The following is a 55542-nucleotide window of genomic DNA, read 5'->3' on the forward strand; positions in this document are numbered from 1 at the left end:
ACGTTCGGCTGCGACAGAAACTCTGCTGCGTTCGCTTCGCTGATGCCGCCGGTGGGACAGAGCTTGAGCTCGGACAGCGGGCCTGCGAGGCCCTTGAGCATTTGCAGGCCGCCGACGGCAGTGGCCGGGAACAGCTTGCACACGCGAAAGCCCAGGCCCATCAGGGTCAGCAATTCGGTGGGGGTGGCTGCGCCGGGAACGGCCGGGATCGGCGCATCGGCCAGCAGGCGCGCGAGCGGGGCAGGCGTGCCCGGCGTCACTAGGAAATCCGCGCCGGCATCCACCGACTGACGCAACTGCAGTTCGCTCAGCACGGTGCCGGCGCCGATCACGATAGTGGGCAGTTCGCGCTTGAGCATGGCCAGCGCTTCGATCGCGATCGGCGTGCGCAGAGTGAGCTCGATCGCGGGCAACCCGCCTTCGAGCAGCGCATCGGCCACGCGGCGCGCCTGGTCCAGCGTATCGACAGTGACCACCGGCAGGATGCCGGCGTCGCGCAGCAGTTGTTCGGCGGTGTTCTGGGTCTGGGCAATCGTCATTGCAACTCCATTAGACGGCGACCGCCGGGGCAGTCGCTGAGAGGGAAGGGGATCAGGCGTCCTTGGACTCGTGCGGGGCGGCGGCTGCGGCAGCATCTGCGCCGAGTTCGTACTCGGCGTCGTAGCTCCACAGTGCACCGTCCGGATGCGTCGGGCCGCAGGAAATCGAGATCGCGCCCTGGTCGGCAGGGCCGACCACCTGGCGGTTGATCGCGAACAGGTTGCGGCCCAGGTCGTTGCCGGCCACGGCGGTATTGGGCGCCACTTCGCGCGATGCCCATTCTTCGGCCGAGACCAGCACTTCCAGCGTGCCGGCTTCGCCGTCCAGGCGCACCATGTCGCCCTCGCGGACGCGCCCGATCGGGCCGCCACGCGCGGCTTCCGGCGTCATGTGGATCGCGGCGGGGAACTTGCCCGAGGCACCGGACAAACGGCCGTCGGTGACCAGCGCCACACGCCGGCCCTGGTTCTGCAGCAGGCCGAGCAACGGGGCCATCGAATGCAGTTCCGGCATGCCGTTGGCACGCGGGCCCTGATACCGCAGCACCACCACGAAATCGTGCGGCAGCACGCCGGCGGCATGCAGCTTGTTGAGCACCTGCGGCGTGTCGATCACCACCGCAGGCGCTTCGATCTTGCGGTGTTGCGGCTTGACTGCCGACAGCTTGATCAGCGAGCGGCCCAGGTTGCCGCGCAACAGGCGCAGCCCGCCTTGCGATTCGAATGCATCGCTGACCGGGCGCGCCACGCTGTCATCGGCGGTGGTCGCGGTGCCGGGCACATAGGCGACCTTGCCGTCCTGCAAACGCGGCTCGTTGGCGTAGGCACGCATGCCGTCTTCGACCACGGTGGGCAGATCGTCGTGCATGTAGCCGGCGTCCATCAGCTCGCGGAAGACGAATGCGGTGCCGCCTGCGGCCTGGAAGCGGTTCACGTCGGCTTCGCCATTGGGGTAGATGCGGGTCAGCAACGGCACGGTCTGCGAAATCAGGTCCATGTCGTCCCAGGTCAGCACAATGCCTGCAGCACGCGCCACGGCGATCCAGTGGATGGTGTGGTTGGTCGAGCCGCCGGTCGCCATCAGCGTGACCACCGCATTGACGATGGCGCGTTCGTCGATCAAACGGCCGAACGGACGGAAGTCATCGCCCAGTGCGGAGATCGCCAAGGCCCGTGCGGTGCCCTCACGGGTCAGTGCATCGCGCAGCGGCAATTCCGGGTTGACGAACGAGGCGCCGGGCAATTGCACACCCATCGCTTCGAGCAACACCTGGTTGGAATTGGCGGTGCCGTAAAAGGTGCAGGTGCCGGGCGAGTGATACGACGACGCCTCGGCTTCCAGCAATTCGGCGCGGGTGGCTTCGCCGGCGGCATAGCGCTCGCGCACTTCGGCTTTTTGCTTGTTCGGGATGCCCGGCGTCATCGGGCCGGCCGGCATGAATAGCGCAGGCAGATGGCCGAAGGCCAGCGCGCCGATCAACAGACCCGGCACGATCTTGTCGCACACCCCCAGGTACACCACGCTGTCGAACATGTCGTGGCTGAGGCCGATCGCCGCAGCTTGCGCGATGTTGTCGCGCGAAAACAGCGACAGCTCCATGCCGGCGCGGCCCTGAGTCACGCCGTCGCACATCGCCGGCACGCCACCGGCTACCTGCGCGGTGGCGCCGAGCGCACGCGCGGCATCGCGAATCAGCTGCGGGTAATGCTCGAATGGCTGGTGCGCGGACAGCATGTCGTTGTAGGCGGTGATGATGCCCAGGTTAGGCGTGGCCGCACCGCGCAGGCGTGATTTGTCGGTCGGCTCGGAGGCGGCAAAGCCGTGCGCAAGATTGCCGCAGCTCAGACGGCTACGGAACGGACCCTCACGCAGGGCGGCATCGAGACCGGCCAGATACGCCGCGCGCGACGGCGCGCTGCGCTTACGGATACGGTCGGTGACAGCTTGGATGTTCGGATGCAGGCTCATTGGCTACCGGCTATGAGAAACGGGGAGAAATAAAACGCACTGTTTTTTTAGTTTAAATACCCGCATATGGAGGTGCGGGCTGGTGCGAGGGACTCGCATTGGATCGGCTGTTGCCAGGGACTCGCATCGAATCGACACTCGCGAAGAACTCGCATCTAAGCGGATGTCGCAAAGCTCTCGCATGCGAAGCAATCACAGCGTATCCGCTCGCAGCAACCGCTCGCACTCAACCGCACCAATGCACCCGCAAGCGCGGACCGGGCTGCTGGAGTGCGACCCGAATCGGGTACTCGCTGATGTCTTCGCCAGCGAGCGCGGCTTGCAGCACATCGAGCTTCTGCTTGCCGCGCAGCAGCAGCAGGCGGGCGGGAATCGCCGCAAGCCCGGCAGGCGTCAGCGTGATCCGCAGCGGCCACTGGTTCGCGCCCGGGCAACCGGTCGCGTCCAGCGACGCATACGGCTGCGGGCTGGCCAGCGCCTTGGGCAGATCGGTCGAGCCGGGGAACAACGAGGCGGTGTGTCCGTCGCCGCCCATTCCCAGCACCGCCAGACAGGCCGGTTCGGCATGAGTGGCCTGCAGGTTGGCGGTGTGCACGCACTCGGGCAATTGCTTGCCGGGACGCACCAACGGGATAAAGGTCGCAGCCGGCGCATGGGTCAGGAAGCTGTGATTGACCAGCCACGCGTTGCTGTCCTGATCCTGCGGCGAGAGCCAGCGCTCATCGACCAGGCCCACTTCCACCCGCGACCAGTCCAGCGGACGGTGCGCCAGCGATTCGTAAACCGGCGCCGGTGTGGTGCCGCCGGAGAGCAACATGCGCGCCTGCCCGCGGCGCGAAATCTCCTGTTCCAGCAGATCGGCCATTTCGCCGGCCACCGCCTCGGTCCACTCGGCGGGATCTTCGTAGCGCACCAGGGTGATGCGCGGGTTGTCCTGCAGGTTCATCGCTGCTCCCCCGGATGCTGACGCTGCGCATCCACCGCATACGCTGCGGCGCCCAACAGGCCGGCATGCGGATGCATGACTGCCAGCGAAGGCACGCGCGACATGATTGCGGAGAACCGGCCCTTGTGTTCGAAGCGCTGGCGGAAGCCGGAGTGCTGCAGCGACTCCAGCACCTTGGGCACCAGCCCGCCGGTGAGGAACACGCCATCCCACGCACCCTGCATCAGCACCATGTCGCCAGCGATCGCACCGAAGATGGCGCAGAACAGGTCGATGGTGCGCGCCGAGCGCGGGTCGCCGGCCGCCGCACGTGCGGTGATGTCCTTGGGTTCCAGCGGGCCCGGGTCGATGCCGGCAATCTCGCTCAATGCGCGATGGATGTTGACCAGGCCGGGGCCGCAGATCAGCCGCTCGTTGGAGACCCGGCCGAACTGCTCGGAGAGGATTTCCAGTACACGGATTTCTTCCGGCGTGCCGGGCGGAAAGCTGACGTGGCCGCCTTCGGTTTCCAGCGGAAAACAGCGCCCGTTGCGAATGATCAGCCCACCCACGCCCAGGCCGGTGCCGGGACCGATCACGCCGTAGTTGCGCGGTTGATCGATCGGCGCCGGCCGCCAGCTGGCACCGCCCACCTGCACCACATCCTGCGGACGCAGCAGGCTGATTGCCATGGCCTGCGCGGCAAAGTCGTTGATCAGATGCAAGGTGCTGAAGCCCAGCATGGCGGCGGTGCGCGACCGCGAGATCACCCACGGATGATTGGTGATGCGCGCTTCGTCGCCATCGACGCGGCCGGCCACGGCGAACACGCCCTGGGTGGCCTGTACGCCGATCTGGTCGAGGTAATACCGCGCGGCTTCACCGAGCGAAGCGAACTCCACCACCGCGAACTCGCGCGAGGTGTCATCCAGCAGCGGGACCGATGCATCGACATCGGCCAGCGCGAACCGCGCGTTGGTTCCGCCGATATCGGCAACCAGCACCGGCTTGGAAGGAGCGCTCATGCGGTGTTTCCCTGTGCGTCGGTGGCAGGAGGCAGGAACGGTGCGGCGCTATCCGGGCCCCAGCTACCGGCGGGGTAGGGCTGCAGCGGCAATTGCGCCGCGGCCCAGGCATCGCTGACGCTGTCGATCCACGACCAGGCAGCCTTGACCTCGTCGTCGCGCACGAACAGTGCCGGGTTGCCGTTGAAGGCATCCACGAACAGCCGCTCGTAAGCGATGCGACGGTGTAGGCCGGTCGGCACCGACAATTCCAGTTCCAGCGGTTGCAGCTCGATCGCGCCCCATTCCGGGCCGGCCAGGCTGCTCATCAGGCCGAGCTCGATGTTTTCCTGCGGCTGCAGCTGGAAGGTCAGACGGTTGGGCACCGCGTTCTGGCGATCCGGGCGCTCGAACAACCAGTGCGTCACCGGCTTGAGCGTGACCACGATGCGGGTGGAACGCTCGGCCAGCCGCTTGCCGGTGCACAGATGGAACGGCACGCCGGCCCAGCGCCAGTTGTCGATATGCGCGGTGACCGCGACGAAGGTTTCCACGTCGCTGCCTTCCGGCGGGTGATAGGCCTGCGCCGGCTGGCCGTTGATGGTGCCGGCGGTGTAACGACCGCGCACGCTGTCGTGCGCGGCGTGTTCGGCGGTCATCGGGCGCAGCGCACGCAGCACCTTGACCTTCTCGTCGCGGATGCGGTCGGCTTCCAGCGAGGCCGGCGGCTCCATCGCCACCAGACATAGGAGCTGCAGGATATGGCTCTGCACCATGTCGCGCAGCGCGCCGGAGCGGGCGTAATACGCATCGCGTCCGTCCACGCCCTCGCTTTCGGCGACCAGGATCTGTACCGACTCGATGTAGGTCCGGTTCCAGACTGCTTCGAGCAGCGTATTGCCGAAGCGCAGCGCGATCAGGTTCTGCACCGCCGCCTTGCCCAGGTAATGGTCCAGGCGGAACACGCGGTCTTCGTCGATCAGCGCGCCGATCGACTGCAGGATCTCGCGAGCGCTATCGGAGTCGTGGCCGATCGGCTTTTCCAGCATCAACCGGTGCGGCGCAGCCAAGGCGCCGCCCAGGGCCAGGCCCTGGCAGGTGCTGATGTACAGCCCCGGCGGGATCGCCAGGTAGCTCACGATCTGGCGGCTGGCCAGCTCGCGGACTGCATCGGCGACCGATTCGGCATTGCGCAGGTCCACCGAGCGGTAATCCACCCGCTGTAGCAGCGTCTGGATCTGCTCCGGGGTGGCAATCGGCAGCGCTTCGGTCAGGCGCGGCCGCAGCACTTCACGGAAGGCCTCGGTATCGTGCGGCGACAATGCCAACGCACGGATACGGAAGTCCTCCGGCAGCAGGCCGTCGACGAACAGACGCAGCAAGGAGGGAAAGAGATAGCGCTGGGCGAGATCGCCGGTAGCGCCGAACAGGATCAGGGTGTTGTGCATGGACCGAGTTTCAGATTCTGGGGACATCGTTATCAGCGGCTTCGCGGAAAGGCGCCGGACAGCCGGCGGTCGGTACGTCTGTTCCTGAGCGACACTTGCGTGCGCGCAGCGGGGGATGGACGCTGAGGCCCAATCCCCGATTGTTGCAGCAACTGGCGGTCAGCGGTTAGCGCGTGGGCGGCATACCTGCACATGCTTGGCGGAATGCCCGCCCGCGCAATGCAGGTAACGTCGCCGGGAACGGCGGCGTGGGTCGGTAGCGGCATGGTCCCTCCCGAGATCGATGTTGCCATGTGAAAACGATTACATGTCAGAATAAACCAATGCATTCGTTTGCAGGGGATTTCCTCGCAGACGGGTCGGTCGTCATTGCCATCGGGAGGGCCGAGGGCAGGGCGCATACAAAATGTTGAGGCCGAACGATGGCGAAAGTGCAGTTGGAAGGTGTGCGCAAGGTCTATGAAAACGGCCAGGTGGCGGTGCAGGGCGCAAGCTTCGAGGTGGCCGATGGCGAGCTGATGGTGCTGGTCGGGCCGTCCGGTTGCGGCAAGTCGACCTTGCTGCGCATGATCGCCGGGCTCGAGGACATCAGCGCGGGCACGCTCAAGATCGGCGAACGCGTGGTCAACGACGTGGCGCCGAAGGATCGCGACATCGCCATGGTCTTTCAGAGCTATGCGCTGTATCCGCACATGACCGTGGCGGAAAATCTGGCCTTCGGGCTCAAGCTGCGTGGTCACCCGAAGCAGGTCATCGCCGAGCGCGTCAATAGCGCCGCCGAGCTGCTGGGCCTGACCCCGATGCTCGACAAGTTGCCCAAGGCGATGTCCGGCGGGCAGCGTCAGCGTGTGGCGCTCGGGCGGGCGATGGTGCGCGAATCGTCGGTTTTTCTGCTGGACGAACCGCTGTCCAATCTGGATGCCAAGTTGCGCCACAGCGTGCGCACCGAGATCGCGCAGCTGCATCGCAAGCTCGGCACCACCATGATCTATGTCACCCACGATCAGGTCGAAGCGATGACACTCGGTCAGCGCATCGTGGTGCTCAAGGATGGCGTGATCCAGCAAATCGACAGCCCGATGGCGCTGTACGACCGCCCGACCAATCTGTTTGTCGCCGGTTTCCTGGGCAGCCCGGCGATGAATGTGCTGCAGGGACGGCTGGACGAGCAGGACGGCCTGCATCTGGTGATGGCCGACGGCTGGCGGGTGCCGCTGGGCGACGCGCGGGTTGATCGCCGCTGGTTCGGCCAGGACGTCATCGTCGGCGTGCGCCCCGAGCATCTGCAGCCGTCCAGCGATCCGCAGTTGGGCTTCGATGCGCAGGTGGAGGTCATCGAGCCGGTCGGCAACGAGATCTTCCTCAACCTCGATCGCAGCGGGCAGCCGCTGGTGATCCGCGTGGCGCCGCAGGCGCTGCCGGCGGTCGGGCAGCCGCTGCGCCTGGCATTGCGCAGCGCTGCGTTGCATTTCTTCGACCCGGCAACCGGGCAGCGGCTTGAGCCGGCTTAACGCTCCAGCCCGGGAGCGATGGCAAGCGGGCGCGCGGCGTGCCCGCCTGCTTGCAGTGTGGTGTTGGCGTCCACGGTCAATTCCAGCGGTAACACCGCTAGCGCCAGATCGCCGGCAACGCTGACCACCGTGCCGATGGCGGCGCCGTCCAGTTCGACGCTATCGCCCGCCTGGGCAGCGGCTTCAGTCTCCAACAGTTGCAACGCCCGCTTCGCTTTGCCCAGAAAATGCGTGCGCGCAACGATCTCCTGACCCGGGTAGCAGCCCTTCTTGACGCTGAAAGCCTGCAAGCGGTCCAGCGCCAGTTGCTGCGGCGTCCATTGTTCGCGCTGCGCATCCGGCAGACGTACCAGACCCAGTTGCAGATCTGCGCGGCGCCATTGCGCGTCCATGTCCGGCAATTCGATAGGCGCTGTCAATGTGTTGTCGGTCAGCAGCAACAGCGTGCGCGCTAGGGCGGTACTGCCCATATCCAACGCGATACGCTGCGTTCCGATGTCGGCCCGTGCGCCTTGCGCGTGTTCTGGCGCTTCAAAGCCGGCATACGCAAGAAGCGCGACCGCGTTGATTTTCAGCTTGCGCCGGAACACGAAACGGCCGAGTTCTGCGGCGATCTCGTTTGCGTGGCCGTCCGGCAACAGCATCAGCAAGTGGGTGTCGTCCTCACGCAGGAGTGCGAAGATGGCGAGTACGCGCCCCTTCGCCGTCAACCACGCATTCCACTGCCACTGCCCGATCGCCAGCGCCTGGACGTCATTGGCGAATTGGGCATGCGCAAACGCCACTGCATCCGTACCGACGAGTCGGACGTATTGCATATCGTGCAGGGAGCCAAAACCCTGTCGAATAAGATTCAGGTTGTCAGCCATGGAAGGGCAGGACTAAAATCGCAAAGTTGTGAGACCACTATGATAGGCCATCCAACCCCCACCCCAGCGCAGGATTCCGAGACGCAGCCTTCCCCTCAGGAGCAGATTCCCGAGAAGAAGCCACTGCCGAAGGAAATTGGTGGACGCGACGGCCCCGAGCCAACGCGCTACGGCGACTGGGAAAAAATGGACGCTGCATCGATTTTTGAGCAGCTTTTAGCCACAGCGGCCTAGTGCCGCCCAGCCGAGTAAACGAGCCCAGCGAATGGCGATCCGCGAACGTCCCACTTCTCCACATCTTCAGGTCTACCGCTGGCAGATCCAGATGGCGACCTCGATCCTGCATCGAGCCACCGGCGTCATTCTTTCCGGAGGCGCGCTGGTCATCGCCGTCTCGCTGCTGTTGCTGATGCTAGGTGAGGACCACTGGAATTGCCTGACCCAGCATCTGGGCGCCTGGTACGGCCAGTTGTTCCTGTTCGCTTGGTCATGGGCGTTTACCTATCACTTGTCCAACGGCATCCGCCACATCGTCCAGGACTTCGGCCGCGGCTTCAGCATTCCCGCCTTTATCCGCAGTAGCTGGACATCGGTGATCGCAAGCCTGGTGCTGACCGCTGCGATCTGGGCGTATGTCCTCACCGGAGCTTCCGCATGAGCCGCTATCGCACTCCGTTGAAAAATGTACGTGGTCTGGGCGCGGCCAAGACCGGTACCGAACATTTCGTGATGCAGCGCCTGACCGCGACAGCGCTGGTCGTTCTGGCGATCTGGTTCGTGGCGTTCGTGCTGAGCCTGCTCGGTTCCGACTACATGACTGCGGTCACTGCGGTCTCCAAGCCGTGGAATGCCGTGCTGCTGGTCGGTTTTCTGGTGGCGATGTTCTGGCATGCGCAGCTTGGCCTGCAGGTCGTGCTCGAGGACTACATCCACAATTCGTTGCTGGCGCTGGCGTTGCAGACGGCGGTGAAGTTCATCGCCGTGCTTGGCGCGATCGTCAGCATTTTCGCAGTGGCGCGCATCGCGCTGGGCGGTGCCTGAGTCATCGGGCACACAGAACAGGAATCCAGATTAGATGTCCGCTTACAAGATCACTGAACACAAGTACGACATGGTCGTGGTGGGTGCCGGCGGCGCCGGCCTGCGTGCCACGTTCGGCTTGGCCCAGAAAGGCCTGCAGACGGTTTGCCTGACCAAGGTCTTCCCGACCCGGTCGCACACCGTGGCGGCGCAGGGCGGTATTTCCGCCGCGCTCGGCAACATGGGCGAAGACGATTGGCGCTACCACTTCTACGACACCATCAAGGGCTCCGATTGGCTGGGCGACCAGGATGCGATCGAGTACATGTGCCGCGAAGCGATTCCGGCCATCATCGAGCTGGAACACTATGGCGTGCCGTTCTCGCGTACCGAAGAGGGCAAGATCTATCAGCGCCCGTTCGGTGGCATGACCACCAAATACGGCGAAGGCCCGTCGGCGCAGCGTACCTGCGCAGCAGCCGACCGTACCGGCCACGCCATGCTGCATACCCTGTATCAGCAGTCGCTCGCCCATAACGCGCGCTTCATGATCGAGTACTTCGCACTCGACCTGATCTTCGACGAAGAGGGTGTCTGCCGCGGCGTGCTGGCGCTCGACATGGCCGAAGGTTCGTTGCATCTGTTCCGCGCCCATGGCGTGGTGCTGGCCACCGGCGGCTATGGCCGTGCCTACTTCAGTGCCACCTCCGCTCACACCTGTACCGGTGACGGCGGCGGCCTGGTGATGCGTGCCGGTTTGCCGGTGCAGGACATGGAGTTCGTGCAGTTCCATCCCACCGGCATTTACGGTGCGGGCTGTCTGATCACCGAAGGCGTGCGCGGCGAAGGCGGCATTCTGCGCAACAGCAACGGCGAGCGCTTCATGGAGCGCTATGCACCGCATTACAAGGATCTGGCTTCGCGCGACGTGGTGTCGCGCTCGATGACCGTGGAAATCCGCGAAGGCCGCGGCGTCGGCGAGTACAAGGACCACATCCTGCTCGACCTGACCCACCTCGGCCCGGAAGTCATCAACGAAAAGCTCCCCGGCATCGCCGAGAGCGCCCACATCTTTGCCGGTGTGGACGTGACCAAGCAGCCGATCCCGGTGCTGCCCACCGTGCACTACAACATGGGCGGCATTCCGACCAATTTCTACGGCGAAGTCGTGCGCAAGCAGGGCGACGACCCGGATGCGGTGGTGCCCGGCCTGTACGCGATCGGCGAAGCCGCCTGCGTGTCGGTGCACGGTGCCAACCGTCTGGGTTCAAACTCGCTGCTGGATCTGGTGGTGTTCGGCCGTGCGGTGGCAAACCGCTGCGCCGAGACGGTCAAGCCCAACCAGCCGCACAAGACGTTGCCGGCTGATGCCTGCGACAAGGCGCTGGGCCTGCTGGATAAGTTGCGCTATGCCAACGGCTCCACGCCGACCTCGGTGATCCGCGACAACATGCAGCGCACCATGCAGTCCGACGCTGCGGTGTTCCGCACCAGCAAGACGTTGAAAGAAGGCGTGGACAAGATGGCCGAGATTTTCGCCACCTTCGAAGACGTGAAGGTGTCCGACCGCTCGCTGGTGTGGAACTCGGATCTGATCGAGACCTACGAATTGAACAACCTGCTGCTCAATGCAGTGGCGACGATCAATTCGGCCGAGCAGCGCAAGGAAAGCCGCGGCGCGCACTCCCACGAAGACTTCCCGGACCGCGACGACGTCAACTGGCAGAAGCACACGCTGGTCACCGTCGACGACAAGGGCAAGTGCGAGTTCGAATATCGCCCGGTGCACATGTACACGCTGAGTCAGGACGTGGATGTGGTCCCGCCGAAGCCGCGCGTCTACTGATCGATGCGCATGCAACGCTCCCTCGCTGCATTGAAGCCAGTCGCCGGGTCGTCCTGGCGTGGCGGCAACCGCTTGCAGCGGTCGGGGCGTTTCATCGCGCAGGGGCAGCGCCGGCAATACGCCGGTCGTTGCACCGCCGCTTCGGTGGCGGCATCCATCGTCTTTACCTTCATGCGTACGGTGCGGCTGTCGTTCGCACCGCGCATCGCCTGAGCCAACGAGAGCAGCTATGGCAGAGTTCACCCTCCCCAAGAATTCAAAGATCGGCAAGGGTAAGCATTACCCTGCGCAAGGCGCCAAGAACACGCGCACCTTCAAGGTCTACCGCTGGGATCCGGATGGCGACGCCAACCCGCGCACCGACAGCTACGAGATCGATCTCGACAAGTGCGGCCCGATGGTGTTGGACGCGCTGATCAAGATCAAGAACGAGATCGACCCGACGTTGGCGTTCCGTCGTTCGTGCCGCGAGGGCATCTGCGGCTCGTGTGCAATGAACATCGACGGCACCAATACGCTGGCCTGCACCAAGGCGATCGGCGACTGCGGCAAGGCCGAAGTGCCGATCTACCCGCTGCCGCACATGGATGTGATCAAGGATTTGGTACCCGACCTGACCCACTTCTACGCGCAGTACGCGTCGATCAAGCCGTGGATCCGCACTCAGACCCCGCCGCCCCCGGATCGCGAACGCCTGCAGTCGCCGGAAGACCGCAAGAAGCTGGACGGCCTGTACGAGTGCATCCTGTGCGCGTGCTGCTCGACCAGCTGCCCGAGCTACTGGTGGAATGGCGAACGTTACCTGGGCCCGGCCATCCTGCTGCAGGCGTACCGCTGGATCATCGACTCGCGCGATGAAGACACCGGCGCGCGCCTGGACGATCTGGAAGACCCGTTCAAGTTGTATCGTTGCCACACCATCATGAACTGCGCACGGACCTGCCCGAAGGGGCTCAATCCTGCGCTGGCGATCGCCGAGATCAAGAAATTGATGATGGCCCGTCGCGCCTGATCGCAAGGCACCGAGGTCTCGCATTGGCGGGATGTGGTTCGCAGCGGCACCGGCCCGATGGTCAGGTGCCGCTGTCGTTTTCGCCCCCGCCGCAGGGCAGGGTGGAGAGAGAGATGGACGAAGAAACCTTGTTGAAAAAGCTGCGCTGGCGTTGCCGGCGTGGCATGCGCGAGCTGGATCAGCTGTTCGGGCGCTATCTGGATCAGCGCTGGGCGCAGGCTTCCGAGTCAGAGCGCGCGGTTTTCCTACAGCTGCTGGATTGCGAAGACGATAAGTTGTGGCGCTGGTTCATGGGTTACGAGGCTTGCCCGGATGTCGCCAACGCCGCACTCATTGCCGATATCCGCGCCTTGCCGGCTTGAGTGGCGGCCTTCGCGCGGGCTTGTTTGCGCACTGAGCCTGCTCGCCGTGCTGGCACTGTGCGCCGTCTGGCGTAGCGGTGTGCCGCTCTGGCTGGCTGGAATGCTGTCCATCGGCGTACCGGCATCGGTTGCGAGGTCGCTGTGGTTGTTGTTGCGCTCGCCAGTGCGGCAGTTGGTGGTGCCGTGGAGCGAGAGCCCCGCCAGCATTGACGGCACCCAGGTGCAGAACCTGCAGGTTGCCTGGCGCGGGCCGATTGCGGTGGTGTCGTGGACGGGGCTGGATGCGCGTCGCGAGCGCCTGCATTTCTGGCCGGATACCTTGCCGGCGCCGCAACGACGTGAACTGCGTCTGGCCGCCCAGGCACACGCGATTTCGTCCGGGCGTCCGCAAGTGTCACCATAGCGTCCCTTTTCTGGTTGAACCGCATGTTCAAACCTATCCCGGTTGCCATCGGCTTGCGCTACCTGCGTGCCAAGCGGCGCAATGGCTTCATCTCGTTTATCTCGATGGCATCGATCCTGGGCATCGCCCTGGGCGTCACCGTGCTGATCACCACGTTGGCGGTGATGAGCGGTTTTCAGAAGGAAATCCGCGACCGCCTGTTGCAGATGGCCGCGCACGCCACCGTCAGCGCCGAAGGTGCGCCGATGCGCGACTGGCAGCATGCGGTCGAGGTCGCCATGGCCGACCCGCGCGTTGCCGGCGCCGCACCGTATATCGAAACCGAATCGCTACTGCAGGGCCCGCGCAAGCAGCCGGCCATCGTGCGTGGCATCGTTCCGGCCGAAGAGAACAAGGTGTCGGTGTTGGCCAAGAAGATGCAGCAGGGCTCGGTCGATAGCCTGACTCCGGGTTCCTACAACATCGTCATCGGCAAGGAGCTGGCGCTCTGGCTGGGCGTGGATGTGGGCGACAGCATTGTGGTCTTGCTCAGCGACACGCAGGCCACGCCGCTTGGCGCGATGCCGCGGCTCAAGCGCTTCACCGTCAGCGGCATTTTCGAAGCCGGCTACAACGAGATCGATCGCGGCCTGGCCGTGGTCAACATGCAGGATCTGGGGCGGGTCTTGCGCATGGATGGCGTCACCGGCGTGCGGCTGCGCCTGCACGACATGGATCAGGCCTGGAACGTCGCGCGCGATCTGGCGCTGAAGTTGCACGGCCCGTACCGGGTGAGCGACTGGACCCAGGAAAACGCCAATCTCTATCACTCGTTGAAGATGGAAAAGACCGTAATGGGCATCCTGCTGTCGCTGATCGTGGCGATGGGGGCGTTCAATCTGGTGTCGTCGCAGGTGATGCTGGTGACCGACAAGCAGGCAGACATCGCGATCCTGCGCACGCTGGGCTTGTCGCCTGGCGGAGTGATGCAGGTGTTCATGGTGCAGGGCTCGTTGATCGGCTTCATGGGCACGATCATGGGGGTGATCGGCGGCATCGTGTTGACGCTCAATCTGGAGCGCATTCTCGGCCTGATCGAGGCGATCTTCAGCGTCAAACTGCTGCCCGAAGATGTGTACTACATCACCGGTCTGCCCACCGACATGCAAACCCAGGATGTGGTGGTGATCACGGTGGTGGCGTTGGTGATGAGTTTTCTGGCGACCTTGTACCCGGCGTGGCGCGCCTCGCGCACCCAGCCGGCGGAGGCGTTGCGTTATGAATGAGATCCTGGAATCGCGCGTGCAGAAGTCAACTCCAGCAGATGTGGTGATCCGCGCCGAGGCGCTGGCCAAGACCTACGCCGAAGGCAAGATGCGCACACCGGTGTTCGATGGTCTGGATCTGTCGGTGGCAACCGGTGAGACGGTGGCGATCGTCGGCGCGTCCGGCGCGGGCAAGAGCACGTTGCTGCATCTGCTCGGCGGGCTGGATATTCCGACGTCGGGCGAGGTGTATGTCGCTGGCAGGCGCATGTCTGCGCTGTCCGATGGCGAGCGCGGCAGGCTGCGTAACCAGGCGCTGGGCTTCGTGTACCAGTTCCATCATCTGCTGCCGGAATTCACCGCGCTGGAAAACGTGATGATGCCGGTGCTGCTGTCGGGCAAGGAGGTGGCGGTGGCGCGCGGGCAGGCATTGCAGTTGCTGGAATCGGTCGGGCTCGGCCATCGCATCGAGCACAAGCCCAGCGAGCTGTCCGGCGGCGAGCGTCAGCGCTGTGCGGTGGCGCGTGCGCTGGTGAACAAGCCGGGATGCGTGCTGGGCGACGAGCCCACCGGCAATCTCGACGACAAGACCGCCGGCACCGTATTCGAGCTAATGCTGGAACTCAACCGCGCACAGCGCACCAGCCTGGTGTTGGTCACTCACGACCGCAGCCTGGCACGTCGCCTGGATCGTGTGCTGGAGCTGCATCAAGGCAAGTTGCGCGAGCTGGCACCGTCGGCAGTGTGAGTGCGGTCGACGCGATCGGGTTGCCGGTCGTGTCGCGCAATAAGTAAACGTATTTCGGGCCGCATATCGCTGCGTGCGAGATTCGCAGCGCGGCCGTTTGGTGGTGAGCACAGTCGTTGTGTTAGCTGCTCCGAACCTCTGGACTCCACCTCTATCCACATCACTGCAGGTCATTGCGACCTGCAGTGATGCCTTGGCATCGATCAGGGAATGATGCGCAGGGCCCGCAACCGGGTGAACAGCTCAAAGAAGGAGGCGCGGCTGTCGTAGAAGTCCAGGAAGCCCAACTCGCGGCTCTTGGTCATATCGTTGACGCACTCGATCTCGCGGCCCAGGTCGGCATCGGTGTGCCACCACGAGGCCAGACGATTGACGTCCGACTCCACCAGATTGTGCTGCGCTGCCAATTCGGCCCACAGCGCCGGTGCGGTGTCGGTCAGGCGCGCTTCCAATGGCTGCGGCGTATCGGGGCAGGTGACTGCATCGAGGTCGAAGAACGCGGCGATCTCGCCCCACATCCAGCGCCAGCGGAATACATCGCCATTGACGGTGTTGAAGGCCTGGTTGCGCGCCCCCGGGCTGAGACCTGCCCAGGCCAGCTGACGGCCGAGCAGGCCGGCGTCGGTCAGATCTGTGAGGCTGTTCCACTGCGCCTGCGAGCCTGGAAACACGAACGGCTGGCCGGTGTGCTTGCACAGCGAGGCGTAGACCGCCAGCGTCACGCCCATGTTCATCGCATTGCTGCCATTGGCCATGCCGATCATGGTGTGCGAGCGATGTACGCTCCACCCGAAACCATGCCGCTCCGCGTGCGCGAACAGCAGGTCTTCGAGCGTGTAGTAGAAATTTTCGCCCGGCTGGCGCGGCTCGCTCTCGCGGAACGGCGTTTCGGCCTTACCGCTGCCGTAGTTTTCGAACGCGCCAAGATAGTGCTTGGTGCCGGTGACCAGCGCCATGTGCTGCAGCGGCGCGTCGCTCAAGGCATCGCACAGGTGCCGCATCATCGCGCCATTGGCCTCGACGTTCTCGCGTTCGGTGTCGCGACGCGTCCAGGTACAGAAAAAGACGTGGGTGATCGGCAGACCGCGCAGCGCGTTGTTGGTGCTGTCGGCGTCCAGCAGATCGGCGGCGACAGGAATGACGCCATCGTGCTGCAGCGGGCGGCGCGCCAGGCCGTAAACGGTCCAACCGTCGGCTACCAGCACGTTGGCCAGGTTGTAACCGGAGATGCCGGTCACGCCGACAATCAATGCAATGCCTTTACGCATGTGGGGAACTCCTCAAAGACAGCGTCGAACATAGCCCGTTGATCATGAAATCGAGGCGAATGCCGGGCTGCGTGACCTGCTGAAAACCTCAGGCGCTTCGCATCGGCCCTGTCTCATTGAACTACACGGTTCTACGTGTTCGCCTCGGCCGAACGGACGCGCGGACGTCAATCGATCAGACCGTGAGTTTCATCACCGACGGTCTTGGCCGCACGCGCGCCTCGGCGTTTGGCATGCGCACCCAGTAGTGACATGCCGGCAATGTGCTACAGCAGATCCGGTCTCTTCTGACTGTCTTGCGCGCAAACCACCGCTGTCGGCAACGCAGTGATTGACTTAGCGTTGCTTCCTGGATCAGGACGATCAGGATTGAGCAGCAACATGGATGTGTCAGGCCACGCAGCGCCATTGCCGCGCCTTGCATCGGCAGTGCCAGTGGCAGTCGCGTTGCTGCTGGGCGTGGTCGTTTGTGCGTGGTCGCCGGCGCTACTGCCGCAGGCGCTCTACGCCGCCTGCCTGTTGGCGGGGGCGCTGGGCATCGCGCTCGCCCGGTGGCTGCGTCCGCGGCGAGCTGCGTGGATGCTGGTGCTTGCGACGGCTGGGGCGGGCTTCGGGCTGACTGGCTGGCAAGTCGCCGAGACCTTGCAGGCGCAATTGCTGCCGCGTGACGAAGCGCGCGAGATACGCGTGCGTGGCCGAATTGTCGGGCTGCCGGTGGCCGAGCAACGGCGTACGCGCTTTCAGTTGCGCGTCGATCATGATCAAACGCAGCCGGCGGCCCTGCGCGGCAAGCTGCTGCAACTGGCGTGGTACGACCCCTTCGGCGCCGATCAGATCGGGCCGCGTGTTGCCTTGCGTGCCGGGGCGGACTGGCAACTGCAGCTCAAGCTGCGAGCACCGCGCGGTCTGCGTAATCCGGGTGGGTTCGATGCGGAGCGTCAGGCGTTGGCGCAGCGCATCGCGGCCACCGGGTATGTGCGCGATCTCGGCGCTGCACGCGAGCTTGCCGCTCCGCGTGGCGTGGATGCCTGGCGCGACCGGATGTCGCTGCGGATTGCCGAACAGGTCTCCGGTCCTTCCGCGCCTTACCTGCGCGCACTTGCATTGGGCGACACGCGCGGACTGGACGATGCGGCATGGGCGACCCTGCGCGCGACCGGGCTGAGTCATTTGATCGCCATCTCCGGATTTCATGTCGGCCTGGTTGCCGCGTTCTTTGCATTGGCGGTGGCCGGCGTGTGGCGATGGCGGCCGGGTTTGGGTCTGGTGATGCCGCGCGTGCACGCTGCGGCCATCGCCGCGCTACTCGGCGCGGCTGCGTACGCGATGTTGGCAGGGCTGGCGCTGCCCACGGTCCGCACCGTGCTGATGATCGCCGTCGTCGCACTGGCGCGGGTCGCGCGGCGACGCGCCACAACCGCGCAGATTCTCGCGCTGGCCTTGTTCGCGGTGCTGGTATGGGACCCGCTGAGCGTGCTGGTGGCAGGCTTCTGGCTCAGTTTTGCCGGCGTTGCCTGGCTGGTGTGGTGCCTGCCCGCAGATGACCGGAGCATTCTGCGCGGCTTCCTGTCCGCGCAGACCGTCGCCACCGTCGGCTTGCTGCCGCTGACGGTCAGTTTGTTTGGGCAAGCATCGCTGGTGGGGCCATTGGCCAATCTTGTCGCCATTCCCTGGTGGACCTTTGTCGTGGTGCCGCTGTGTCTGCTGGGAACGGCGCTCGAAGCACTGCGGGCTGGTGCGGGCCTGTGGGCGTGGCAATTGGCCGGCTGGTGCTTCGAGCTGACCTGGCCTTCGTTCGTCTGGCTTGGGCAGACCACGCTGGCGTTGTGGTGGGTGCCCGAATCCGACGGGATTGCGCTGATTGCAGCGTTGCTGGGCGCGTTCTGGCTATTGCTGCCGCGAGGCACGCCGGGCAAGGCCGTGGCGATGCTGCTGTGGCTGCCGCTGTTATGGCCGGATCGCGCGTTGCCCGGCGCTGGCGAAGCCGACCTGCAAGTGCTGGATGTGGGGCAGGGTCTTGCGGTGTTGGTGCGCACGCAACGGCACGCGCTGCTGTTCGATACGGGCCCCGCAGTACGCGACGGGTTCGACGCCGGTGAGCGCGTGGTGCTGCCCGCCTTGCGCGCGCTCGGGGTGCGTCAACTGGATGCACTCGTGCTCAGTCATGCCGATGCCGATCATGCCGGTGGCTACCCAGCAGTGCGTGCAGGGCTGCCGGTCGCGATGACGGCAGCGCCGCCGGGCGCGCCGCTGGACGTCAGTGCGCGCTGCCAAGCCGGCCAGCAGTGGGAGTGGGATGGCGTGCGCTTTCGCTTTCTGCATCCAGGTGCGGACTTTCCGTACCTGCGCAATCAGTCCAGCTGCGTGCTGCGGGTTGAGACGCGGCATGCCAGTGCGTTGTTGCCAGGCGATATCGATGAACTCATCGAGCATCGGTTGATGCGCGAGCAGGTTGCCGGGCTGCGTGCCGAGGTGGTGGTGGTACCGCACCATGGCAGTGCGGATGGCTCCCACGCCCGCTTCGTTGCCGCCACGGGCGCGCGGCTGGCGCTGGTGTCCTCCGGGTATGGCAACCGTTTCGGCCATCCCCGCGCGCAGGTGGTCCAGCGCTGGCAGGGCAATGGCGCGGAATTGCTCGACACCGCCCGGTCCGGTGCGATCAGGGTATGGCTGGGCGCGGACGGCCTGCAGGTCCGCGAACGACGGCGCTGGCAGCCGCGTCTATGGGATGCTGCGGAACGGCGACGGTCGACTGCTATCCTATCGGCCAGCGAACAGGCGGCCGCGTTGCCGGAGGAATCGAATCGTGTTGGAGCTGGTCAAGGCGGGCGGTTGGCCGATGGTGCCGTTGCTGTTGCTGGGCGTGATCGCCCTGGCGATCGTGCTGGAGCGTCTATGGACCTTGCGCCGCAACGAGGTGACGCCGCCGGGGTTGGGCGAAGAGGTCCGTAACTGGGCCGCGCGCGGCAAGCTGGACCCCACCCATATCGAGTCGCTACGGCGCAATTCGCCACTGGGCGCGCTACTGGCTGCTGCACTGGATGTCCGTGGCCGTCCGCGCGATCTGGTGCGTGAACGTATCGAAGACACCGGTCGCCATGTGGTGCATCGCATGGAGCGCCATCTGAACGCGCTGGGCACCATCGCGTCGGCCGGCCCGCTGTTGGGGCTGCTCGGCACGGTGGTCGGCATGATCCAGATGTTCCTGGGCATCCTCGATCACGGCGTGGGCGATGTGAACCAGCTGGCCGGCGGCATCGGCAAGGCGCTGGTGTGTACCGCCACCGGCATGATCATCGCGGTACCTGCGCTGATGGCGCATCGCTTCTTCAAGGGGCGCATTGCCGGCTATATCATCGAGATGGAGCAGGAAGCCACGCTGTTGCTGGACACCATGGAAGGCCGCGGAGCGCCTGTGGCCGCAGCACCGGCAGCAGCGGGCAGCAAGCCTGTCATGGCAAAGGGCTGACGGATGCGCATCGGCAGCGACCGAAGCCAGGACGAGCCGCAGATCGACCTGGTGCCATTGATTGACGTCATTCTCGTCCTCATCATCTTCTTCGTGGTGACCACGACCTTCGACGCACGCTCCACGCTGCAGCTGCAATTGCCGACCGCCAGCGACCAGAACACCAGCGCGCCGCCGCGTTCGCTCAGCGTGCTGGTCAATGCCGACGGGCATTACTTCATCAACGACCAGGAAGTGTTGCGCTCGGATGTGGACTCGCTGAAGCAGACCATCGCTCAGATCGCCGGCGACGACCGCGAGCAGACGGTGTTGATGCGCGCCGATGCGCGTACGCCGTATCAGGCCGTTGTCACCGCGCAGGATGCGTTGGGGCAACTTGGCTTTCGGCGCATCGCCATTGCGACTGCGCCCCAGACCGGCGCCGCCGGTAAAACAAGCAAGAACGGAACCCGCCAGTGACCACCACCAACGACCGCCCGGCGCCAGTGTCGTCCTGGCGCACGTACCGTCGCCTATTGGCTTTCGCCAAGCCGTATCGGCTGTTGCTGATCGCCGCGCTGATTGCCGCATTGGTTGAAGCCGCAGGTACCACCGGCTTTTTGGCGTTGATGAAGCCGATCACCGACGAAACCTTCATTTACAAGAACGCCGAAGTCAGTCGCTGGCTGCCGGTGCAGATCATCCTGCTGTTCGTGGTGCGCGGGGTTGCCGGCTATATCACCGACATGGCGATGGGCAAATCCGCACGCAGCATCGCGCGCGATCTGCGCGTCAAGGTGATGGCCAAGTATCTGCGCCTGCCGGGCTCGCGCTTCGATTCCGAACCGGTCCCGTCGATGCTGATCCGCCTGGGCTCGGACTCCGATCAAGTCGCACAGGCTGCGGTGGATGCGGTCAAGGTGATGATCCAGCAGTCGCTGCAGGTGATCGGCGCATTGGCGCTGATGCTGTGGCACAGCTGGCAGGTCACGCTGACCATTCTGGTGCTCGCACCGGTACTGGCGTGGGTGATGGACAAGGTGGCACGTCGGTATCGACGCATCAGCCACAGCATCCAGGAAAGCGGCGCGCATCTGTTGCAGGCCGCCGACCAAACCTTGTCCAGCCACCAGGAGGTCAAGATCTACGGCGCCCAGCAGACCGAGATGGAGCGGTATGGCGCGCTGGCCGATCGCAATCTGCGGCTGGCAATGAAGGTGGAATCCACCCGCGGCATTTCTACCGCCACTGTGCAAATGATCGGTGCGATCGGGTTGTCGGCGCTGCTGTTCGTCGCCGGTGCCCAGGCCTTGGCGGGACGCCTGACCGCTGGCGACTTCGTGGTGCTGATGACCTCGATGCTGACGATCATCCCGGGCCTGAAGCAGCTCACCAATGTGCAGAACATGGTCCAGCGCGGCCTGGCCTCGGCCGAGCGGCTGTTCTCGGTACTCGACAGCCCGGACGAACCCGATCAGGGCGCGGTGCCGCTGACGCGTGCGAAGGGCTTGATCGAGTTTCGCGATGTGACCGCGCGCTATCCGGGGCAGGTGAATCCAGCGCTGGCCGAGGTCAGCTTCGTCGCGCAGCCCGGTACGGTGACGGCGATCGTCGGCCGCTCCGGGAGCGGCAAGTCCAGCCTGATCAAACTGATCCCGCGTTTTTACGAGGCCGAGGCCGGGCAGATCCTGCTCGACGGTAACCCGGTGCAGGCGTACTCGTTGGCCGATCTGCGTCGCCAGATCGCGCTGGTCGGCCAGCAGGTCATGCTGTTCGACGGCAGCATCGCCGACAACGTGGCCTATGGCGAAATGCGCACGGCAGATGCCGGCCAACTGGAGCGCGCGATCCTTGGCGCCAATGCGATGGAGTTCGTGGCGCAACTGCCCGAGGGCCTGCAGTCGCATGTCGGCACCAAAGGCGGGCGGCTGTCCGGTGGGCAGCGCCAGCGTCTGGCGATCGCGCGCGCAATGCTCAAGGATGCGCCCATCTTGATCCTGGACGAAGCCACTGCGGCACTGGACAACGAGTCCGAGCGACTGGTGCAGGATGCCTTGCACAAACTGATGCCGGACCGCACCACGTTGGTGATCGCGCACCGGCTGTCCACCATCGAGCATGCCGATCAGGTGCTGGTGATGGACCAGGGCCGCATCGTCGAGCGCGGCACGCACAACGAATTGCTGGCGCAGGGCGGGCTGTATTCGCATCTGCACGGCATGCAGTTTCGCGAACGTCAGGCATGAGCAAGCGCGGCACCCGCACCCCGGGGTATTGGTACGACAATGCGCCGATTCCGCTGCCGGCGCGCCTGCTGGCGCCCATCTACGGCGCCGCCATCGCATTGCGGCGCGGTCTCTACCGGCGCGGCTGGCGCAAGCGGCATGGCGTGCCGGTGCCGGTGATCGTGGTCGGCAACGTCACTGCCGGTGGCACCGGTAAGACCCCACTGACCATTGCCTTGGTATCCAAGCTGCAGGAAGCCGGCTGGACCCCTGGCGTCGCCAGTCGGGGTTATGGCCGCGATGATTCCGGCACTGCCCGGTGGGTTGATGCGGACACGGCAGTCGCACTTGGCGGCGACGAGCCTGTGTTGATCGCCTGGAAGACCGGCGCACGCGTGCGCGTGGATAGCGACCGTGTCGCCGCCGCGCGCGCACTGGTCGAGGCGGGGTGCGACATCATCGTCTGCGATGACGGGTTGCAGCATTACCGGCTGGCACGCGACGTGGAAATCGAAGTGGTCGACGGACAGCGCCGTTATGGCAATGGCCGCCTGCTACCGGCCGGGCCGCTACGCGAACCAGTGGCGCGCGCGCACGATTGCGACTTCCGCGTGGTCAATCTGGGCCGGGCAAGCGCCACCACCGCGCCACAGACAATGGACGACGCCGGTTTCGGCGAATGGCAGCTGCGCCTGAGCATCGACAGCGTGCAGCCAATGGACGGCAAACGGGCGCAACCGCTGAGCATGCTGGCCGGCCAGCGCGTGCACGCCGTGGCCGGTATCGCGCACCCGGAGCGCTTTTTTGCCATGTTGCGCGCCCGCGGTATCGGCGTCGTCCCGCATGCCTTTCCCGATCATCATGTGTATCGCGCGGCAGATTTCAGTTTCGGTAGCCGCCTGCCGGTGCTGATGACCGAAAAGGATGCGGTGAAGTGCCGGCCATTCGCCGACGAGTGGCTGTATAGCGTGCCGCTTAAGGCAGAGTTGCCGGCGGCGTTCTGGGTGAGTCTGCTGGATCGGCTGGACAAGTTGGCCAGCCGGCAGGGCGTTTGATCTTGGCGGTGTGTCGTGCGGCGCTCGCTGCGGATGCAGGAGCGGTTGCGCGTCGCCCTTGGGGTTCGCCCGATGATCAATGCCGCTTCAGACCGGACAGCGATGGGCTTGCTGAGACACTGCGCAGGCACGCGCCGCGCGTGGAGCGGCTGACAACACGGTGCGAGCAGTCGTCAGGTGGGGCGGGCCGTGCGCTCAGAACCGCACTGTACGCGTGGGACAAGCCACACCGGGCACCGGCACGCGCCGGCCTGGCGCTGAGCGCGGGAATGGTGTTCGCCGCTCCTGTTCCAGCACGAGGGCTGCATCCTTGCGCGGCCGCACCAGCGACAGTGGCTATACGACTGCTGGCGCCATGCTGTACTGCTGCAACCGTAGCCACCCGTCGCAGCGCGGCAGTTTTCGCCGGCGCTGCTGATGCAAGAGTGCGATGCATGCTAGATGGTCCCGCCGTTCCAACACTCCTTGCTGCCGAGAGCGCAACCACATGACCAACACCCTGTCTGCCGATTTCGTCGTCGCCATTCCGGCGCGCTACGCGTCCACGCGCCTGCCGGGCAAGCCGCTGCAGTCGATCGGCGATCGTCCGATGATTCAGTACGTGGCCGAGCGGGCATTGTCGGCAGGCGCACGCGAGGTATGGGTCGCGACCGATGACGTACGAATTTCAGACGCGATCGAGGGCGTGCCGGGCGTGCACGTGGCGATGACCGGCAGCGACCATGTCTCCGGCACCGATCGCCTGGCCGAATGCGCGCGCATCGCCGGCTGGGACACCGACACCTGCGTGGTGAATCTGCAAGGCGACGAACCGTTTGCGCCGGCTGCCGGCATTCGCGCGGTCGCCGAGCTGCTGCTGCGCTCCGGCGCGGAGATGGCTACGCTGGCCGCGCAGGTGGAGAGCGCGCACGATCTGTTCGATCCGAATGTGGTCAAGCTGGTGCGCAGCGCGAGCGGGGATGCACTGTATTTCAGCCGTGCGCCGATTCCCTGGCACCGCGACAGCTTCGCCAGTCAGCGCGACCGCTTGCCCGAGGAGGGGCAATGGCTGCGTCATATCGGCATCTACGCCTATCGCGCCGGGTTTCTGCAGCAGTTCGCAGCGATGCCGCCCGGGCTGCTGGAACGCATCGAGTCGCTGGAACAGCTGCGTGCGATGGAAGCCGGTCATCGCATCGCCGTTGCGTTGACGCCCGAGCAATTTCCGCCGGGTATCGATACGCCGGACGATCTGGCACGTGCGCAAGCGCGGGTGGCATCGGCATGAAGGTCTTGATCGTGTGCCTGGGCAATATCTGTCGCTCACCGATGGGCGAGGGCGCCTTGCGCGCACGGCTGGATGAGGCACGCGTGTCGCACCGCATCGAGGTCGATTCGGCCGGTACCGGCGATTGGCACGCCGGCGATCCGCCCGACCCACGCGCCATCCGTTGCGCACGCGGACACGGCGTGGATATCTCCGGCCTGCGCGCACGGCAGGTGCGCGACGAGGATTTCGATCACTTCGACTGGCTGCTGTGCGCCGACAATAACAATCTGCGCGATCTGCAGCGTCTGGCGCCGGCAGCGCAACGCGACAAGGTCGCGTTGTGGTTACCGTGGGCTGGCGTGGATGCGCGCGACGAAATTCCGGACCCGTACACCGGCGGTAGCAAGGATTTCGAGGACGTCTGGCAACTGGTCGATACCGCGGCGCGACAGACGGTCGCCAGACTCACCCGCGGCTAATCACGCTTGGGCATAATTACCGCATGACTGCCCAGCTCACCCAGGAACTGCCGGAATTTCCTACCTGGCTCAATGCCAGGCCATCCACCTTGCAGGAGCATCGCGGCCGCGCGCTCGTGCTGGCGTTCGTCAATGCCAGCTCGGTGTGGTGCGCCGAGCGTCTTGCCGAGCTTGCGCAATGGCAGGCGCGTAGCCCCGGGCGGCTGCAGGTGATCGTGGTGCAGGTGCCGCGCTTCGATAGCGAACGCCTGCCGCAACGCTCGCTCAAGCAACTGCGCGGGCACGGCGTCAGCGCGCCGATCCTGCTCGACAAGGACTGGGAAACCTGGCGCCGCTTCGGTATCGAATCCTGGCCCACCCTGGTGTTGCTGGATGCCTATGGCCGCGAGCGCCAGCGCCTGGTGGGTGTCACCGCTGATCTGGACAAGGCCCTGGCCGCATTGTGCGAAGGCCAGCAACCGCCTTCCGACGCCGACTTGCAAGGCATTGCAGAACGCGACCCCGAGCCGCGCCTGGCGCTGCGCTTTCCGACCGGTCTTGCCGCGACCGAAGACCGTCTGTACATCGCCGATACCGGGCACCACCGCGTGCTCGAATGCACCCATGGCGGCCGGGTGCTGCGGCAATTCGGCCACGGCAATGCAGATCTCATCGATGGCGGTACCGGCGAGGCGGCCTTTAGGCGCCCGCAGGGTCTGGCGCTGGAGCGCGATCAGCTGTACGTCGCCGACACCGGCAATCACGCATTGCGTCGCATCAACCTGCGCAGCGGGCAGGTGGACACCTTATGCGGCACCGGTCGCTCAGGCGAGCCGGTGGAAGGGCCGTTGGCCTTTGCCGGTGCGTCTGCACTGAACTATCCGCAAGGTCTGGCCATTGCCGACAACCAGGTATTGATTGCCATGGCCGGCGACAACCGCATCTGGAGTTACGACCTGGGACGCGCTGCACTGAGCGCGCGTGCCGGCACCGGGTCCCTTGAAATTCGCGACGGCAGCGGTCATCTCGCGGCCTTCGCGCAACCGGCAGGGTTGGCGGCGGTGCAGCAGGTTGCCTACGTGTGCGATGGGTTGGGCTCGTCGATCCGCACCATGCAGCTGCGCGGCGATCTGGTGCAGACCTTGGTGGGCGGGCAGGGCATCTGGCATTTCGGCGATGAAGACGGCCCCCGCAGCACCGCGCGCCTGCAATTTCCGCAAGCCATCGCACTGGGCGCCGACTCGCCGATGCTGTGGATTGCCGACACCGGTAACGGACGGCTGCGCTGCCTGCGTCTGGGCGGCGGCGAACTCACCACGGTCGAGCTGCCGCGACGTCTGCACGGCCCGGCCGGGCTGGCCGTCGCCGCTGGCGCAGTCTGGATTGCCGAAACCGATGCCCACGCCGTCTTGCGTTACGACCTTGCAAGCGGCGCACTGAGTGATGTTGCGATAGACGAATGAGCGCAAGGCCCCACGCCGACTTCGATGGAAAAGCGTTTGCTGCGCAATTGAGCACCGCGCCCGGCGTTTACCGCATGTATGCGAGCGACGACACCTTGCTGTACGTCGGCAAGGCCGGCGCATTGCGCAAGCGCGTGGGCAGCTATTTCAACGGTACGCCAAAGAATGCGCGGCTGACCTCGATGCTGTCGCAGGTCGCGCGCATGGACGTCACCGTGACCCGCAGCGAGGCCGAAGCGCTGCTGCTGGAAAACCAGCTGATCAAATCCTTGTCGCCGCGCTACAACGTGTCGTTGCGCGACGACAAAAGTTATCCATACGTCCTGCTGACGCGCGAAGACTGGCCGCGTATCGCGTTGCACCGCGGCCCGCGTGCGGTGCAGGGGCGCTATTTCGGCCCCTACACCGGCGTGACCGGCGTGCGCGAAACGCTGAGCCTGATGCATAAGCTGTTCAAGCTACGCAGTTGCGAAGACAGCGTGTTTCGCAACCGCTCGCGGCCGTGCCTGCAGTACCAGATCGGCCGATGCAGCGGCCCGTGCGTAGATCTGGTGGCCGCGCCCGATTACGCCGCATCGGTACGCCGCGCGACCATGTTTCTGGAAGGCAAGAGCGATCAGCTCGGCGAAGAGATCATGCAGTCGATGCAGCAGGCCAGCGAAGCGCTCGAATTCGAGCGTGCCGCGCGTCTGCGCGATCTGCTGTCGTCGCTGCGCGGTATGCAGAACCGCCAGTACGTCGACGGCCGCGCCGCCGATCTGGATGTGCTGGCCTGCGCCACCCAGTCCAGTCAGGCTTGCGTGCTGCTGCTGAGCTTCCGCGATGGCCGCAATCTGGGCACGCGTTCGTTCTTTCCCAAGACCAACGGCGAAGACAGTGCCGACGAAATCCTGGCGGCCTTCGTGTCGCAGTACTACGCCGAACATTCGCCGCCGCGCGAGATCTTGCTGGATCGCGAAATTCCCGAGGCCGAACTGATCGAGGCCGCGCTCAGCACCGCCGCCGAGCACAAGGTGGCGCTGAAGTGGAACGTGCGTGGCGAGCGCGCCGGCTACTTGTTGCTGGCGACCCGCAACGCGCAGCTGACCCTGGTGACCGAGCTCACCAGCCAGAGCGCGCAGCACGCACGCAGCGAAGCGCTGCGCGAGATGCTGGGCTTGGCCGAGCAGGTCAAGCGCGTGGAATGCTTCGATATCAGTCACACCATGGGCGAGGCCACAGTAGCGTCGTGCGTGGTGTTCGACGCCAGCGGCCCGGTGCGCGGCCAGTATCGCCGCTTCAATATTTCCGGCATCACGCCGGGCGACGATTACGCGGCGATGCGTCAGGCGATCGAACGGCGGTTTCGGCGTGCAGTGGAAGAAAACGGCGTCCTCCCCGATGTGCTGCTGATCGACGGCGGTGCCGGCCAGCTGGCGCAGGCGCAGGCCGCGTTGGCCGACCTTGGCGTGGAGAACGTCGTGCTGGTCGGCGTGGCCAAGGGCGAGGAACGCAGGGCAGGGCACGAGGCGCTGATCATGGCCGACGGCCGCGAACTGCGACCGGGCGCAGCCTCGCCAGCGCTGCAATTCATCCAGCAGGTCCGTGACGAAGCGCACCGCTTTGCGATCACCGGCCATCGAGGGCGCCGCCAGAAAGCGCGCATGACCAGCAAGCTCGAGGATATCCCTGGCATCGGACCACGCCGCCGCGCGAGCCTGCTCAAGCATTTCGGTGGCCTGGTCGGTCTCAAGGCGGCCGGCGAAGCCGAGATTGCGCGGGTGGACGGGGTCAATGCCGCACTTGCTGCGCGAATCTACGCTAACCTGCACGGGCTGGCGCTTCCCGATGCGGCAGGCGAGTCGAGTCCGTAATGAAGTTGACCATCCCCACGTGGCTGACACTGCTGAGGATCCTGATGATCCCGGTGTTGGTCGTGGTCTTCTACCTGCCATACACCTGGACGAACTTCGCTTCGGCCGGTGTGTTCGCGCTGGCCGCCATCACCGACTGGCTGGATGGCTGGGTCGCGCGGCGGTATCACCAGTATTCCGCGTTCGGCGCGTTCCTCGATCCGGTTGCCGACAAGTTGATGGTCGCCGTCGCCTTGTTCCTCATCGTGCAGGGGCATCCCACGCCGTGGATGGCGTTCTGGGCGGCCGTCATCGTAGGCCGCGAGATCGCAGTCTCCGCATTGCGTGAGTGGATGGCAGAGATCGGCCAGCGCGCCAAGGTGCGCGTTGCAGCGATCGGCAAGATCAAGACCACGGCGCAGATGGTCGCGCTGCTTTGCCTGCTGTATTCGGTCACTCCCGGCCAGATGCCCACGCATCAAATCTGGCTGGGCAATCTGATCTTCCGTGCCGGCTATTGGACACTGGCGATCGCTGCGCTGCTGACGTTGTGGTCCGGTTTTCAGTATCTGCAGGCGGCATGGCCGAGTCTGCGCGCCGACGAAAAAGCGGCGATCAGCAACAAGCCGAAAAAAATCGAAAGCAACAGTTGACAGCTATCCTGTTCGCTGTAGAATTTCGCCTCCCAAGCGGGAATAGCTCAGTTGGTAGAGCGCAACCTTGCCAAGGTTGAGGTCGCGAGTTCGAGTCTCGTTTCCCGCTCCAGATTTAGACAAGGCCCCCTGTCCGAGGTCTCGTTGTTTCAAGGCAGGATGCCTTGGGTTTGATGTTTCGGCCTGGTGGTAGAGTGGTTATGCAGCGGACTGCAAATCCGCGTACGCCGGTTCAATTCCGGCCCAGGCCTCCATATGCAGTCGCTATTTCGCATCGGCAACGATAGCGGGGCTAGCGTAACGAAGTGACAAGCTGTACAATTTATTTTCATGCGGGAATAGCTCAGTTGGTAGAGCGCAACCTTGCCAAGGTTGAGGTCGCGAGTTCGAGTCTCGTTTCCCGCTCCAAATTCAAACCCCGGATATCCCACGATATCCGGGGTTTTTGTTTTTTGTCGTAAAGAGCCTTTTGTTTGGTGACACGCTGTCGTGAAACCTGGCTTTTGGCTTAAGAAAGCTGCTGGATGACGCTAAAGCCAATAGTGCGTGTGCGTACGCGGCAGGCTTGCTCACGTAGCTGGTGGTTGGCGCCAGGTCGAGCGGGCACAGGTCGTGCCTCGATTCACTTTGCGGCACGTGCGAATGCGATCGACATCTTGCTTGACGGCCCGAGCTTGGATATCACGTGTCGACTGCAGTGCAGTGAGACGCCTGCAAGAGAATTTCGCAGGTCATTGCGGAGATGGAAGGCGCGGACGCATTTCTGTACATGAAACATGCGTTGCCGCTTGCCCGCGCATTGCAGGCTGCACGCGTCGCAGTGATTGCGGGTGGGTGGTGTTGCTCCCTGACATGCCGACTGCAGGGAGCGGCTTCATCGCGGCAGGGAAGCATCCTTAAAGAGGCAGCGTCATCGCGTCTTGCGGCAAAGTCACTTGCCTGAGTGTGCCCGGGGCGGGGGTCGAACCCGCATAGCCTTGCAGCTGAGGGATTTTAAGTCCCTTGCGTCTACCAATTTCGCCACCCGGGCATTGCGATAGCGTGCCTGATTGCGCGGCGATTGTGAATCTCCAAGCGACGATTCTTCCCAAGGCCTGAGACATGCCGCGTGCGCTATGCTGCCGCCGCACAGCCGCGCGGTACCCACCGCACACGATCCCAAGGAACCGCATGTCAGGCAACACGCTTCTCCCACTGCTGCATGCACGCATTGCCGTCATCGGACTCGGCTACGTGGGCCTGCCGTTGGCGGTGGCGTTTGGCGAGCACCGCGACACCCTGGGCTTCGACATCGATGCGCAGCGGGTCGCGCAGCTGCACGACGGTCACGATGCCACGTTGGAGCTGGACGCCGCCGAGTTGGCCGCGGCAACGCAGTTGCGCTACAGCGCAACCGCCGCTGAGCTGGCGAGCTGCAGCATTTTCATTGTCACCGTGCCGACACCCATCGACAGTTTTGAGCAGCCGGACCTGGAGCCGTTGCGTAGCGCCACGACCTTGATTGCCGCCGCGCTCAAGCCCGGCGATCTGGTGATCTACGAGTCCACCGTGTATCCAGGTACCACCGAAGAAGTCTGCGTGCCGCTGCTCGAAGCCGCCTCCGGTTTGCGCTTCAACCAAGACTTTTTCTGCGGCTATAGCCCCGAGCGCGTCAATCCGGGCGACCGGCAGCGGCGCCTGCGCGATATTCGCAAGATCACCTCCGGCTCGACGCCGCAGGCTGCCGACATAGTCGATGCGCTGTATACCAGCATCATCACCGCAGGCACGTGGCGCGCGTCGTCGATGCGCGTGGCCGAAGCGGCCAAGGTGGTGGAAAACATCCAGCGCGACGTCAATATCGCGCTGGTCAACGAGCTGGCGCTGATCTTCGACAAACTCGGAATCGACACGCTCGACGTGCTCGAAGCGGCCGGAACCAAGTGGAATTTCCTGCCGTTCCGTCCCGGCCTGGTCGGCGGCCACTGCATCGGGGTGGATCCGTACTATCTGATGCACAAATCCGAGAGCGTGGGTTACCACCCGGACCTGATCCACACCGCGCGCCAGGTCAATAACCGCGTCGGCCGGCATGTCGCCGAGCGCGTCTGCGGCATGTTGGCGCTGCGCGGCGTAACGCTGGCGCAGGCGCGGGTGTTGGTGCTGGGTGCCACCTTCAAGGAGAACTGCCCGGACCTGCGCAATAGCCGGGCGCTGGAGTTGGTACAGCTGCTGCAGGCGGCCGGCGTGCACGTCGATACCTGCGACCCGTGGGCAGACCCGGCCGAAGCCCTGCAGCATGGTGGCGTGCAGCTCTGCGAGTCGCCGGACGAGGGGACCTACGATGCGGTCGTGCTGGCAGTCGCTCATGCGCAGTATCGCGATTACGACGTGGAGCGCATCGCCGCACTCGGCAAGCCGGGCGCGGTGGTGTACGACGTCAAGTCGGTATGGCCGCGCGCGGCCGTCAGCGATCGCCTGTGACGCGATCGTGGCGGTGTTGCAGCCAATCCACGGCGCCGAGCGCGGCGCGTCGGCCGCTGGCAAAACACGCGGTCAGCAGATAGCCGCCGGTTGGCGCTTCCCAGTCGAGCATTTCGCCGGCACAGAACACGCCAGGTTGCGCGAGCGCCATCAGCTGCGTGTCCAGCGCTTCCAATCGCACGCCACCGGCTGAACTGATTGCCTCGGCCAGCGGGCGCGTCCTCAGCAGGCGCAGCGGCAGGTGCTTGAGCGTCCGTGCAACCCGCGCAAGATCGTCGCCGGCCTGTTTGCCGAGGTGTTCGTACAGCAGTGCGGCCTTGACGCCTTCGATGCCGAGCTGGCGGCGCAAATGCTCGCTGAAACTGCGCCCCTTGCGTGGCAGGGCCAACTCTGCGCTCACTCGTTCCAACGTGCGTCCCGGCACCAGATCAAGGCCAAGCTCGGCGTGGCCGTGTGCATCGATCTGGTTGCGCAACTCTGCGGCGATTGCATAGATCAAGCTACCTTCGATTCCGTTTTCGGTCGCGACGCATTCGCCCTGCAACGCGTGCTGCACGCCGGCGCCATCGCGCCAGTGTGCGACGACCGGCTTGAGCGGCGCTCCCGCATGCCGTTGCACAAAATGCGCGCTCCAGTCGATATCGAAACCGCAGTTGGCAGGCACCAGCGGCGCAACGGCGATGCCGCGCTGCTGCAGCGTTGCCTGCCACCGCCCATCCGAGCCAAGCTGTGGCCAACTGCCGCCACCCAGCGCCAGCACCACTGCATCGGCATGACATGCGATCTCGCCCGCAGCCGTTGCGAACTGCAGCGCGCCGTCGTCGTCGTTCCAGCCCAACCACCGGTGCTGCACATGGAAGTTGATGCCCTGTTCCTTGAGTCGGCGCACCCAAGCGCGCAGCAGCGGCGCAGCCTTGCGATCGATCGGGAACACGCGCCCCGAGCTACCGACATAGGTCTCCACGCCCAGATCGCGCGCCCAGGTACGCAAGGCGTCCGCATCGAAGTCCTGCAGCCACGATGCCACCGCCGAGGTGCGCTCGCGGTAGCGCTGCGCAAACAGCGGCATCGGGTCGGAGTGGGTGAGATTCAGCCCGCCCTTGCCGGCAATCAGAAACTTGCGCCCCACCGAACCCTTGGCTTCGTAGAGATCGACCGCGATGCCGGCAGCGCCCGCGACTTCAGCGGCCATCAACCCCGCAGGCCCGCCGCCAATCACCGCCAGCCGCGGTCTGTTCGCATCCATCATTGCTCAGGCACTCAGCGCGGCTGTACGCCGAGCAGCTCCACATCGAACACCAGCGATGCACCGGGCGGAATCACGCCACCTGCGCCGTTATCGCCATACCCGTAGTCCGGCGGAATCATCAAGGTGCGCTTGCCACCCACGCGCATACCGGCAACGCCGTCGTCCCAACCCCGGATCACCTGGCGACCGCCCAGCACGAACTGGAACGGTTCTGCGCGATCGAGCGAGCTGTCGAATTTCTTGCCGTGCTTGTCGGCCGCTTTTTCGTCGTACAGCCAGCCGGTGTAGTGCACGGTAACCATCGCGCCCGGAGTAGCTTCCGCGCCGGTGCCGACGGTGCGGTCGATCCGCTCGAAGCTGGCGATGGTGCCACCGGACGGCGGCAGAGCAGGTGCACAGCTGGCGAGCAGCAAGGCGGCACAGAGCGTCAACAGAAGGCGCATGGGGTGATCCATGAAGGAAGGACGCCATTATCGCACCTGGCTCCCGTTATCATCGCGCCATGGCCAAGCTGCTGCTCAATCTGCGTAATGTTCCCGACGACGAAGCCGACGAGGTCAGGGCATTGCTGCGCGAACACCTGGTGCAGATCTACGAGACCCGGCCCAGCAACTGGGGCATTTCTGCTGGCGGCGTCTGGCTTAGCGACGATGCCGACTACCCGCGCGCCAAGGCGGTGCTGGATGCGTATCAGGCTCAGCGTGGCGCGCTGGCGCGGGCGCAGCGGCAGGAAGCGATTGCTGCGGGCACTGCAGAGACGTTTGGTGCATTGCTGCGCAAGCGACCGGTGTTCGTGATCGTCACGCTGCTGGGGATGCTGATCGTCGCATCGTTGGTGCTGCTGCCATTTTTGCTGCTGCGCGGCTGACGGCACTCAGCGCCGTGAGCGGCGATGGTGGTGGGAGCGGGGCACATCCGTATACCTGTTGTCCTGACGCGCATTGAGTCAGCGCGGTCTGCGCCCGCTGCCTGCAGGTAGATGGATCGTTCGACAAACGCTCGCTACCCAGGATCGGGCACCTTAAAATACCCGCATGATCACCAATACCGCGGCGTATCACTTCGTCACCGTCCAGGACCCGCAGCAGCTGGCAGAAAGCGTGCTGCTGTGCGCCGAGCAGCAGCAGCTGAAGGGCTCCGTGCTGGTGGCTGAAGAGGGTATCAATCTGTTTCTGGCGGGCGCCGCCGAGCAGATCGGCGCGTTTTATCGCTGGCTTCAGGCCGATCCACGCTTTGCGCAGATGCGCATCAAATACAGCCAGAGCGCGCACCAGCCGTTTGCGCGGCTCAAGGTCAAGGTCAAGCCGGAGATCATCAGCTTCCGTCGCGGCGATGCATCGCCGCTGCAAGGCCGTGCGCCGACGGTGACGCCTGCGGTGCTGCGCGAGTGGATCCGCAACGGGCGAGATGAGCGCGGTCGCCCGCTGGTGCTGCTGGATACGCGCAACGCACAGGAAGTGGCCTATGGCACGTTCCAGGGCGCACTGACCTTGCCGATCGACAAGTTCACCGAGTTGCCCGCAGCGCTTGAATCGCATCGTGCAGCATTGGCCGATGCCACGGTGGTGAGCTTCTGCACCGGCGGTATCCGTTGCGAGAAGGCGGCGCTGTGGATGCAGGCCGACGGGATGGATAACGTGCTGCAGCTGGAAGGCGGAATCCTGGGCTATTTCGAAGAAGTCGGCGGCGAAGGCTATGACGGCCGCTGTTTCGTGTTCGATGAGCGCGTGGCACTCGATCCGGCCTTGCGCCCTCTGGTGGACGATGCGCGGACCGCCGAACCCGGAAAAGTCTGACCGGGCGCGACTGCATTGCCCGATGCAGCCGGTCTTGCAGGTACTTGCATCATGCGACCACACTGCAGCGGCACATCGCGCAGTGCGACATGCGAAAAGAGAGCGCTTTTCGCTCTAACTTTTATGTAATACGTCGCATCGAGCTTGCCCTGAATTATTCACGGAGCTAGGCTGCACCAGCCAGCCGCACAGCGAGGACAACAAGGATGACCATCAGAGTTTTTCTGATCGACGATCATGCACTCGTGCGTACCGGCATGAAGATGATCCTGTCCAAGGAAGTGGACGTCGATGTCGTGGGTGAGGCAGAGAGCGGCGAAGCGGCATTGCCGCAGATTCGTCAGCTCAAGCCAGATATCGTGCTGTGCGATCTGCATTTGCCCGGCGTCAGTGGCTTGGAAATCACCGAGCGCATCGTCAAGGGTGATTACGGCACGCGCGTGATTATCGTGTCGGTGCTGGAGGATGGCCCGCTGCCGAAGCGTCTGCTCGAAGCGGGCGCATCCGGATATGTCGGCAAGGGCGGCGACGCGCATGAGCTGTTGCGCGCAGTACGCGAGGTTGCATTGGGGCGGCGCTACCTGGGTAATACGATTGCGCAGAATCTTGCGCTGTCCAATCTGGAAGGTGGCAGCTCGCCATTCGACGCATTGTCGCCACGCGAGCTGGAAGTTGCCTTGTTGCTGACACAAGGTCTGCGACAGGAAGACATCGCCAAGCGGCTGAATCTCAGCGCCAAGACGATCAACACGCACAAGGCACGCTTGTTCGAAAAGGTCGGCATCCAGGACAACATCGCTCTCGCACGCCTGGCGAATCAATACGGCCTGACCGATCCTGCTCGCACGATGTAACGCTTTTCACCCTCAGCAGTCGTCTCTGCGCGTTGCTTAAGCGGTGTTGAGTGATTCGGTGGACCTGAGTTCCTATGCGCCTGTTCACTGTTTCTGCATGGCGGTCAATGTGACTAACGAGCCATAGCGAGCAATCGTCAGGTAAGTGAGGCCGCGCACCCCGACTGGGCGGATAGCGTGAGAACGGTGTGCGCCGCATTACTGCCGGCCAGTGTGACGATCCTGTGGCCGGCGTAGGCAAATGGAGCTAACTGGACCGACTGCTCTATCGCAGCCATGCGAAATGCGCGGTTGCAAGCGCCGCTAGATCGACATGCGGCGCACCGACCTGTCCGCCGCGCAGTGCATGTCCGATCCTGACTCAGAACCGCGCGTATCTGGCTGTTGCGCAGGTGTTTTATTGACGCTCCATGTGCCGTCGTCATTGGCTTTGCCGGTTTGCCAGATTTCTTCATCGCGTTGATGCGGGGCAGGGTTGAAACCGCTGGATAACGTCGAGGCCGGTCCCGTTGAACCCGGTTTTTCTCCACTTGATCAGGCGGGCAGAGTGGTCCTGTCCGCAGAGCGGTGGGACATCCCGTCCCTGGTGAGCACCAAGCGATCGACGCTGCGTCGAACATTTGCGTGACCCGGAATGCATCCAGGCGCTTGGATGCATTGCACAAGTGTTGTCGTGGCGAATCGCGCACAAAAACAAAGCGGCCCGAAGGCCGCCGTGTTTGACGTAGATCTGGCCCAAGCAATCCAGACCAGATCAGGCAGGCGTTGCAACGATCAGTGATCGTTGCGAGGCTTGTTGGCGTCGTCTTCCTGCGCTGATGCACTGTCGTTGTCAGCGGACGGCGCTGCAGGCCTGGTCGCTTCGGTGACGACCACGGTCGGCTTCGGCGTGTCAGCTGCCTGTTCCTGCACAGGTGCTGGTGCCTGCGGTGCTGCTGGCGTCGACTGCTCTGGCGCCTTCTGCGGTACCGGCGTTGCGGCTGCTGACGGAGCCGGAGCTGCGTCGACCTTCGGAGCCAAAGCGTCCAGCATGGTCGTCTGCACCGGGGCATACGTCTTGCGAACCGGAGCGGCCGGAGCATTGTCCGACGCTGCAGCAGTCTGCGGCACCGTGGCGGTGGGTGTCACAGCGACGTCTACCGAAGGCTTGACCGCATTGGTCGGCTCGATATGCGGCGCCTCGGCTTTGACCACGGCCTGTGCCGCAGATGGTGCGGTTGCCGCTGGCGTCTGCTGTTCAGCAACAGGCGTTACCGCTGCCGGCGTCACAGGCTCCGATTGCACTGCAGGTGTTGCAGTGACAGCTGAAACAGCACGTGCTTGCAAATCGGCCGACGGTGCCGCAGCTGCAGTGTCGGTCGGTGCCTTCGGCACCGGCTTTGCCTGCGTGTCGGTGATCGCTTCGGCGGTCGACGCACTCGGCGCAGAAGGCTCGACAGGCTTGGTGACCGCAGCCGGTGCAGTTGATGCCGCGTCAGCATTCGGCGCTGCAGGTATCGCAGCTGCCACCGGATGGTCGACAGAAGTCGATGCAGTCGCAGCCGGAGTGACACTCGGCGTTAGGTCAGCGGTCGGAGCTTGCTTGACGGCCGGCGCAGGTGCCGATGCTGCAGTATCAGTCGCAGCGGCAGCCGGGGACGACGCAACCGACGGAGCTGCACCGGTCAGCTGTACCGCCGTGGTAGCCGCTGCGGTTGCATCACCACGTGTCCGATCCGCTGCATCGGCAATCGGTGCAGATGCTTGCTGGTCGAACGAGGGTGCGGCGTTAGACACCGGTGCGGTCGTCGACGTCGTGCCGCTGTCCAACTGCGGTTCTGCACGGTCCTTGGGAACCGGACGCGGCTTCATCGCTGCCGTTGCATTGGCTTCGGGCTTGGTGCGGGCGGCTGGAGCCGGGGCGTCATCGTCGAAGTCGAACTCTGGTTGGCCTGCACGTGGAGCGGCGGATCCCGGGTTCTGCGTACCGGCATCGTCGCCCTCATTGTCGCCATCGAGATCGCCGTCGGCATCACCGTCCAGATCGTCCGTGTCCAGACCATCAGCGCTGCTGCCGCCTTCACCGCCCTCACCGTTTGCACCGGCGCCACGACGACGACGACGACCGCCACGACGACCGCGACGACGACGGCTTCCACCTTCGCCATTTGCCGCATCGTCGCCCGACGCGTCCTGGGTCTGGCCATCCGCACTCGCTTCGGTGCCGTGCTCGGCAGCCGACTCGTTCACCACAACCTCGACCGGGTGGCCCTGGTTCGCTTCGTTCGCGGTGATTGGCGTATTGGTCGCTGCGGAGGTGTCGGCAATGGCAGCGGCGACGGTCGAGGTGGTTGCCGTTGCTGCGGTCGACGCCAGCGTCTGCGCCGCAGCGGTGCCCTCATCCTGACGTGCCGGGCGCGGCTGCCGCTCGGACGGCACGCCATCCTGCTGTGCGGGTGCACGTGGCGGACGCGGGGTCTGGTTCTGCTGCTTGGGCTTCTGCTGCTGTTGTTGTTGCTTCGGTGCCTGCGCTTCGTTGCGCGGCGGCTTGGGTACCTGCACCTGCTGCTGGGCCTGGGCGCCAGTTTGTGCGACCTGGCCGTTCTGGCCGTTGGCCGGCTGGCGGCACTCGTCGCGACGCTCCTTGTTGGCACCGTTGCCGTTGCTGCCGTTGCTGCCGTTGCCGCGCTGCTGATTGCCACCGTTGCCGTTGCGGGCATCGCGACCATCGCGACGTTGACCGCCACGCTCGCCGCGCTCGTTGCGATTGTTGCGGCCTGCATCGTTCTGACGCTGACGCGGAGTCGACTCGGCTGCAGGAGCGACCGGCTCGACGCCACCGAAGATGCGCTTCAGCCACCCAACCACGCCGGTGACCGGTGCCGGAATCGGCATGGTCACGACCGGGGCCGGCGCGGGAGTCGGTGCGACCGGGGCAGGGGCCTCTTCACGCACCGGAGCCGGCTGGCTCGGCTTGATCGAGGTGACCGCAGGCGCTGCCGGAATGTTCAACTGCGCCTTGGTCAGCGCGTGCACCGGCAACTTGCGCGGGGTGCCGCGCTGATAGCTCGGCTTGCCGCTGTCTTCGCCCAACTCGTTCTCGCGCAGGCGCGTGACTTCGTAATGCGGCGTGTGCAGCTGCTCGTCGGCGACGATGATGATCGGCGAGGCGTGGCGATTTTCGATCTCGCGCAGCGCGCTGCGCTTCTCATTGAGCAGGTAGTTGGCGATTTCCACCGGGGCCTGCACCAGCACCTGTCCGGTGTTCTCCTTCATCGCGTGCTCTTCGGCCACGCGGATGATCGACAGCGACAGCGATTCGACGCTGCGCATGCGGCCATGTCCATCGCAACGCGGGCACACGATCTGGCTCGATTCGCCCAGGCTCGGGCGCAGGCGCTGGCGGCTCATTTCCATCAGGCCGAAGCGCGAGATGCGGCCCAGCTGCACGCGTGCACGGTCGTACTTGAGCGCGTTCTGCAGCTTGTTTTCGACTTCGCGCTGGTGCTTGGACGAGGCCATGTCGATGAAGTCGATCACCACCAGGCCGCCGAGGTCGCGTAGGCGTAGCTGGCGGGCGACTTCTTCGGCCGCTTCCAGGTTGGTCTGGAACGCGGTTTCTTCGATATCGCTGCCCTTGGTGGCGCGCGAGGAGTTCACGTCGACCGCCGTCAACGCTTCGGTCTGATCGACCACGATCGAGCCGCCCGAGGGCAGACGCACGTTGCGCTCGTAGGCGCCTTCGATCTGCGATTCGATCTGGAAGCGGTTGAACAGCGGAATGTCGTCGGTGTAGTGCTTGAGCTTGCGCAGACTCTGCGGCATCACCTGCTGCATGAATTCCTGGGCGTCGGCATACAGCTCCGGCGTATCGACCAGAATTTCGCCAACGTCGGCGCGCAGGTAGTCGCGCAGTGCGCGAATGATCAGGCGCGATTCCTGGTAGATCAGGAACGCAGCCGGCTTGCTCAGCGCCGCCTCGGCGATCGCCTTCCAGGTCTGCAGCAGGTAATCCAGATCCCACTGCAGTTCTTCGGCATCGCGTCCGACACCAGCGGTGCGGATGATCACGCCCATGTCGTCGGGGATATCGAGCTTGTCCAGCGCTTCTTTCAGCGCGGCGCGGTCTTCGCCTTCGATCCGACGCGAGACGCCACCGGCGCTCGGCGAATTGGGCATCAGCACCATGTAGCGGCCGGCCAGCGAAATGAACGTGGTCAGGGCAGCGCCCTTGTTGCCGCGTTCTTCCTTGTCGACCTGCACCACGATTTCCTGGCCTTCGCGCAACAGCTCGCGAATGGTCGACTTGTTGTGGTCGACGCCGGCCTGGAAGTAATCGCGGGAGATTTCCTTCAACGGCAGGAAGCCATGGCGCTCTGCGCCATAGTCCACGAACGCCGCCTCCAGAGAGGGCTCGAGCCGGGTGATACGGCCCTTGTAGATGTTGGACTTCTTTTGTTCCTTGGACGGCTGTTCGATGTCGATGTCGTACAGGGTCTGGCCGTCCACAATCGCCACGCGCAGTTCTTCTGCCTGCGTTGCGTTGATCAGCATTCGCTTCATTGTTGCGTTCCTCACGCGCTCTACCGCGCGGAACGCCGTGACGTTTCGCCTCTGGAACAGCTTGTCGGCCCTTCGCGCAACGCGCGGACAGGCCTGACCAGGGTTTCCAGCGCTGCAACACCACGGCAGGCCGCGGGAGCGCTTGTCTTTAAGTTTTATAGGTGTTTCAGGGCCGGCAGCCGCGTCCGGACGGACCGGGGCAGCGCACGGGACATGTTCAGCGCAACGGTCAAAAACCGCCGGCGATGGCCGGGTAGGCCGGTGAGCCGCTAACATGGCCGCCCCTGGGGCGGTGGTCGCGCACTGTGCCGGAATCATCGGAAGTCAGGCTTCTGGCCTATCAACTTCCAACGAAATCAAACCCTTATCTCGCTCGCCGAGTGTAACAGAATAAAGAGCCGGATGACCGACCCCCAGCCCCCCAAGCCGCCTGCCGACCGTGTGGGCGTGCGTATTCTCAAAGTTCCGGAAGACCGCGCTGGGCAGCGGCTGGACAATTTTCTGCTCGGCCAGCTCAAGGGGGCGCCGCGCAGCCTGATCTACAAGCTGGTCCGCAGCGGCCAGGTGCGGGTGAATGGCGGGCGTGCCAAGGCCGAGCGCAAGCTCGAAGGCGGCGAGGAAGTGCGCATTCCCCCGGTGCGGGTCAACGAGGAGGGCGACAAGGCAGCGCCGCCGTCTTCGTTTATGGCGCGGCTGGAGGCGGCGATCGTGTTTGAGGATGCGCGTCTGCTGGCGCTCAACAAGCCGACCGGCGTCGCCAGCCATGGCGGTAGCGGCATCAGCTTTGGCGCGATCGAGACCTTGCGCGCGTTACGTCCGAACCAGACCCTGGAACTGGTGCACCGGCTCGATCGCGATACATCCGGCCTATTGATCGTGGCCAAGAAGCGCTCGGCGCTGACCGAATTGCAGGCGCTGATGCGCGAGGACGACCGCGTCGAAGGACGCGGCATCACCAAGCGCTACCTGACCTTGCTGGTGGGGCGGATGCCGGACGGCGTCATGACGGTCGACGCACCGCTGCATATCGGCCTGCGCCAGGGCGGCGAGCGGCACGTGCAGGTCAATGCGATCGGCAAGCCGTCGCTGAGTCACTTCAAGCTGCTGGAACGGCGCGGCGGGCACTCGTACTGCGAAGTGCGCATCGAAACCGGCCGTACTCACCAGATCCGCGTGCATGCCCAGCACCTGGGCCACCCGGTCGCTGGCGACGATAAATATGGAGAGGCCGAGGTCAACAAGCGCCTGCGCGATCAGCTGGGGCTGAAGCGGCTATTCCTGCATGCCGCCTCGCTGGAGTTCGCCTTGGATGCGGGCAAGACGCCTTACGTGCTGAGCGCGCCGCTGGCCCCGGAGCTGGCCGAGGCGCTGGATCGGCTGGGGCGCTGACGCAGTCATTTCAGGCGCGCTTCTCAGGAGCGCTTCAAGTATCTGCCGCGTGATGACTGTGGCTCAGCGGACCTGGGCGGTGCCGGGGTCTCAGCGTGGTGAGACCCCCATGGGCAGCGGCCGCCACAGCCGGCCACTACGTCGAAGCTCTGTCAGCCACGCTTAGCTATCGTGATGGTGGTCGCGATGCTGCGGTGCCTGTGCACGAGCGGGCGGACGTTGCGCATGCATTTCTGCCGGGTGGGCAGGAGTCGGGCGCGGAGGTGCGAAGGAAACCATGCGCTGCGGGTGCTGTTGCGGCTGGCTCTGGGGGAAAGGCCGTGGTTCCTGGCGCGGCGGTAGTGATTGCGCACGTTCCATCCGTTGCGGTGGCGCCAAGGCCGCTTGCTGAGGTGACGCAGTCCGCTGCTGCTCGTGCACCTGTGGAAACTGCAATTGCGCCGCTGTTGGCGCACGATGAGGGGCATCGTGTGGGTCGCGGTTGGCAAACGCAGCGTGTGCAGTGAGTGCTGGAGGTGTTTGACGGGTCGCTTCGAACGCCGGGACACGGGCCGCAGTGCTCGCCTGATGCAGCGGCTGCAGTTGCGCCATACGCTGTTGTGCAACCGGTGGCGCGGACATGCGGACGGCCGGACGCGCGCCAGAGGCGAGCATCGGTGCGGGGATATTCGGTGCGCGTAACGTTGCCTGCGCTTGCGATGGCATGTTCGTCGGCGTCGGCACTGCAGCGTGGGCTGCCACCGGGCGGCCAGGCTGCAGCATCTGCCGGTCAAAATGTGGCGCTGACAAGTGCGCATAGTCGGGCGGACGTGGAGCGTTGGCGGGCGAGGGCGCTATGCGGTTGGGGCGCTGCAGGTTTCTGAGCGACTGCACACCTGCTGCCGCGGCGATCGGCAAGTCCGCGCGGTTGACCGGCAGCGCTGTCGGCGCCAATCCGGAAGCCGGTGCAGATGCCGCAGTGCTGTTGGGCCCATACCGCTGGTTCTGCCGCACGTAAGAGCGTGCGTCGATATAAGTGCTGCGGTTGTTGTTGATGATGGTGGTGCGCGGTGCATAGACGTGGTTCTGATACACCACGTAATGCGGTGCGGCCGGCGGCGCGTTCCAGTCCACGCCCCAGCTGTTCCAACCCCAGTGGTGCCACGCCGGTGCAGGTGCGGCCCAGCCGAACCAGCCGTGGTGGTGCTCCAGCGCGCTGCCGACCAGCACGCCGACGCCGAAGGACACCACCCCGGTGGTTACCACATCGCCCTGGTCGTACCAGCGCACCGGGCGATAGCGATAGTCGCGATAGACATCGACCGGCGTGCCGTACACCACGCCCGGGTCGTAGCGCGGCACATACACCACCTCTGGCTGCGCCGGTTCGATGGTGATGACTTGCGACGGCGGCGGAACACGTTCGCCATCCAGGATCGGCGTGACCACCACATGCCGCGCCACCTGGACCTGCTGTTGCGGCGTGCTGCGCAGGTGGCCGCTGGCTTGAGCGCGCTGGCGCATGATCTGCACCGCGTTGAGGACATCGTTGGGGTCATGCGCGTACGCATCGCCGAGCGCGCGGGTCCAGTCGAGATTGCCGGCCAGCTGGTCCACCACATCGGGGAAGGCGGTCAATGCCTTGATGCTGGGATCCCAGGGCTGCGACACGGTGGCCTGCGCGCGGTCGGCGGCCGCCAAGTTGCGATTGCTGTGCAGCCAGTCCTGCGCGGTGAGCACCTGGTCCGGGTAGACCGAGGCCGCCAGGGTCTGGGCCAACAGCTTGTCGGGAAACAGGGCGATCGGCGCGACCAGTCGATAGAGCTGATCGGCTGTCGGCGGCGTATAGGCCGGCGCGGCGGAGGCGGGGGGCTCGGTTGGAGCCGCTGCGGTTGCCGAAGGTGCGCTGCGTTGGCAGCCGACCAGTGCCAAGGCGCCGCTGGACGCGATTGCCAGCGCCAAGCCAAGGCGCCCCTGTGACCATGTGCGTTGCATACGGCACCTCGCTGTGTGCGCGTTGATGACGCGCGTACGATGCGCCGCATTCGATGTCTGGAAGCTTGATGACGTGGCGCCGGCAATGGCCTGGCACGGCAGCGTTCAGCAGGACTACGCATTGACGAATTGCAGCGCCGCAGAACGTGCGCAAGGCCGCCTGTGCGTCACAACGTCAGGGCAGTATTGGGCCGCACGCGCACACGGTGCCTAGCAGCGTGGACCCGGGCCAAGCTTGCATGCGGAAAGCCTCAGCCCTCACAACAAGCAACACCGGTTGTTGCACACGATCTGCGCGCCATGCCTCACGGCGCTGCGAAGCGAAACAACACCAGGCTGATCGCCAGCGTGCCCATACCCGATACCAGCCCGTAGACCGTTTCGTGGCCCTGTGCGTAGCGCTTTGCCGCCGGCAACAGTTCGTCCAGCGCCAGGAACACCATCACCCCGGAGATCAGCCCGAACACCGTGCCGAACACCGCTTCGGACAACACGCTGGACAGTGCCAGATAGCCGATGCCGGCGCCGATCGGTTCGGCCAGGCCGCTCAGCAGGCTGGCGCCGAAGGCATAGAACTTGTTGCGCGTGGCGAAGTACACCGGCACCGCGATCGCGATGCCTTCGGGAATATTGTGGATGGCGATGGCGAATGCCAACGGCATGCCCACTGCCGGGCTTTCCAATGTGGCGAAGAACGTCGCCAGCCCTTCGGGGAAGTTATGCGCGGTGATCGCAATGGCCGTCATCAGGCCGACACGGCGAATGTAGGCGCGGTTGTCGTCGCGAAATTGCGGGTCGTCGGTGGACAGGCTCTGGTGCGGGTTGGGCACCAGGCGGTCGATCACCATGATCAGCAGCATGCCGCCCAGAAAAGTCAGCGTGCCGAAGGTAAAGCCCAGCTTGTCGTTGTAGGCGTTGGAAAATGCGGTGATCGACTTGTTGAGGATCTCCGACAACGACACGTACACCATCGCGCCACCGGCAAATGCCAACCCGAACGCCAACAGGCGCGGATTGGGCTTTTTGGCGAACACCACCATGAGACTGCCGAGGCCGGTGGCAAGTCCCGCTGCCAGGGTGACTGCCAGCGCGGTCCAGACATTGTGTGTTGACACCTCAAGCATGCGACGCGACGACCTCGTGAAGTGGTAAGCGATCCTGCGGTGGTCAGCGCAATCACCCGACCACTGGCGGCAGCAGGATGGTCAGGCATGGATGACGAAGGCGTGGTGTCGAAGACAGCCGCACGTTCATGCGCAAGCACCGGCCAAGGCGACCGGTGTCGATGCGCGATACATTGCGGTGGCAAGCGTCTTGCCCGTCGCCGCTGAGTCAGCGCCGCTGCAGCAGGCTGACTGCTGCGCTCAACCGCCGCGGCGCGCGCGTTCTTCGATGGCGAAGCATTCGTCCGGACGCGGCACCGGCGGCTTGAAGGCGACCGGCACCTGGATGGTTTGCGGCACGGCCTGGCCATTGCGGGTGGCCGCCTTGAACTTCCATTCGCGCACACGCTTTTGCGCAGCCTCGTCCAGCACCGGCTGGCCGCTGCTCTGGGTCACCGCCACGTCTGTCGGTGTGCCTTCGGTACCGACAACGACCCTGAGCACGGTGGTGCCACCGACCCCGGCGCAGGCCAGCTCCGGTGCGTACTCGGGCGGCGGCGTCTTCAGCGCGGCAAGCTCTGTGGGGGCCACCGCAGGCGCGGCAGCCTGTTGCGGCGACTTGCCGCAGCCGCTGAGGCCGGCCGCCAGACACAGGCCGGCGAGGGCAGCGCGAGAAATGGTCATGCAGTGACTCCCTGATCGTAGAGTTGCGCGGTCTTGGCCGCGCAGATGAAGTCGTTTTCGCTCAGCCCGCCCACATCGTGGGTGGAATAACGCACCACCACCCGGTCGTAATGCACGCCCAGATCGGGGTGGTGGTCTTCGCGATGGGCAATCCAGGCCAGCGCATTCACGAAGGCGAGGGTGCGGTAATAGTCCGCAAAACGGAAGGTGCGCGTGATGGCCATTCCGGCCTCGGCCAGCTCCCAGCCAGGTATCTGCGGCAGCAGCTCGGCCAGGCGGGCCTCGCCAAGCTTGTGGTCGCTACCCTTGCGCGGAAGGCAATGGGCCTGCTCCAGGGGAATCAGATCGGTCATGACGGTCTCGCAGGGGTGGCGGACGGCGCACCTACCAGGATCACGATGTTCCATGAGCGAGTGCGCTTTGAGCGGTAGAATAACCCGCATGATCCAGATATCCGACAAAGCCCAAACCTATTTCCGCAAGCTCATCGAACGCGAAGGCGTGCCCGGCATGGGCGTGCGCCTGAGCGCGGTGGACCCGGGCACCCCTCGCGCAGATGCCAGGCTTGAGTTCGCAGAGCCTGCGGACCTGAGCGGCGACGAGTGGGCCATCGACTGCGACGGCTTCACGTTATATGTCGCCGCCGCCAGCGTGCCGTGGGTGGATGGTGCCGAGATCGAATACGTCACCCAGTCCACCGGCAACCAGCAGTTGACCATCAAGGCGCCCAAGATCAAGGGCGAAGCGCCGGCCGACTCTGCTTCGATGGTGGAACGCGTGCGCTGGGTGGTGGAAAACGAGATCAACCCGCAGCTGGCATCGCACGGCGGACGTGTGGCTGTGCAGGAAGTCTCGGCCGACGGCGTGGTGCTGCTGCGCTTCGGCGGCGGTTGCCACGGCTGCGGCATGGCCGATGTGACGCTGAAGCAGGGCATCGAAAAGACCTTGATGGGACGCGTGCCGGGCGTGATTGCGGTGCGCGATGCCACCGACCACGCCACCGGCGACGCACCGTACATTCCGCGCGATAGCGCGGCCTGATTCCGCGTCACCGGTGACAACGGCTGCCGATTTGCTGCATGCGCTGCGCGCGCGCATGCCGGGCAAGCTCATTCTGGATCGGCGCACCGGCCTGCCATATGGCTGGGCGATCTGGATGCGCAACCGCGACGACGCGGCGGCACCGTTCAACGACGACCAGGTGATGAATGTGCTGTTGGCACGTCCATCCGCCGTCCATGGTGCAGGTTCTGCTGCGATATTGACGCCGTTCCAGGCGTTTCGCAGCCTTTGGTGGCAGCACTGGGAGCCACGCCCGACCGATCAGCGCCGGCAACACTGGCTTGCGATGCTTGGCAGTCTGTTGATCCACATCGGCTTCATTGCGCTGCTGATCTGGGTCGTCACCGTGCGCTGGGCGCCGGACGAGACCAAACCCGGCGAAGAGTCGCGCGTGAGCATGACCTTCATCGGCGACGGCGCAGCGGAGCAGGGGGGAGGGCAGGCAGAACCTTCGGCGGGAGCACAGGCGGCGTCTGCCGACGCGGCCGCCGTGCAGCAGGCCAGTGCGGATGCGTCGCCTGGAGAGCGGTCACAGCCGACGACACCCGCATCGAAAGCACCGCCGCCGCTGGCCCCCGAGCCTGTCGATGCGAACAGCACTGCGCAGGCGCAGGAAATCGCCCCCGAGCCGGTTGCCGCCGCTGCCAGCGAGCCGGTGACACCCGACGTGCCGCAAGTGACGGTGCAAGTGCCGCCGGTGACCCTCGATTCGCCGCTACAGGTGACCGAAACTGCGGTCGCCACCAACGAGTTTGTGGTTCCTCCACCGCCAAGCATCACTGTGGCGCCCCGGGCAATGACGCCGACCGCGCCGCAGATGGAGGTGCGTCAGCGCGAGATTCAGACCGTGACCGACCGGCCGCAGCTGCACGAATTGCAGCGCCCGGCCGCAGCCGTCGCCGTGCGATCTGCCGATGCACCTGCCGTGCGCGAACGCGAAGTCGTGGTGCCGGACCGGCCGCAGGTTGCAGCACCGACCACGCATCCCAGGGAAGTCACCCCAACCGTGCGCATGCCCGAGGTGGCGGTGCGCACCACGGAACTGCCCAACGTGCCGGAGCCGGCATCTACGCCGGCGCCTATGGCGCCAGCCGCACCGGCAACTGCCGCACCGACGTCGGCAGCGCCTACATCGACAGCGAATGCCTCTGTTCCTCAGCCTGCACCCGTTACATCCGCGCCACAGGCAACAGCGTCCCAGGCCAAATCCGAGCAGTCCAGCAACAGCGCTGCCGCAGCATCTTCGTCAACCAAGCCCGCGACCAATACCGCTGCCGGGCCAGCAGCGGCGGACCGCAGCGGCGGCTGGGACGTCGCTGTCAATGCCGACGACTGGAGCAAATCCGACCGCAACCGTCGTGGTGAAACCACCGGTGCCAACGGCCAGCGCGATGGCATGTTCAACAGCGACGGCAGCATGCGCGTGGCAGGGGCAGGGGCAGGCGATGCCGGCAAGGGAGCCGGCGACCGCGGACCGCCCGGCAGCGACACCGACACCTGGACCCGCGACCAGATCGCCCAGGGCGGCACCTGGCTCAAGCGCCCGCCTTACGGTTACACGCCGACCTCGCTGGACAAGTACTGGATGCCGAACCAGTCGCTGCTGCAGGAATGGGTGCGCCGTGGCTTGAAGAAGATCGAGATCCCGATCCCGGGCACCACCACCAAGATCAGCTGCGTCGTGTCGTTGCTGCAATTTGGCGGCGGCTGCGGCCTGAGCGACCCCAACCTCAACGATCAACCCGCCACCGCACGCCCGCCGCCGGATGTGCCGTTCAAGCGGGAGTTACAGGAGGACAAGGGGGCGGTGCGCCGCGAGGGCGAATGAGGGTGTTGCGCGATGAGGTGGTTGGAGCACAGTCTGGCGAACCGGTTGCGCGCTGTTTGCGGCAACCAACCCGGAACCTGTCAATGACCAGCGGCGGCGAAGATTCTGGGACTGGGTTACGTCCCGGGTGTTACCGAACTGGGCCGCTTGGCATTTCCGTTGTTTGCACTCGTACTGGCCTACAACCTCGCCCAGCCCAGTGCGGATATCGAAAAATCGGTCAAACGCTTATTTCTGTGGGGCCTCATCGCAACGCCGGTCGTGGCGATCGCTTTTCAGCGGGTGTTTCCGTTGAATGTGCTGCTTTCATTCGCATTAGCGGCGGTGTGCATTCTTGCAATCGAACGTCGTCGCTGGGTGTTTCTGGCGCTGTGCGCAACGTTGGCACCGGCAGCGGTCGATTATCAATGGGCTGGCTTGGGGGTTGTACTGGGCGGCTGGATGTTATGGCGCAACCCCTGGCAATGGAGATTATCCAAAGCAATCTCTTTACTTGTATTGCTTGTACTGCCGATATGTGTGCTTTGCTTCTTCAGTGATACTTTCTGGGGACTGTTGGCGTTGCCTCTGCTGCTGCTTGCACGCGTCAATATTCTCATTACACGGACGCGCAGTGCGTTTTATTTCTACTACGTGGGTCATCTGATCTTTTTGGTGGGGTTGTTTTATGCAGCAGAGTGATCTGGACAAGTCGACTCAGGAATAATTGCGGGCATGAGGCCGCAGGATTTCGTGAGGTAGGTCAGTAATGTTGGTAAGGCTGTCGGGACACCGAGCGCAGTAAAGGGATGATAGTCCTCTAACCTCTAGCTGCGAACATTCTGACATAATATACATTATGCGAAATGGATTATTGACGCTGCTGTGCGTGCTGGCGGCCTATCACTGCTGGTCCCTCCACAGGAAGCGGAACGGACAATGCAGCTAGACACCTACGAACGCGTAGACCTGACCGGCCCCTGGGCCGGTTTTGGTTTTCAGGGCTATCGATTCTTCACCCCGGAGGGTCGTTGTCTGCAATCACTCCTTCCCCGCCGAAGAAGAAATACCTCGCGAAGCCGTTGTAGGCTTCCACCTTGTTCGTCGAGGCCGTGATCTGCTCGCGCAGCTGGCGGTTGGATATGTACTGCAGCAGGAACAGGGTGCGCACGGCCGAATCGATCCGGAGTGCCCTGGGCAGGATCCAGCTGCTTTACAGCAGATACAAATCCAAACGCAGCAAGTTGATGACCAAGTCCGTGAGAAAGTTCTGCGCTGACAGCAAGTTAGCGCAATTTTTGCTGTTTTTTACACAAATCCCTGCCGACCCTCCTTTTGGCTGTTTTTACATGAATCCCTGCCGATCCTCATGTTGTTGCGCATTGCCCTACAGATCGCTCGCGACGACTATAAAGACCGCCGCGAGCATCAGCGTCAGGGCATTGAGCTGGCGAAGGCCAGAAACAAGTACCGTGGCCGCCCGGCCGATCCGGCCGTACATGCTCGCATCGTCGCGTTTGCGCGGTCGTGGGGAGACCATCGCCAACACTGCGCGCCTGGCAGGTGCGAGCGTCACCACCGTCAAGCGTGTGTGGGCCGCTCACTGCGCGCAAGGCCACGGGAATTGACTGCTATGCAGGACTTGAGGGTCGGCAGGGAATCGTGTAAAAGACCTTTGCTGACAGCGAGTTAGCTCACTTTTGGCTGTTTTTTTACACGAATCCCTGCCGACCCTCTTCTTGAGCGCCTTGCCCCCAGTCACTGCGGGTTATTAGGGATTGAACGGGATTTTTCGGAGGTGACTCCTTGGCTGCTCTTGGCCGCCCTGAGCGCTTCTCCGCCATAAAACTCCCGTGCGGAATCCTTACATACATCTTTGTAAAAAGCTTCAGCGTCCTCCACTTTGTAGCCAGCGCCGACAAAACACCCATGCGCAATTTCTCTAAGTGTATGACGCTCGCTACTGGCGTTGTCGTAAACAGCGTTCAGGCATCCAACTATGGCAACAACGTCTTGCTTGGAAAGCCTATCTTCGCCACTTAATAAGCGCGCATGATTGATATATGCCGACACGTTGTATCCGGTAAACGAATCAGCCAAGCCGGAAGAATCCTCAAAACCTGAGCAATCATCATTCATTTTGAAATGAGAAATTGGGATGTACTTCATCTCTCCTAATTTTTTAGACCTAAGATCGCTCATCGACTCTTCATCTTTCTTATAAATCGACTTCTGTATCACCATGTTAAGCTCATGGAGAAGCGGCCCAGCGACGCTCGTATTACGCCGGGCAACTCCTTTTTCGATGTCAGAGCGCTTAAACGGCCTAGTTTCGCCAAGACGTTGATTTTCACGGGAGGATGCCAGGCCTTTTTCCTCGAGAAAGGGCATTAGCACCTTGTGAGCGTCCCCCCAGGTTTTTGGGCCGCAGTACAATGGTCGAAGAATCAAAAATGCCTGCCCGGCCCGGAACTGGGCTTCCGGCATAAGTGATTCGGAATTCTCCAGCAGTGGTTGCAATGCAGCGATGCAGGCTTTTGGTGTCAACGCCCGGTCACTGGCGATTGCTTGGTCGTGATGTTTTTCGCCCTTCTCAATAAAAGGGTTGGAAATCGATCGTGATGCATAGCCGTAGGAACCAGTGTCGTGGTTTGGAACACCTGAAAGCGAATATTTGTTTTTACCTTCAAAACTACCCTCCTTGGTTATATCGAAATCAACGGGAGCTTGAGCAACTCCATGCTTGGTGAGCAGGGTTGGTTTTATGCGCTCACCAAGAATGCATGATATATTCAGCGCAATAGAGTCACGCGCCTCCTTGCTATTGATTAATTCTTTCATGTGAACCTTGGTGGCCGAGCGAAAATCTAACATCGTGACGAAAAGATTTTCTCCGACAAGCGTTGGCCATAATGAAGTGCGCGCCACCTCAACTTTTTCAGAGCAGTCATGAGCATGGAATTCAGTATAATTAGCTTCTGCCTTTTTCTCCGCCTCCTGCAAGCGACAGTCACTGGTAAATCCTTGCTTCCCATCATGCAGTGATGTTGTTGAAAGAAAGAATCGGTTGGCGGTGTTGTCATAGACATAAGCAGCACCGGCAGCTCCTGCAACATATTTCATGGCGGTCTTTGCAAGACTTGCCATTCCTCTCGGATTTTTACTATTCGAAGATGTGTGGTTTGCATTCTTTGGAAAAGATACGAGTCCTGAGAGAATTCCATTCGAACTATTCGCTTCACCTATCGTTTGGGCTGAAGTGGGCGCACTCTTGCCAGACTCATTTATTAGCGCTGACGAAATCTTTTTCACATTATTTTTAGTTAATCGCATTGCCGGACACCTAAATATTAGAGTTAATTGGGAAATCCGCTTTGAACGCCGGATCGATATCCATCTAGCCTGGCTATCGCTTGCTTGCTCCATCATCTGCCTTCGCCATCTTCCTGGGTTTTGTTAGTTGCAGGAAATCCGAAAGCTGCTTGGCTCAATGCACATTGCCTATCTCAGTTGCAACCTGTCTGGCAAGCCTCAACTTATTGGAAGAGGCATGTCGGCAGGTAGATTGTCACCCGTATTAACTGGGCAGAAATAAGTTTGGCGCGGAGCGTTCTGACTCGCTTCGCCTTACCGAAGTCATGGCTGGGACGGCGAAGGCATTGATGTAATGACCCACTGAAGGGTTCACCCCCGTTACCACGGGCACTTACGAGAAGGCCGATTTAGGCCATGAGGAGTGTTCATGTCGAAGCGAAGGAAGTTCAGCGCAGAGTTCAAGCGCGGTGCCGTTGAGCAGGCCAGCCAGCCTGGCGTCAGTTGCGCCCAGGTCGCGCGCGAGCTGGGGATTCGCGACACCCTGCTGACCCGCTGGAAGCGGGAGGCCCAGGGCCAGGGGGCGGTGGCCTTCGGTGGCAGCGGGACGCCTAGGGATGAGGAACTGGCCCGTCTCAAGCGCGAGCTGGCCCGGGTAAAGAAAGAGCGAGATTTTTTGCGAGAAGCGGCGACGTTCTTTGCTAAGGGATCATCCTGAGGTATCGGGTGATCGAACGTTGCCGCGACGAGTTTCCGATTCGACTGATGTGCCGCTGCCTGAAGGTCTCGGCCAGTGGTTACTACGCCTGGAGCCAGCGACTGCCTAGCGCCCGGGAGCTGGCCAACCAACGCCTGACCGGGCGGATCCGCGAACTGCACGAAGACAGCCGGGGCACCTTGGGGGCCGGTCGCATGCGCGAGGACCTGGCTGATCAGGGCGAGAAGGCCAGCTTGAACCGGGTGGCGCGGCTGATGGCGGCCGAGGGCCTGCAGGGCTGTCCGCGGCCAAAGCGTCGTGGTCCACGCTCCCGGGCGGCACTGACACCGCCGGGCGTGCGCAACCTGCTCGAGCGGGACTTCACCGCGCAGGAGCCGGAGAACAAACCGGGCACCGACATCACCGAGATCAAAACCAGCCAAGGCAAGCTGTATCTGTGCATCGTGCTGGATCTGTTTGACCAGCGTGTGGTGGGCTGGTCGATGTACCACCGTCAGGACCGACAGATGGTGATCCGGGCCGTCCAGATGGCGGTGTGGCAGCGCCAAGGCGAACACAAGGTGATCCTGCATTCTGATCGAGGCAGTCAATTTCGTAGCGGCGACTACCAGCGGTATCTGGTGGCCAACAAGCTGGTGTGCTCGATGAGCGCAGTGGGTCACTGCGGCGACAACGAAGCGTGCGAAGGCTTCTTCGGCCTGTACATAGAACGGCGGCACAACCCGAGGATGCGCCGAAGGGTCGCCAAGCAAGACAACAAGTTCAAAGCCCTTTTACAACCGTCCGTGTTTTCGGGGTAGAACCCACCGTGTGGCCCGCAAACATGGCAGCTGGTGCTTGAGAGGTTTTTCAGGGGCGACCTATTACACACCCGGTGACCGACCGGCCGCGCACACTCGCCGAAAGACAGTTTAAGCACGGCCAGCCGCTGTCGCCTGACAAGCACTACGGGTCCAACACCGAGCACGCCGTGCGCGAGTTCCAAAAAGCCAACGGCCTGACAGAGGACGGTAAGGCTGGCCAAAACACGCTTGATGCGCTGGACAATGCAGTGCGCCAGCAAAGCAATGCCGGGCCGGTCCCCGTTACACCTGCTGACCGCCCCGCTCCCGCGCCTGCGGCACCGTCCGCACCCGTGCAGGAACAGGCCGCACCGGTCCGTGACCTTTCGACCGGCGAGCGCATCCGAGTGGTCGAGCCGATGGGGAGCGCCGACAACAACGCCAATCGGACCATCCCACATGGCACTTCGGGCGAAGACGCGTTCCGCGACATGCAGATCCACCACCCCAAGGCCAACCGCGAGGCCGTACGCACGGGCAATGCTGCACTGGCCGACCGCTCGTCGGGAATGGTCGAAGGGGAGTTGGAAACCGTCCGTACCAGGGGCGACCGCAATGGCATTCCACTGGTTCACAAGGACCTGATCCTGACTGATCAGGAATGGCGTCGTGACGTGATGATCCCCAATCCGGTCGCCGGCTGTGTGGAGGTCAATGAGAACAAGTGGAACTCCATCAGCATCTGGAGCCAACCGGCGGGTCACCCGAACCGCGAACTGCTCGGCCAGGTGCTGCACGGTGAGCGCGGCAGCTCGCCGTACAAGACCGGCGACTACGTCGAGTACGGCAAACCGCTGATCAAGCAGTCCGACGCTGGTTCGCCGGGCGCGGTGCATGCCCATATCGAGCTGGAACCGGACCAATACCGCAAGTACCTGGGCGATATGCTCAACGATCGTCTGACCCTGGACCAGAATGCGCCCACCCGGACAGCGCCCGCGCAAAACGCCATGGCCGACGGCATGCTCACCAAGACCGAGCGCAGCGACGAGGTCAAGGCGATGCAGGAAAAACTGGCCGGCCTGGGCTACCAGGGCAAAGATGGCAAGCCGCTCGCCATCACCGGCTACTTCGGCGATGACACCTTGGCGGCGGTGCAGGCATTCCAGCGCGCTAATGGACTGAAGGACGACGGCAAAGCAGGCGACAAGACGCTTACCGCCCTGGATGCAGCGGCGGCGGAGAAGCTGCTGCCCAGAGCCGAGCCGAGCATGCGCGACGCATCGAACCCAGACAACGCACGTTTCGAGCAGGCAGTCGGCAAGCTGCAGGAGATGGAAAAGCAGCGTGCGCAGGTCGGCATGCGTCCGGTGTTCACCGACGGCGAGCAAATCGAGCGCGCGGCGGGCCAGCTTGTGGTGGCGAGCAAGGCCGCCGGCATGGACCGAATCGACTCGGCAGTTGCGCGTCTGGACGGCTCAGGCGTGTTCGCGGTGCAGGGTGAGATGGCCGACCCGGCCGCACGCCGCGCGCTCGTCGAACACAGCCAGGCCATCTCGCAGACCGTGGAGGCCAGCACCCGCCAAGCACAACAGGCCAATCCGCAGACGCAGGATCAGCAGTACCAGCAGCGCGAACAGGAACAGAATCGCGCGCGCGGAATGTAATCCGCATGGGCTGCCAGTGGCGACGTATGCGCTACCGGCAGCCCGCAATGCGTTGAGGGGTGTTGGCGGCGTTGTTGGCTTCAGACGCGGACCCGGCGGCCGACGAGTCCATTGAAGACTTGCACGCACTTTCCGAGTTCGGCGCCACTGCACCCAAGCACTACGCTCGGCCCCCGAGGATGCGACAGCACCATGCGTCAAGTCGCTCAAATCGCATAGGCATCCAGCATCTTCAATGGCACGTGCAAGGTCTTATCTGCGGAAAACGCCTCCAGCAGGTAGTCCACCGTGACCCGCACACGCGGAGCGATCAGGGCGCGGTGGGGATACTGGATGACCATCTCGTAGCTGCCGGGGTGGTACTGGCGGTGCAGCACGATCTTCAATCTGCCCGAGACCAGTTCCTCCCATGCCAGATGCACCCCAACCTGTGCAATGCCGATGCCGTCGCATGCGGCCGCGACCAGGCTTGCCGGTGCCGACAACGTCAGCAGCGCGGTGTCGGACGGATCGAGGGTGACGATACCGCCGTCTGTCGCGCGGAAACTCCATGTCGCCACCGCACCGCCCAGGAAGCGCCGCGCGATCAGCCTGTGCTGGCGCAACTCGCTGGGATTGCGCGGTACGCCGTGGCGCGCCAGGTAATCGGGCGAAGCGACGAGGACGGTGTTCAGGCGACAGACCGGGCGCGATACCAGCGCGGAATCGCGGATGTTTCCCCCGCGTAGCGCCAGGTCGTAACCGCCGCGCACGAAATCGACGACGCGGTCGTCGAAGTCCACCTCCACCGACAAGCCGGGATGCCGCGACAGCAGGCCCGGCAGCACGGGCATGAGATGTTCCTGCCCGAACGAGACGCTGGTGGTGATGTGGACACGCCCACTGAGCTGCTCGCGCTGTATGGCAACGGCATCGACGACCGCGTCCAACGCTTCCAGCGCCAGCCGTGCCCGCCGCAGGAACGCGACGCCCTCGTCGGTGAGCTTGAGCGTGCGCGTCGTGCGGTTCATCAGGCGCACGCCCAGCACCTTTTCAAGAGTGGCGACGTTCTTGCTGACCGCAGCGGAGGTCACGCCAAGCGTGCGCCCGGCCGCCGCGAAGCTGCCGCCGTCGGCGGCGTGCACGAAGGAAAGAATGGCGCGGACGCGGTGTGGCGAATCCATGCTGTGCTCGGATGGCGGCGGCATGCCGGAAAGCCGATTATCAACTTAAGATTGATAGACGATCAACCAATTGACGACTTCTGGTTTAGAGATGCACCGCGCATGATGCCGGCATGTCATCGATAAGCACTCCCCCGCCGAGCATCTGCGTCGTCTACGACAGCGGCTACGGCCATACACGCAGGCAGGCCGAGGCCGTCGCCGAAGGCATTCGTCGCGTCTCGGGAACCGAAGCGCGCTTGATCGCCATCTCCGACGGCCCGATTCCCTGGCCGGCCCTCGCCGCCAGCGATGCCATCGTTTTCGGTGCGCCTACCTACAACGGCGCGCCCAGCGCTCGCTTCAAACAGTTCTGCGAGGACTCCACCGCGGTCGCCTGGAACGCGATGAAGTGGCGCGACAAGATCGCCGCCGGCTTCACCAATT

The 55542-nt window shown here is 64.0% G+C and carries 47 protein-coding genes, 4 tRNA genes, 1 other RNA gene and 5 pseudogenes (2 of these 57 running past the window's edge); 38 read left to right on the forward strand and 19 right to left on the reverse strand.

Going from position 1 to position 55542, the window contains the following annotated elements; all coding sequences use genetic code 11:
• The 5 genes from XdyCFBP7245_RS10680 to zwf form a co-directional block, all read right to left on the reverse strand.
• Positions 1-539 carry the 5' portion of a bifunctional 4-hydroxy-2-oxoglutarate aldolase/2-dehydro-3-deoxy-phosphogluconate aldolase gene (locus tag XdyCFBP7245_RS10680; protein WP_104615633.1) on the reverse strand. 121 nt of this gene lie to the left of the window's left edge, so 539 of the gene's 660 nt are visible here — the first part of the coding sequence; the start codon lies at positions 537-539; its stop codon lies off the left edge, out of view.
• A gap of 52 nt (positions 540-591) precedes the next feature.
• Positions 592-2508, reverse strand: a complete 1917-nt coding sequence (edd, locus tag XdyCFBP7245_RS10685; RefSeq protein ID WP_104615634.1) for a phosphogluconate dehydratase — start codon at positions 2506-2508, stop codon at positions 592-594.
• A 226-nt stretch (positions 2509-2734) separates the two neighbouring features.
• Entirely contained in the window at positions 2735-3454 is a 720-nt protein-coding gene (pgl, locus tag XdyCFBP7245_RS10690; RefSeq protein WP_104615635.1) for a 6-phosphogluconolactonase, read from the reverse strand.
• Positions 3451-4458, reverse strand: a complete 1008-nt coding sequence (gene glk / locus XdyCFBP7245_RS10695) for a glucokinase (protein WP_104615636.1) — start codon at positions 4456-4458, stop codon at positions 3451-3453. Before glk ends, pgl begins: the two co-directional genes overlap by 4 nt.
• A complete protein-coding gene (zwf, locus tag XdyCFBP7245_RS10700; RefSeq protein ID WP_104615637.1) occupies positions 4455-5885 on the reverse strand; it encodes a glucose-6-phosphate dehydrogenase in 1431 nt (476 codons plus the stop codon). The genes glk and zwf overlap by 4 nt, the downstream gene beginning before the upstream one ends.
• Before the next feature lie 422 nt (positions 5886-6307).
• On the opposite strand from zwf, the gene XdyCFBP7245_RS10705 reads away from it, so the two are divergent.
• Positions 6308-7396, forward strand: coding sequence for an ABC transporter ATP-binding protein (locus XdyCFBP7245_RS10705; protein ID WP_104615638.1), 1089 nt, complete (start codon positions 6308-6310; stop codon positions 7394-7396).
• Here XdyCFBP7245_RS10705 and ygfZ read toward each other — a convergent pair.
• A complete protein-coding gene (gene ygfZ, locus XdyCFBP7245_RS10710; RefSeq protein ID WP_104615639.1) occupies positions 7393-8265 on the reverse strand; it encodes a CAF17-like 4Fe-4S cluster assembly/insertion protein YgfZ in 873 nt (290 codons plus the stop codon). The two genes, XdyCFBP7245_RS10705 and ygfZ, sit on opposite strands and share 4 nt — an antisense overlap.
• Between ygfZ and XdyCFBP7245_RS24260 the strand changes: the two genes are divergently transcribed.
• From XdyCFBP7245_RS24260 to lolD, 10 genes are all read left to right on the forward strand, one after another.
• Positions 8167-8499: a DUF1674 domain-containing protein gene (locus XdyCFBP7245_RS24260; RefSeq protein ID WP_244907799.1), complete on the forward strand. Its 333-nt coding sequence runs from the start codon at positions 8167-8169 to the stop codon at positions 8497-8499. The two genes, ygfZ and XdyCFBP7245_RS24260, sit on opposite strands and share 99 nt — an antisense overlap.
• A 31-nt stretch (positions 8500-8530) precedes the next feature.
• On the forward strand, positions 8531-8923 hold the full coding sequence (gene sdhC / locus XdyCFBP7245_RS10720) for a succinate dehydrogenase, cytochrome b556 subunit (protein ID WP_104615640.1): 393 nt from the start codon (positions 8531-8533) through the stop codon (positions 8921-8923).
• On the forward strand, positions 8920-9306 hold the full coding sequence (gene sdhD / locus XdyCFBP7245_RS10725) for a succinate dehydrogenase, hydrophobic membrane anchor protein (RefSeq protein WP_104615641.1): 387 nt from the start codon (positions 8920-8922) through the stop codon (positions 9304-9306). The genes sdhC and sdhD overlap by 4 nt, the downstream gene beginning before the upstream one ends.
• A 34-nt stretch (positions 9307-9340) precedes the next feature.
• A complete protein-coding gene (gene sdhA / locus XdyCFBP7245_RS10730; RefSeq protein ID WP_104615642.1) occupies positions 9341-11131 on the forward strand; it encodes a succinate dehydrogenase flavoprotein subunit in 1791 nt (596 codons plus the stop codon).
• 9 nt (positions 11132-11140) lie between these two features.
• On the forward strand, positions 11141-11344 hold the full coding sequence (locus XdyCFBP7245_RS10735) for a hypothetical protein (RefSeq protein ID WP_211287678.1): 204 nt from the start codon (positions 11141-11143) through the stop codon (positions 11342-11344).
• A gap of 16 nt (positions 11345-11360) precedes the next feature.
• The gene (locus tag XdyCFBP7245_RS10740; protein ID WP_104615644.1) at positions 11361-12143 is read left to right on the forward strand and encodes a succinate dehydrogenase iron-sulfur subunit; all 783 of its coding nucleotides are present in this window, start codon (positions 11361-11363) and stop codon (positions 12141-12143) included.
• Between the two features lie 113 nt (positions 12144-12256).
• The gene (locus tag XdyCFBP7245_RS10745) at positions 12257-12505 is read left to right on the forward strand and encodes an FAD assembly factor SdhE (RefSeq protein WP_055854170.1); all 249 of its coding nucleotides are present in this window, start codon (positions 12257-12259) and stop codon (positions 12503-12505) included.
• The gene (locus tag XdyCFBP7245_RS10750; RefSeq protein WP_104615645.1) at positions 12456-12908 is read left to right on the forward strand and encodes a hypothetical protein; all 453 of its coding nucleotides are present in this window, start codon (positions 12456-12458) and stop codon (positions 12906-12908) included. Before XdyCFBP7245_RS10745 ends, XdyCFBP7245_RS10750 begins: the two co-directional genes overlap by 50 nt.
• A gap of 23 nt (positions 12909-12931) precedes the next feature.
• Positions 12932-14173 (forward strand): lipoprotein-releasing ABC transporter permease subunit, encoded by a 1242-nt coding sequence (locus tag XdyCFBP7245_RS10755; RefSeq protein ID WP_104615646.1) that lies wholly within the window; start codon positions 12932-12934, stop codon positions 14171-14173.
• Positions 14166-14900, forward strand: coding sequence for a lipoprotein-releasing ABC transporter ATP-binding protein LolD (lolD, locus tag XdyCFBP7245_RS10760; protein WP_161961624.1), 735 nt, complete (start codon positions 14166-14168; stop codon positions 14898-14900). The genes XdyCFBP7245_RS10755 and lolD overlap by 8 nt, the downstream gene beginning before the upstream one ends.
• Positions 14901-15103: 203 nt before the next feature.
• Here lolD and XdyCFBP7245_RS10765 read toward each other — a convergent pair whose 3' ends face one another.
• A complete protein-coding gene (locus XdyCFBP7245_RS10765; protein ID WP_104615647.1) occupies positions 15104-16168 on the reverse strand; it encodes an SDR family oxidoreductase in 1065 nt (354 codons plus the stop codon).
• Positions 16169-16549: 381 nt separating this feature from the next.
• On the opposite strand from XdyCFBP7245_RS10765, the gene XdyCFBP7245_RS10770 reads away from it, so the two are divergent.
• From XdyCFBP7245_RS10770 to lpxK, 5 genes are read left to right on the forward strand one after another with little or no spacing between them, the layout of a single operon-like run.
• Positions 16550-19120, forward strand: a complete 2571-nt coding sequence (locus tag XdyCFBP7245_RS10770) for a DNA internalization-related competence protein ComEC/Rec2 (RefSeq protein ID WP_104615685.1) — start codon at positions 16550-16552, stop codon at positions 19118-19120.
• Entirely contained in the window at positions 19008-19637 is a 630-nt protein-coding gene (locus XdyCFBP7245_RS10775) for a MotA/TolQ/ExbB proton channel family protein (RefSeq protein ID WP_104615686.1), read from the forward strand. The genes XdyCFBP7245_RS10770 and XdyCFBP7245_RS10775 overlap by 113 nt, the downstream gene beginning before the upstream one ends.
• Before the next feature lie 3 nt (positions 19638-19640).
• Positions 19641-20096, forward strand: a complete 456-nt coding sequence (locus XdyCFBP7245_RS10780) for an ExbD/TolR family protein (RefSeq protein ID WP_104615648.1) — start codon at positions 19641-19643, stop codon at positions 20094-20096.
• The gene (msbA, locus tag XdyCFBP7245_RS10785) at positions 20093-21862 is read left to right on the forward strand and encodes a lipid A export permease/ATP-binding protein MsbA (RefSeq protein ID WP_104615649.1); all 1770 of its coding nucleotides are present in this window, start codon (positions 20093-20095) and stop codon (positions 21860-21862) included. Before XdyCFBP7245_RS10780 ends, msbA begins: the two co-directional genes overlap by 4 nt.
• Entirely contained in the window at positions 21859-22896 is a 1038-nt protein-coding gene (lpxK, locus tag XdyCFBP7245_RS10790) for a tetraacyldisaccharide 4'-kinase (RefSeq protein WP_104615650.1), read from the forward strand. Before msbA ends, lpxK begins: the two co-directional genes overlap by 4 nt.
• Before the next feature lie 147 nt (positions 22897-23043).
• On the opposite strand, the gene XdyCFBP7245_RS10795 is transcribed toward lpxK, so the two are convergent.
• A non-coding RNA gene (locus tag XdyCFBP7245_RS10795) (sX9 sRNA) lies at positions 23044-23119 on the reverse strand.
• Between the two features lie 264 nt (positions 23120-23383).
• Between XdyCFBP7245_RS10795 and kdsB the strand changes: the two genes are divergently transcribed.
• The 8 genes from kdsB (at position 23384) to XdyCFBP7245_RS10835 (ending at position 28959) form a co-directional block, all read left to right on the forward strand.
• Positions 23384-24163 (forward strand): 3-deoxy-manno-octulosonate cytidylyltransferase, encoded by a 780-nt coding sequence (gene kdsB / locus XdyCFBP7245_RS10800; RefSeq protein WP_104615651.1) that lies wholly within the window; start codon positions 23384-23386, stop codon positions 24161-24163.
• Positions 24160-24624, forward strand: a complete 465-nt coding sequence (locus XdyCFBP7245_RS10805; protein ID WP_104615652.1) for a low molecular weight protein-tyrosine-phosphatase — start codon at positions 24160-24162, stop codon at positions 24622-24624. The genes kdsB and XdyCFBP7245_RS10805 overlap by 4 nt, the downstream gene beginning before the upstream one ends.
• Positions 24625-24647: 23 nt before the next feature.
• Positions 24648-26066, forward strand: a complete 1419-nt coding sequence (locus XdyCFBP7245_RS10810) for a hypothetical protein (protein ID WP_170068608.1) — start codon at positions 24648-24650, stop codon at positions 26064-26066.
• On the forward strand, positions 26063-27919 hold the full coding sequence (gene uvrC, locus XdyCFBP7245_RS10815) for an excinuclease ABC subunit UvrC (protein ID WP_104615654.1): 1857 nt from the start codon (positions 26063-26065) through the stop codon (positions 27917-27919). The genes XdyCFBP7245_RS10810 and uvrC overlap by 4 nt, the downstream gene beginning before the upstream one ends.
• Positions 27919-28551 carry a CDP-diacylglycerol--glycerol-3-phosphate 3-phosphatidyltransferase gene (gene pgsA / locus XdyCFBP7245_RS10820; RefSeq protein ID WP_104615655.1) on the forward strand — a complete coding sequence of 211 codons (633 nt, stop codon included), beginning with the start codon at positions 27919-27921 and terminating at the stop codon, positions 28549-28551. The genes uvrC and pgsA overlap by 1 nt, the downstream gene beginning before the upstream one ends.
• Positions 28552-28587: 36 nt before the next feature.
• Positions 28588-28663: transfer RNA gene (locus XdyCFBP7245_RS10825), tRNA-Gly, on the forward strand.
• 68 nt (positions 28664-28731) lie between these two features.
• Positions 28732-28805, forward strand: a tRNA-Cys gene (locus XdyCFBP7245_RS10830).
• Between the two features lie 78 nt (positions 28806-28883).
• Positions 28884-28959 (forward strand) — tRNA-Gly (locus XdyCFBP7245_RS10835).
• Between the two features lie 538 nt (positions 28960-29497).
• Here XdyCFBP7245_RS10835 and XdyCFBP7245_RS10840 read toward each other — a convergent pair.
• Positions 29498-29581 (reverse strand) — tRNA-Leu (locus XdyCFBP7245_RS10840).
• Positions 29582-29721: 140 nt separating this feature from the next.
• Here XdyCFBP7245_RS10840 and XdyCFBP7245_RS10845 point away from each other — a divergent pair.
• On the forward strand, positions 29722-31014 hold the full coding sequence (locus tag XdyCFBP7245_RS10845) for a nucleotide sugar dehydrogenase (RefSeq protein WP_104615656.1): 1293 nt from the start codon (positions 29722-29724) through the stop codon (positions 31012-31014).
• Here XdyCFBP7245_RS10845 and XdyCFBP7245_RS10850 read toward each other — a convergent pair.
• Together XdyCFBP7245_RS10850 and XdyCFBP7245_RS10855 are read right to left on the reverse strand one after the other, a co-directional pair.
• A complete protein-coding gene (locus tag XdyCFBP7245_RS10850) occupies positions 30998-32263 on the reverse strand; it encodes a TIGR03862 family flavoprotein (protein ID WP_104615657.1) in 1266 nt (421 codons plus the stop codon). The two genes, XdyCFBP7245_RS10845 and XdyCFBP7245_RS10850, sit on opposite strands and share 17 nt — an antisense overlap.
• A gap of 11 nt (positions 32264-32274) precedes the next feature.
• Positions 32275-32706 carry an FKBP-type peptidyl-prolyl cis-trans isomerase gene (locus XdyCFBP7245_RS10855; RefSeq protein WP_170068609.1) on the reverse strand — a complete coding sequence of 144 codons (432 nt, stop codon included), beginning with the start codon at positions 32704-32706 and terminating at the stop codon, positions 32275-32277.
• A gap of 59 nt (positions 32707-32765) precedes the next feature.
• On the opposite strand from XdyCFBP7245_RS10855, the gene XdyCFBP7245_RS10860 reads away from it, so the two are divergent.
• The 3 genes from XdyCFBP7245_RS10860 (at position 32766) to XdyCFBP7245_RS10870 (ending at position 34913) form a co-directional block, all read left to right on the forward strand.
• Entirely contained in the window at positions 32766-33131 is a 366-nt protein-coding gene (locus XdyCFBP7245_RS10860) for a DUF6164 family protein (protein WP_104615658.1), read from the forward strand.
• Between the two features lie 166 nt (positions 33132-33297).
• On the forward strand, positions 33298-34059 hold the full coding sequence (locus XdyCFBP7245_RS10865) for a sulfurtransferase (RefSeq protein ID WP_104615659.1): 762 nt from the start codon (positions 33298-33300) through the stop codon (positions 34057-34059).
• Between the two features lie 206 nt (positions 34060-34265).
• A complete protein-coding gene (locus XdyCFBP7245_RS10870) occupies positions 34266-34913 on the forward strand; it encodes a response regulator (RefSeq protein ID WP_104615660.1) in 648 nt (215 codons plus the stop codon).
• Positions 34914-35687: 774 nt separating this feature from the next.
• Here the strand turns inward: XdyCFBP7245_RS10870 and XdyCFBP7245_RS10875 are convergent.
• Entirely contained in the window at positions 35688-39446 is a 3759-nt protein-coding gene (locus tag XdyCFBP7245_RS10875) for an Rne/Rng family ribonuclease (RefSeq protein WP_104615661.1), read from the reverse strand.
• Between the two features lie 411 nt (positions 39447-39857).
• Between XdyCFBP7245_RS10875 and XdyCFBP7245_RS10880 the strand changes: the two genes are divergently transcribed.
• Positions 39858-40844, forward strand: coding sequence for an RluA family pseudouridine synthase (locus XdyCFBP7245_RS10880; RefSeq protein ID WP_055854226.1), 987 nt, complete (start codon positions 39858-39860; stop codon positions 40842-40844).
• A gap of 162 nt (positions 40845-41006) precedes the next feature.
• On the opposite strand, the gene XdyCFBP7245_RS10885 is transcribed toward XdyCFBP7245_RS10880, so the two are convergent.
• The 4 genes from XdyCFBP7245_RS10885 to XdyCFBP7245_RS10900 all read right to left on the reverse strand — a co-directional run bounded on the left by XdyCFBP7245_RS10885 (position 41007) and on the right by XdyCFBP7245_RS10900 (position 44958).
• Positions 41007-42818, reverse strand: coding sequence for a DUF3300 domain-containing protein (locus XdyCFBP7245_RS10885; protein WP_104615662.1), 1812 nt, complete (start codon positions 42816-42818; stop codon positions 41007-41009).
• Between the two features lie 305 nt (positions 42819-43123).
• On the reverse strand, positions 43124-43942 hold the full coding sequence (zupT, locus tag XdyCFBP7245_RS10890; protein WP_104615663.1) for a zinc transporter ZupT: 819 nt from the start codon (positions 43940-43942) through the stop codon (positions 43124-43126).
• 240 nt (positions 43943-44182) lie between these two features.
• Positions 44183-44605: an energy transducer TonB gene (locus XdyCFBP7245_RS10895; RefSeq protein WP_104615664.1), complete on the reverse strand. Its 423-nt coding sequence runs from the start codon at positions 44603-44605 to the stop codon at positions 44183-44185.
• Positions 44602-44958, reverse strand: a complete 357-nt coding sequence (locus tag XdyCFBP7245_RS10900) for a 4a-hydroxytetrahydrobiopterin dehydratase (RefSeq protein ID WP_055854238.1) — start codon at positions 44956-44958, stop codon at positions 44602-44604. The genes XdyCFBP7245_RS10895 and XdyCFBP7245_RS10900 overlap by 4 nt, the downstream gene beginning before the upstream one ends.
• Positions 44959-45046: 88 nt before the next feature.
• On the opposite strand from XdyCFBP7245_RS10900, the gene XdyCFBP7245_RS10905 reads away from it, so the two are divergent.
• The 4 genes and pseudogenes from XdyCFBP7245_RS10905 to XdyCFBP7245_RS24920 form a co-directional block, all read left to right on the forward strand.
• Positions 45047-45646 (forward strand): NfuA family Fe-S biogenesis protein, encoded by a 600-nt coding sequence (locus XdyCFBP7245_RS10905; RefSeq protein ID WP_104615665.1) that lies wholly within the window; start codon positions 45047-45049, stop codon positions 45644-45646.
• Between the two features lie 13 nt (positions 45647-45659).
• Complete coding sequence (locus XdyCFBP7245_RS10910; protein ID WP_104615666.1) at positions 45660-47495, forward strand: transmembrane repetitive protein; 1836 nt, start codon at positions 45660-45662, stop codon at positions 47493-47495.
• 105 nt (positions 47496-47600) lie between these two features.
• Positions 47601-48176 carry a TraX family protein gene (locus XdyCFBP7245_RS10915; protein WP_280523191.1) on the forward strand — a complete coding sequence of 192 codons (576 nt, stop codon included), beginning with the start codon at positions 47601-47603 and terminating at the stop codon, positions 48174-48176.
• A gap of 237 nt (positions 48177-48413) precedes the next feature.
• Positions 48414-48506, forward strand: a pseudogene (locus tag XdyCFBP7245_RS24920) (DUF3653 domain-containing protein); the annotation flags it as partial.
• On the opposite strand, the pseudogene XdyCFBP7245_RS10920 reads toward XdyCFBP7245_RS24920, so the two are convergent.
• Positions 48499-48657, reverse strand: a pseudogene (locus tag XdyCFBP7245_RS10920) (Tn3 family transposase); the annotation flags it as partial. The pseudogenes XdyCFBP7245_RS24920 and XdyCFBP7245_RS10920 overlap by 8 nt on opposite strands.
• A 186-nt stretch (positions 48658-48843) precedes the next feature.
• Here XdyCFBP7245_RS10920 and XdyCFBP7245_RS24495 point away from each other — a divergent pair.
• Positions 48844-49102: pseudogene (locus XdyCFBP7245_RS24495) on the forward strand (helix-turn-helix domain-containing protein); the annotation flags it as partial.
• 130 nt (positions 49103-49232) lie between these two features.
• On the opposite strand, the gene xopAG reads toward XdyCFBP7245_RS24495, so the two are convergent.
• Positions 49233-50597, reverse strand: a complete 1365-nt coding sequence (xopAG, locus tag XdyCFBP7245_RS10935) for a XopAG/AvrGf1 family type III secretion system effector (protein ID WP_104615668.1) — start codon at positions 50595-50597, stop codon at positions 49233-49235.
• 244 nt (positions 50598-50841) lie between these two features.
• Between xopAG and XdyCFBP7245_RS10940 the strand changes: the two are divergent.
• The 3 genes and pseudogenes from XdyCFBP7245_RS10940 to XdyCFBP7245_RS10950 form a co-directional block, all read left to right on the forward strand.
• Positions 50842-50934 (forward strand): annotated as a pseudogene (locus XdyCFBP7245_RS10940) (IS5/IS1182 family transposase); the annotation flags it as partial.
• Between the two features lie 282 nt (positions 50935-51216).
• Positions 51217-52304: pseudogene (locus tag XdyCFBP7245_RS10945) on the forward strand (IS3 family transposase).
• A 74-nt stretch (positions 52305-52378) separates the two neighbouring features.
• A complete protein-coding gene (locus XdyCFBP7245_RS10950; RefSeq protein WP_244907801.1) occupies positions 52379-53953 on the forward strand; it encodes a peptidoglycan-binding protein in 1575 nt (524 codons plus the stop codon).
• A gap of 206 nt (positions 53954-54159) precedes the next feature.
• On the opposite strand, the gene XdyCFBP7245_RS10955 is transcribed toward XdyCFBP7245_RS10950, so the two are convergent.
• On the reverse strand, positions 54160-55140 hold the full coding sequence (locus tag XdyCFBP7245_RS10955; protein ID WP_342352088.1) for a LysR family transcriptional regulator: 981 nt from the start codon (positions 55138-55140) through the stop codon (positions 54160-54162).
• 89 nt (positions 55141-55229) lie between these two features.
• Here XdyCFBP7245_RS10955 and XdyCFBP7245_RS10960 point away from each other — a divergent pair, with 89 nt between their 5' ends.
• Positions 55230-55542, forward strand: the 5' portion of a protein-coding gene (locus tag XdyCFBP7245_RS10960; RefSeq protein ID WP_104615671.1) for a flavodoxin family protein. The gene runs 311 nt beyond the window's last position; only the first 313 of its 624 coding nucleotides appear in the window; its start codon is at positions 55230-55232; its stop codon lies beyond the right edge, outside the window.

This window comes from Xanthomonas dyei, from assembly GCF_002939865.1.
Classification (GTDB): Bacteria; Pseudomonadota; Gammaproteobacteria; order Xanthomonadales; family Xanthomonadaceae; genus Xanthomonas; species Xanthomonas dyei.

Excerpts from the sequence above, each read along its gene's own strand:
- edd (WP_104615634.1), bottom strand. The coding sequence starts at position 2,508 with ATGAGCCTGCATCCGAACATCCAAGCTGTCACCGACCGTATCCGTAAG.
- pgl (WP_104615635.1), bottom strand. The coding sequence starts at position 3,454 with ATGAACCTGCAGGACAACCCGCGCATCACCCTGGTGCGCTACGAAGAT.
- glk (WP_104615636.1), bottom strand. The coding sequence starts at position 4,458 with ATGAGCGCTCCTTCCAAGCCGGTGCTGGTTGCCGATATCGGCGGAACC.
- zwf (WP_104615637.1), bottom strand. The coding sequence starts at position 5,885 with ATGCACAACACCCTGATCCTGTTCGGCGCTACCGGCGATCTCGCCCAG.
- XdyCFBP7245_RS10705 (WP_104615638.1), top strand. The coding sequence starts at position 6,308 with ATGGCGAAAGTGCAGTTGGAAGGTGTGCGCAAGGTCTATGAAAACGGC.
- XdyCFBP7245_RS24260 (WP_244907799.1), top strand. The coding sequence starts at position 8,167 with ATGCGCAAACGCCACTGCATCCGTACCGACGAGTCGGACGTATTGCAT.
- ygfZ (WP_104615639.1), bottom strand. The coding sequence starts at position 8,265 with ATGGCTGACAACCTGAATCTTATTCGACAGGGTTTTGGCTCCCTGCAC.
- sdhC (WP_104615640.1), top strand. The coding sequence starts at position 8,531 with ATGGCGATCCGCGAACGTCCCACTTCTCCACATCTTCAGGTCTACCGC.
- sdhD (WP_104615641.1), top strand. The coding sequence starts at position 8,920 with ATGAGCCGCTATCGCACTCCGTTGAAAAATGTACGTGGTCTGGGCGCG.
- sdhA (WP_104615642.1), top strand. The coding sequence starts at position 9,341 with ATGTCCGCTTACAAGATCACTGAACACAAGTACGACATGGTCGTGGTG.
- XdyCFBP7245_RS10735 (WP_211287678.1), top strand. The coding sequence starts at position 11,141 with ATGCAACGCTCCCTCGCTGCATTGAAGCCAGTCGCCGGGTCGTCCTGG.
- XdyCFBP7245_RS10740 (WP_104615644.1), top strand. The coding sequence starts at position 11,361 with ATGGCAGAGTTCACCCTCCCCAAGAATTCAAAGATCGGCAAGGGTAAG.
- XdyCFBP7245_RS10745 (WP_055854170.1), top strand. The coding sequence starts at position 12,257 with ATGGACGAAGAAACCTTGTTGAAAAAGCTGCGCTGGCGTTGCCGGCGT.
- XdyCFBP7245_RS10750 (WP_104615645.1), top strand. The coding sequence starts at position 12,456 with ATGTCGCCAACGCCGCACTCATTGCCGATATCCGCGCCTTGCCGGCTT.
- XdyCFBP7245_RS10755 (WP_104615646.1), top strand. The coding sequence starts at position 12,932 with ATGTTCAAACCTATCCCGGTTGCCATCGGCTTGCGCTACCTGCGTGCC.
- lolD (WP_161961624.1), top strand. The coding sequence starts at position 14,166 with ATGAATGAGATCCTGGAATCGCGCGTGCAGAAGTCAACTCCAGCAGAT.
- XdyCFBP7245_RS10765 (WP_104615647.1), bottom strand. The coding sequence starts at position 16,168 with ATGCGTAAAGGCATTGCATTGATTGTCGGCGTGACCGGCATCTCCGGT.
- XdyCFBP7245_RS10770 (WP_104615685.1), top strand. The coding sequence starts at position 16,550 with ATGGATGTGTCAGGCCACGCAGCGCCATTGCCGCGCCTTGCATCGGCA.
- XdyCFBP7245_RS10775 (WP_104615686.1), top strand. The coding sequence starts at position 19,008 with ATGGTGCCGTTGCTGTTGCTGGGCGTGATCGCCCTGGCGATCGTGCTG.
- XdyCFBP7245_RS10780 (WP_104615648.1), top strand. The coding sequence starts at position 19,641 with ATGCGCATCGGCAGCGACCGAAGCCAGGACGAGCCGCAGATCGACCTG.
- lpxK (WP_104615650.1), top strand. The coding sequence starts at position 21,859 with ATGAGCAAGCGCGGCACCCGCACCCCGGGGTATTGGTACGACAATGCG.
- kdsB (WP_104615651.1), top strand. The coding sequence starts at position 23,384 with ATGACCAACACCCTGTCTGCCGATTTCGTCGTCGCCATTCCGGCGCGC.
- XdyCFBP7245_RS10805 (WP_104615652.1), top strand. The coding sequence starts at position 24,160 with ATGAAGGTCTTGATCGTGTGCCTGGGCAATATCTGTCGCTCACCGATG.
- XdyCFBP7245_RS10810 (WP_170068608.1), top strand. The coding sequence starts at position 24,648 with ATGACTGCCCAGCTCACCCAGGAACTGCCGGAATTTCCTACCTGGCTC.
- uvrC (WP_104615654.1), top strand. The coding sequence starts at position 26,063 with ATGAGCGCAAGGCCCCACGCCGACTTCGATGGAAAAGCGTTTGCTGCG.
- pgsA (WP_104615655.1), top strand. The coding sequence starts at position 27,919 with ATGAAGTTGACCATCCCCACGTGGCTGACACTGCTGAGGATCCTGATG.
- XdyCFBP7245_RS10845 (WP_104615656.1), top strand. The coding sequence starts at position 29,722 with ATGTCAGGCAACACGCTTCTCCCACTGCTGCATGCACGCATTGCCGTC.
- XdyCFBP7245_RS10850 (WP_104615657.1), bottom strand. The coding sequence starts at position 32,263 with ATGATGGATGCGAACAGACCGCGGCTGGCGGTGATTGGCGGCGGGCCT.
- XdyCFBP7245_RS10855 (WP_170068609.1), bottom strand. The coding sequence starts at position 32,706 with ATGCGCCTTCTGTTGACGCTCTGTGCCGCCTTGCTGCTCGCCAGCTGT.
- XdyCFBP7245_RS10860 (WP_104615658.1), top strand. The coding sequence starts at position 32,766 with ATGGCCAAGCTGCTGCTCAATCTGCGTAATGTTCCCGACGACGAAGCC.
- XdyCFBP7245_RS10865 (WP_104615659.1), top strand. The coding sequence starts at position 33,298 with ATGATCACCAATACCGCGGCGTATCACTTCGTCACCGTCCAGGACCCG.
- XdyCFBP7245_RS10870 (WP_104615660.1), top strand. The coding sequence starts at position 34,266 with ATGACCATCAGAGTTTTTCTGATCGACGATCATGCACTCGTGCGTACC.
- XdyCFBP7245_RS10875 (WP_104615661.1), bottom strand. The coding sequence starts at position 39,446 with ATGCTGATCAACGCAACGCAGGCAGAAGAACTGCGCGTGGCGATTGTG.
- XdyCFBP7245_RS10880 (WP_055854226.1), top strand. The coding sequence starts at position 39,858 with ATGACCGACCCCCAGCCCCCCAAGCCGCCTGCCGACCGTGTGGGCGTG.
- XdyCFBP7245_RS10885 (WP_104615662.1), bottom strand. The coding sequence starts at position 42,818 with ATGCAACGCACATGGTCACAGGGGCGCCTTGGCTTGGCGCTGGCAATC.
- zupT (WP_104615663.1), bottom strand. The coding sequence starts at position 43,942 with ATGCTTGAGGTGTCAACACACAATGTCTGGACCGCGCTGGCAGTCACC.
- XdyCFBP7245_RS10895 (WP_104615664.1), bottom strand. The coding sequence starts at position 44,605 with ATGACCATTTCTCGCGCTGCCCTCGCCGGCCTGTGTCTGGCGGCCGGC.
- XdyCFBP7245_RS10900 (WP_055854238.1), bottom strand. The coding sequence starts at position 44,958 with ATGACCGATCTGATTCCCCTGGAGCAGGCCCATTGCCTTCCGCGCAAG.
- XdyCFBP7245_RS10905 (WP_104615665.1), top strand. The coding sequence starts at position 45,047 with ATGATCCAGATATCCGACAAAGCCCAAACCTATTTCCGCAAGCTCATC.
- xopAG (WP_104615668.1), bottom strand. The coding sequence starts at position 50,597 with ATGAAATATGTTGCAGGAGCTGCCGGTGCTGCTTATGTCTATGACAAC.
- XdyCFBP7245_RS10955 (WP_342352088.1), bottom strand. The coding sequence starts at position 55,140 with ATGCCGCCGCCATCCGAGCACAGCATGGATTCGCCACACCGCGTCCGC.